At 69.5% G+C, this 57,068-nt stretch carries 43 protein-coding genes, 9 tRNA genes and 1 riboswitch (1 of these 53 running past the window's edge); of the genes, 23 read left to right on the forward strand and 29 right to left on the reverse strand.

The annotated features are described in order from the left end of the window. Positions 1–171: 171 nt before the first annotated feature. Positions 172–411, reverse strand: coding sequence for a hypothetical protein (locus tag ACOJUJ_RS02600; protein ID WP_420125287.1), 240 nt, complete (start codon positions 409–411; stop codon positions 172–174). Positions 412–742: 331 nt separating this feature from the next. Between ACOJUJ_RS02600 and ACOJUJ_RS02605 the strand changes: the two genes are divergently transcribed. Both ACOJUJ_RS02605 and ACOJUJ_RS02610 read left to right on the forward strand, forming a co-directional pair. Beyond that, positions 743–2,476, forward strand: a complete 1,734-nt coding sequence (locus ACOJUJ_RS02605; RefSeq protein WP_420125288.1) for a right-handed parallel beta-helix repeat-containing protein — start codon at positions 743–745, stop codon at positions 2,474–2,476. Between the two features lie 607 nt (positions 2,477–3,083). After that, positions 3,084–5,624: an MHYT domain-containing protein gene (locus ACOJUJ_RS02610; RefSeq protein WP_420125289.1), complete on the forward strand. Its 2,541-nt coding sequence runs from the start codon at positions 3,084–3,086 to the stop codon at positions 5,622–5,624. Between the two features lie 305 nt (positions 5,625–5,929). Here ACOJUJ_RS02610 and ACOJUJ_RS02615 read toward each other — a convergent pair whose 3' ends face one another. Next, positions 5,930–7,099: an MFS transporter gene (locus ACOJUJ_RS02615; RefSeq protein WP_420125290.1), complete on the reverse strand. Its 1,170-nt coding sequence runs from the start codon at positions 7,097–7,099 to the stop codon at positions 5,930–5,932. Between the two features lie 127 nt (positions 7,100–7,226). Between ACOJUJ_RS02615 and ACOJUJ_RS02620 the strand changes: the two genes are divergently transcribed. Further along, positions 7,227–7,646 carry a hypothetical protein gene (locus ACOJUJ_RS02620; RefSeq protein WP_420125291.1) on the forward strand — a complete coding sequence of 140 codons (420 nt, stop codon included), beginning with the start codon at positions 7,227–7,229 and terminating at the stop codon, positions 7,644–7,646. A 347-nt stretch (positions 7,647–7,993) separates the two neighbouring features. Here the strand turns inward: ACOJUJ_RS02620 and ACOJUJ_RS02625 are convergent, their stop codons facing one another. The 3 genes from ACOJUJ_RS02625 to mprF form a co-directional block, all read right to left on the reverse strand. Further along, positions 7,994–8,296 (reverse strand): hypothetical protein, encoded by a 303-nt coding sequence (locus tag ACOJUJ_RS02625; protein WP_420125292.1) that lies wholly within the window; start codon positions 8,294–8,296, stop codon positions 7,994–7,996. An 83-nt stretch (positions 8,297–8,379) separates the two neighbouring features. Then, positions 8,380–9,126: an AcvB/VirJ family lysyl-phosphatidylglycerol hydrolase gene (locus tag ACOJUJ_RS02630; RefSeq protein WP_420125293.1), complete on the reverse strand. Its 747-nt coding sequence runs from the start codon at positions 9,124–9,126 to the stop codon at positions 8,380–8,382. Continuing rightward, on the reverse strand, positions 9,123–11,744 hold the full coding sequence (mprF, locus tag ACOJUJ_RS02635) for a bifunctional lysylphosphatidylglycerol flippase/synthetase MprF (RefSeq protein WP_420125294.1): 2,622 nt from the start codon (positions 11,742–11,744) through the stop codon (positions 9,123–9,125). Before mprF ends, ACOJUJ_RS02630 begins: the two co-directional genes overlap by 4 nt. An 865-nt stretch (positions 11,745–12,609) precedes the next feature. Between mprF and ACOJUJ_RS02640 the strand changes: the two genes are divergently transcribed. After that, positions 12,610–13,728, forward strand: coding sequence for a S8 family serine peptidase (locus ACOJUJ_RS02640; protein WP_420125295.1), 1,119 nt, complete (start codon positions 12,610–12,612; stop codon positions 13,726–13,728). A 379-nt stretch (positions 13,729–14,107) separates the two neighbouring features. On the opposite strand, the gene ACOJUJ_RS02645 is transcribed toward ACOJUJ_RS02640, so the two are convergent. Beyond that, the gene (locus ACOJUJ_RS02645) at positions 14,108–15,604 is read right to left on the reverse strand and encodes an MFS transporter (protein ID WP_420125296.1); all 1,497 of its coding nucleotides are present in this window, start codon (positions 15,602–15,604) and stop codon (positions 14,108–14,110) included. A gap of 572 nt (positions 15,605–16,176) precedes the next feature. Here ACOJUJ_RS02645 and ACOJUJ_RS02650 point away from each other — a divergent pair. From ACOJUJ_RS02650 to ACOJUJ_RS02665, 4 genes are all read left to right on the forward strand, one after another. Then, on the forward strand, positions 16,177–16,641 hold the full coding sequence (locus tag ACOJUJ_RS02650; protein ID WP_420125297.1) for a hypothetical protein: 465 nt from the start codon (positions 16,177–16,179) through the stop codon (positions 16,639–16,641). Then, complete coding sequence (locus ACOJUJ_RS02655; protein ID WP_420125298.1) at positions 16,638–17,450, forward strand: MBL fold metallo-hydrolase; 813 nt, start codon at positions 16,638–16,640, stop codon at positions 17,448–17,450. The genes ACOJUJ_RS02650 and ACOJUJ_RS02655 overlap by 4 nt, the downstream gene beginning before the upstream one ends. Before the next feature lie 91 nt (positions 17,451–17,541). Continuing rightward, positions 17,542–18,360: a DUF6597 domain-containing transcriptional factor gene (locus ACOJUJ_RS02660; protein ID WP_420125299.1), complete on the forward strand. Its 819-nt coding sequence runs from the start codon at positions 17,542–17,544 to the stop codon at positions 18,358–18,360. 533 nt (positions 18,361–18,893) lie between these two features. Next, the gene (locus tag ACOJUJ_RS02665) at positions 18,894–19,283 is read left to right on the forward strand and encodes a VOC family protein (RefSeq protein WP_420125356.1); all 390 of its coding nucleotides are present in this window, start codon (positions 18,894–18,896) and stop codon (positions 19,281–19,283) included. Between the two features lie 280 nt (positions 19,284–19,563). Here ACOJUJ_RS02665 and ACOJUJ_RS02670 read toward each other — a convergent pair whose 3' ends face one another. The 11 genes from ACOJUJ_RS02670 to ACOJUJ_RS02720 form a co-directional block, all read right to left on the reverse strand. Beyond that, positions 19,564–20,151: an HNH endonuclease gene (locus tag ACOJUJ_RS02670; protein ID WP_420125300.1), complete on the reverse strand. Its 588-nt coding sequence runs from the start codon at positions 20,149–20,151 to the stop codon at positions 19,564–19,566. A gap of 97 nt (positions 20,152–20,248) precedes the next feature. Beyond that, positions 20,249–20,324, reverse strand: a tRNA-Pro gene (locus ACOJUJ_RS02675). A gap of 286 nt (positions 20,325–20,610) precedes the next feature. After that, positions 20,611–20,684 (reverse strand) — tRNA-Asp (locus ACOJUJ_RS02680). A 45-nt stretch (positions 20,685–20,729) separates the two neighbouring features. Further along, the gene (locus ACOJUJ_RS02685; RefSeq protein ID WP_420125301.1) at positions 20,730–21,782 is read right to left on the reverse strand and encodes an RNA ligase (ATP); all 1,053 of its coding nucleotides are present in this window, start codon (positions 21,780–21,782) and stop codon (positions 20,730–20,732) included. 43 nt (positions 21,783–21,825) lie between these two features. Next, positions 21,826–21,913 (reverse strand) — tRNA-Ser (locus ACOJUJ_RS02690). 52 nt (positions 21,914–21,965) lie between these two features. Further along, positions 21,966–22,052 (reverse strand) — tRNA-Ser (locus ACOJUJ_RS02695). Positions 22,053–22,061: 9 nt separating this feature from the next. Beyond that, positions 22,062–22,145: transfer RNA gene (locus tag ACOJUJ_RS02700), tRNA-Tyr, on the reverse strand. A 13-nt stretch (positions 22,146–22,158) separates the two neighbouring features. Further along, positions 22,159–22,241: transfer RNA gene (locus tag ACOJUJ_RS02705), tRNA-Cys, on the reverse strand. Between the two features lie 354 nt (positions 22,242–22,595). After that, positions 22,596–22,668, reverse strand: a tRNA-Trp gene (locus tag ACOJUJ_RS02710). A 22-nt stretch (positions 22,669–22,690) separates the two neighbouring features. Continuing rightward, positions 22,691–22,765 (reverse strand) — tRNA-Arg (locus ACOJUJ_RS02715). Positions 22,766–22,795: 30 nt separating this feature from the next. After that, positions 22,796–22,869, reverse strand: a tRNA-Gly gene (locus ACOJUJ_RS02720). Between the two features lie 1,738 nt (positions 22,870–24,607). Here ACOJUJ_RS02720 and ACOJUJ_RS02725 point away from each other — a divergent pair. The 6 genes from ACOJUJ_RS02725 to ACOJUJ_RS02750 all read left to right on the forward strand — a co-directional run bounded on the left by ACOJUJ_RS02725 (position 24,608) and on the right by ACOJUJ_RS02750 (position 31,578). Next, positions 24,608–26,176, forward strand: a complete 1,569-nt coding sequence (locus tag ACOJUJ_RS02725; protein WP_420125302.1) for an alpha-amylase — start codon at positions 24,608–24,610, stop codon at positions 26,174–26,176. A gap of 671 nt (positions 26,177–26,847) precedes the next feature. Continuing rightward, positions 26,848–27,738: a hypothetical protein gene (locus ACOJUJ_RS02730; RefSeq protein WP_420125303.1), complete on the forward strand. Its 891-nt coding sequence runs from the start codon at positions 26,848–26,850 to the stop codon at positions 27,736–27,738. A 129-nt stretch (positions 27,739–27,867) separates the two neighbouring features. Continuing rightward, a complete protein-coding gene (locus ACOJUJ_RS02735) occupies positions 27,868–28,116 on the forward strand; it encodes a hypothetical protein (protein ID WP_420125304.1) in 249 nt (82 codons plus the stop codon). Positions 28,117–28,146: 30 nt separating this feature from the next. Continuing rightward, positions 28,147–28,617, forward strand: coding sequence for a hypothetical protein (locus ACOJUJ_RS02740; protein WP_420125305.1), 471 nt, complete (start codon positions 28,147–28,149; stop codon positions 28,615–28,617). Between the two features lie 271 nt (positions 28,618–28,888). Further along, entirely contained in the window at positions 28,889–30,073 is a 1,185-nt protein-coding gene (locus ACOJUJ_RS02745) for a hypothetical protein (protein ID WP_420125306.1), read from the forward strand. Beyond that, a complete protein-coding gene (locus ACOJUJ_RS02750) occupies positions 30,070–31,578 on the forward strand; it encodes a hypothetical protein (RefSeq protein ID WP_420125307.1) in 1,509 nt (502 codons plus the stop codon). Before ACOJUJ_RS02745 ends, ACOJUJ_RS02750 begins: the two co-directional genes overlap by 4 nt. A 141-nt stretch (positions 31,579–31,719) precedes the next feature. Here the strand turns inward: ACOJUJ_RS02750 and mscL are convergent, their stop codons facing one another. Then, positions 31,720–32,166 (reverse strand): large conductance mechanosensitive channel protein MscL, encoded by a 447-nt coding sequence (mscL, locus tag ACOJUJ_RS02755; protein WP_420125308.1) that lies wholly within the window; start codon positions 32,164–32,166, stop codon positions 31,720–31,722. Positions 32,167–32,255: 89 nt separating this feature from the next. Here mscL and ACOJUJ_RS02760 point away from each other — a divergent pair, with 89 nt between their 5' ends. Continuing rightward, on the forward strand, positions 32,256–32,645 hold the full coding sequence (locus ACOJUJ_RS02760; protein WP_420125309.1) for a hypothetical protein: 390 nt from the start codon (positions 32,256–32,258) through the stop codon (positions 32,643–32,645). 362 nt (positions 32,646–33,007) lie between these two features. Next, positions 33,008–33,925, forward strand: coding sequence for a hypothetical protein (locus ACOJUJ_RS02765; protein ID WP_420125310.1), 918 nt, complete (start codon positions 33,008–33,010; stop codon positions 33,923–33,925). 996 nt (positions 33,926–34,921) lie between these two features. Here ACOJUJ_RS02765 and ACOJUJ_RS02770 read toward each other — a convergent pair. From ACOJUJ_RS02770 to ACOJUJ_RS02790, 5 genes are all read right to left on the reverse strand, one after another. After that, positions 34,922–35,989, reverse strand: a complete 1,068-nt coding sequence (locus ACOJUJ_RS02770; RefSeq protein WP_420125311.1) for a hypothetical protein — start codon at positions 35,987–35,989, stop codon at positions 34,922–34,924. A gap of 5 nt (positions 35,990–35,994) precedes the next feature. Then, a complete protein-coding gene (locus tag ACOJUJ_RS02775; RefSeq protein ID WP_420125312.1) occupies positions 35,995–38,172 on the reverse strand; it encodes a TonB-dependent receptor in 2,178 nt (725 codons plus the stop codon). 613 nt (positions 38,173–38,785) lie between these two features. Continuing rightward, complete coding sequence (locus ACOJUJ_RS02780; protein WP_420125313.1) at positions 38,786–39,628, reverse strand: ABC transporter ATP-binding protein; 843 nt, start codon at positions 39,626–39,628, stop codon at positions 38,786–38,788. Then, positions 39,625–40,608, reverse strand: coding sequence for a FecCD family ABC transporter permease (locus ACOJUJ_RS02785; protein ID WP_420125314.1), 984 nt, complete (start codon positions 40,606–40,608; stop codon positions 39,625–39,627). The genes ACOJUJ_RS02780 and ACOJUJ_RS02785 overlap by 4 nt, the downstream gene beginning before the upstream one ends. Further along, positions 40,605–41,549 carry an ABC transporter substrate-binding protein gene (locus tag ACOJUJ_RS02790; protein ID WP_420125315.1) on the reverse strand — a complete coding sequence of 315 codons (945 nt, stop codon included), beginning with the start codon at positions 41,547–41,549 and terminating at the stop codon, positions 40,605–40,607. Before ACOJUJ_RS02790 ends, ACOJUJ_RS02785 begins: the two co-directional genes overlap by 4 nt. A 150-nt stretch (positions 41,550–41,699) precedes the next feature. Next, a riboswitch (cobalamin riboswitch) is annotated at positions 41,700–41,834 on the reverse strand. Positions 41,835–42,337: 503 nt separating this feature from the next. On the opposite strand from ACOJUJ_RS02790, the gene ACOJUJ_RS02795 reads away from it, so the two are divergent. Continuing rightward, positions 42,338–42,796, forward strand: a complete 459-nt coding sequence (locus ACOJUJ_RS02795) for a YaiI/YqxD family protein (RefSeq protein WP_420125316.1) — start codon at positions 42,338–42,340, stop codon at positions 42,794–42,796. A gap of 135 nt (positions 42,797–42,931) precedes the next feature. Here ACOJUJ_RS02795 and ACOJUJ_RS02800 read toward each other — a convergent pair whose 3' ends face one another. The 3 genes from ACOJUJ_RS02800 to ACOJUJ_RS02810 form a co-directional block, all read right to left on the reverse strand. Then, positions 42,932–43,372, reverse strand: a complete 441-nt coding sequence (locus ACOJUJ_RS02800; RefSeq protein ID WP_420125317.1) for a hypothetical protein — start codon at positions 43,370–43,372, stop codon at positions 42,932–42,934. A gap of 271 nt (positions 43,373–43,643) precedes the next feature. Next, the gene (locus ACOJUJ_RS02805; protein WP_420125318.1) at positions 43,644–43,946 is read right to left on the reverse strand and encodes a hypothetical protein; all 303 of its coding nucleotides are present in this window, start codon (positions 43,944–43,946) and stop codon (positions 43,644–43,646) included. A 209-nt stretch (positions 43,947–44,155) separates the two neighbouring features. After that, positions 44,156–45,055, reverse strand: a complete 900-nt coding sequence (locus tag ACOJUJ_RS02810; protein ID WP_420125319.1) for a diacylglycerol/lipid kinase family protein — start codon at positions 45,053–45,055, stop codon at positions 44,156–44,158. A 465-nt stretch (positions 45,056–45,520) separates the two neighbouring features. Between ACOJUJ_RS02810 and ACOJUJ_RS02815 the strand changes: the two genes are divergently transcribed. From ACOJUJ_RS02815 to ACOJUJ_RS02840, 6 genes are all read left to right on the forward strand, one after another. Beyond that, positions 45,521–46,396, forward strand: coding sequence for a DMT family transporter (locus ACOJUJ_RS02815; protein ID WP_420125320.1), 876 nt, complete (start codon positions 45,521–45,523; stop codon positions 46,394–46,396). A 396-nt stretch (positions 46,397–46,792) separates the two neighbouring features. Continuing rightward, the gene (locus tag ACOJUJ_RS02820) at positions 46,793–47,374 is read left to right on the forward strand and encodes a hypothetical protein (protein ID WP_420125321.1); all 582 of its coding nucleotides are present in this window, start codon (positions 46,793–46,795) and stop codon (positions 47,372–47,374) included. A gap of 289 nt (positions 47,375–47,663) precedes the next feature. Further along, entirely contained in the window at positions 47,664–48,425 is a 762-nt protein-coding gene (locus ACOJUJ_RS02825) for a glucose 1-dehydrogenase (protein WP_420125322.1), read from the forward strand. 35 nt (positions 48,426–48,460) lie between these two features. Continuing rightward, positions 48,461–49,660, forward strand: coding sequence for an acyl-CoA dehydrogenase family protein (locus ACOJUJ_RS02830; RefSeq protein ID WP_420125323.1), 1,200 nt, complete (start codon positions 48,461–48,463; stop codon positions 49,658–49,660). Positions 49,661–50,005: 345 nt separating this feature from the next. Next, the gene (locus ACOJUJ_RS02835; protein WP_420125324.1) at positions 50,006–51,061 is read left to right on the forward strand and encodes a phosphotransferase family protein; all 1,056 of its coding nucleotides are present in this window, start codon (positions 50,006–50,008) and stop codon (positions 51,059–51,061) included. Then, positions 51,058–51,459, forward strand: a complete 402-nt coding sequence (locus ACOJUJ_RS02840; protein WP_420125325.1) for a PaaI family thioesterase — start codon at positions 51,058–51,060, stop codon at positions 51,457–51,459. Before ACOJUJ_RS02835 ends, ACOJUJ_RS02840 begins: the two co-directional genes overlap by 4 nt. Before the next feature lie 208 nt (positions 51,460–51,667). Here ACOJUJ_RS02840 and ACOJUJ_RS02845 read toward each other — a convergent pair whose 3' ends face one another. The 3 genes from ACOJUJ_RS02845 to ACOJUJ_RS02855 all read right to left on the reverse strand — a co-directional run. Further along, positions 51,668–53,035, reverse strand: a complete 1,368-nt coding sequence (locus ACOJUJ_RS02845; RefSeq protein ID WP_420125326.1) for an HD domain-containing phosphohydrolase — start codon at positions 53,033–53,035, stop codon at positions 51,668–51,670. A 470-nt stretch (positions 53,036–53,505) separates the two neighbouring features. Further along, complete coding sequence (locus tag ACOJUJ_RS02850; RefSeq protein ID WP_420125327.1) at positions 53,506–56,388, reverse strand: TonB-dependent receptor domain-containing protein; 2,883 nt, start codon at positions 56,386–56,388, stop codon at positions 53,506–53,508. 308 nt (positions 56,389–56,696) lie between these two features. Further along, a protein-coding gene (locus tag ACOJUJ_RS02855; protein WP_420125328.1) for a hypothetical protein crosses the window boundary here: on the reverse strand, positions 56,697–57,068 show its 3' portion. It continues 129 nt past the right edge of the window; the window shows 372 of its 501 coding nt (coding positions 130–501); its start codon lies off the right edge, out of view; its stop codon occupies positions 56,697–56,699.

A 57,068-nucleotide genomic window follows, 5' to 3' on the forward strand; every position in this document is an offset into this window, starting at 1 on the left:
GCGCCCAGCACGTGCACCGTGTCGCTGAGGATGGCCACGCCGTTCAGCCGCCCCACGGACGCCGCGTGGCCGGAGAGCGCGGGAACCGCGGCCAGCAGCACCGCGCCGGCGCCGGCCCCCATCCATCCCACCCCCCGCCCGCCCCCCCCCCCCTCCGCGTGATTCTTCTGTTCAGCGCCGGTACTTGCCGTCGGGCCAGCCGCGGTAGGTCATGCAGCTTTTTTGCGCGGCCTCGATGGCGGACACGGATTCGCAGTGCTTCTTGTCCTCTTCGTACTTGGCGCGGCCTGGGTCCACGGCTTTGTCGCCGCCGCCCGACCCGCCGCCGCACGCGCCGAGCAGGACGGCCAGGGCGAGCACGGCGAAGATGTGGATGAACGTGGATCCGCGACGCTGGACGGCGGTGCTCATCTCCCGTTCCTGTGCTGACGAATGCGTGGCTTGCTTGGTTCGCGGCAATCTACGCGCGCCGCGTCGCGGGTGCGAGATCCGGGGCCGCCCCCCCGACCGTGGAGCGGGCGGATGATTCTCCAGATCGCGCATCAGGTGGTGCGATCGACGGGCTTCAGGGCCCCCTGGAACCCAATTCCCGATCCGCACTTCTCCTTAAAACCGTTGCATAACGAGCGGTGTAGGCTTATCCTGATTCCGCACGCCGGCTGTTCATGCCCCGCATCTTCGTTCCTGTTCCGTCTGGAGTAACACTGTCACCTTCATACTTTATTTTGCAGGAGGATCATCAATGCACGAGCGTAGCAAGGTTGTTCTACCGCCCGTCACGGTATTCCTGATTGCCTCGGCCCTGCTGGTCGGGTGCGACGCACCCACCGTCACGGAGAGTGGTCCGTCCGCGACCCCAAACGGGCCTTCAATGCTGATTACCCCCGCATGTGCCGGGTCCGGTGGTCAAACGCACGCGGCCACGACCATCACCACAGCGCAACGATGGACGCGCGCCACCAGCCCCCACCGTGTAATGGGGGGGATTTACGTGAATACGGGCGGTCTGCTGACCATTGAGCCGGGGGTCGTGATCTGCTTCGAGCCTGGCATGGGTATCTATGCTAACAACGGCGGCCGTCTACATGCACGCGGACAGGATACGTCGCGTATCATATTCACAGCGCGTGACCCCGCGCGGGGGTGGAGCGGCCTGCGCTTCGAGGGTTCTCCCGCGATCAGCAGCTACTTGACCTTCGTGCGCATCGAGCACGTCGCTCTCAACGCGGTGGCCGTTACCACAAACAGCTATCACCCCGTCACCTTGGACAGCGCCGTCATCCGGCAGAGTGGGTGGGCCGTTGAGCTGCGTTCGCCGGGCTCGTATATGCGCCGTAGCCGGGTGGACACCACCACCAACCGCAACAATGCTGCGATCTATCTCGAGAACGGAGCCCGCTTTGAGCAGGTGGTCGTGCGCCGCTCGGCGGGCGTCGGCGTGCGGGTACGGGGCAGCAACGTGCTCATACTGGATGGGCGGGTCGAAGGGAGTGGTGGCGTCGGCCTGCAGGTGCAGACGCATCTGATTCATGCCTCCAGCAGGGGGCCGCGTGTGGTCGCCGGCCGCAGCTATGGGGGAGAGATGCCGCTTCCCGTCCTGGCTAAGCTATACGCTACTCCGGCGTTGCAGGACGACTTGCGCGGCAACGCACGGGATACGGTAATCGTCCTGAACGGCGAACTCCGGTCACCGCTCACCGTAGGGCCGCGACTTCCGTTGCTAATCGACTCATGGGGAACCAACGTGGGTTCGGCGGGGGTGCTAACGGCTCAGGCCGGAGCGTCGCTGGTCTTTCGCGGGTCCGCTGGACTGACCTTCAACAACGGAGGACGCCTGGTCTCACGGGGCAAGCGCGGCCTTCCGGTGCGATTCACCGCAGACGATCCCGCAGAGGGGTGGAATGGCCTGCAGTTCAGCGGATCGGCGGCGGCGCTCAGCTATGTCACCAACACGCACATCGAGCACGTGAGCGTGAACTCCACGGCCATCGTCGCCCATAATCCCCACCAGGTAATTGTGGACAGCTCGGTGATCCGGCAATCGGGGCGCGCCGTGAGCCTGTACTCGTTGAACTCTCGGCTCAGCCGCACCCGCGTAGACACCACGCTGGACGCTAACTCGCCTGCCGTGCAGGTGGGTGGTAACGTACGCCTGGAGAGTACGCGCATCACTGCTCCTGCTGGGCCGGGATTGTACATCGGGTCGTCCACCTCGGTCGTGGTCTCGTGCGAGGTCCGCGGCGGAGACAAGGAAGGGATTCTCATGAACTACTACTGGGTGGCAATTCACAATTGCAATCTGGTGAACAACCAGGGGCCGGGAATCCTTAACTCCACGGGACATAACGTAGACGTCAAGAACAATTGGTGGGGAAGCCGTTCCGGACCGAACAGTCCCGGTGGGGATGGGATCAGCGGCCCACTGGATTACACCCCCTGGCGCACCACGCCATACGTACTGCCGTACGTACCCTAAACTGCAGTGTCGCGGATGCGGTTTGTCCAGCAAGTCCGCCGTGTTTCATGCGCACCGCGTTCGCCGGCTGAGGATCGACCTGCTGGGGGCGACTGGTGGAACTCATGCGCCCGTCCAGCGATAGCTGGACGGGCGCGGTCTTCTTCCGTGTTCGGCGCTTTAGCGCGGCCTCGAGCGATATCCTCCACGTCAAAAGACCGGCTCCGTATGATGCCGTCGCTGCAAAACGCGGATTGCTCCCTACCGTGCTTCCATCCCTCTACCGTTCCCTCCGCTTCTACACCTCGCGCGTCTCCGGCCTCCGCCCACGAACCCGGGCGCTGGATCTCGAGTGCATGCGGAAGCGCCGCGAGGAAACTCCGTTGACTCCGGCAACTCCGTTTCCGTGTGATATGAGGCCATTTTTTGCGGATCCGGGATGATTCCGATCGTCTGCGTGATGATCGGACGATGCACGGATTCCCGCAGTCACACATCGAATGACGGTCCTCCATGCGTTCCCGCCAGAGATCTGATTCCGCCGTGTTAAACAGCCTGACCCCGGGGAACCCTTCTTGCGCATCTACGGGCGCGGGGATTCGCTTCTCCCAGGCAGTGCCACTGACACATGAAGGGCAGCCACAACGCCGCGCTCGTGGCGTTTTCCATAGTGATCGCCGTTCTGGCATCCTATACCGCGCTGGCCCTTTCGGCTCGCGTGAACGCCGCGCGCGGGCGTTTTCGCATGGCGTGGCTGGCTGGCGGCAGCGTGGCGCTGGGCATCGGCATCTGGAGCATGCACTTCGTGGGGATGCTGGCGTACCGGCTCCCCGTTCCCGTCACCTACGACGTCCCCCTCTGGCTGCTGTCGATGACGGTGGCCGTGGGCGCCTCGCTGCTGGCGCTGTGGGTGGCCGGCCGCGCCTCGGTCCCCGCGTCCGCCCGCACGGTGGCGGGGGTTCTGATGGGGATCGCCATCGCGGGGATGCACTACGTGGGGATGGCGGCCATGCGGCTTCCCGGCCGCATCTCGTACGACCCCGTGCTGGTGGCGGCCTCGGTCGCCATCGCCATCGCGGCGGCCAGCGCGGCCATCTGGACCTTTCTGGCCTTTCGCGCGGACGAGACGCCGCGGGGGCAGTACGGACGGCTGGCGGCGTCGGTGGTGATGGGCGGCGCCATCGCGGGGATGCACTACACCGCTATGGCGGCCGCGCGCTTTGCCCCGCTCGCCGACGACGCGGTGACGGTGCCCGAAGACCACGTGCTGCGGACGGAGGGGCTGGCCGCGGGCGTCATCGCGGGAACGCTGGTGCTGCTGGCCATCACCCTGCTCACCACCCGCGTGGACCGGCGGCTGCGCTTTCGCGACGCTGAGACCGAGGCGGTGCGCCGCAGCGAGTCGCGCTTCCGCTCGCTGGTCGTCGCCAGCGCGCAGGTGGTGTGGACCACCAGCGCCGAGGGCGACTTCGTGGAGACGCAGCCCAGCTGGGCCGCGTACACCGGCACCCCGTGGGAAGAGCATCGCGGCGGTGGATGGCTCCATTCCGTGCACCCCGACGACCGCGCGCGGGTGGCGGCGGAGTGGCGCGGCGCGGTGAGCGACCAGCGGGTGATGGAGCTGGAGTTTCGCCTGCGCCGCGCCGACGGCGCCTGGCGGAACGTGTCCGTCCGCGCGGTGCCGGTGATGGAAACCGGCGGCCGCGTGCGCGAGTGGGTGGGTGCCGTGACGGACGTGACCGAGCGGCGGCAGGTGGAGGCGGCGCGCGACTTTCTGGCCGAGGCCAGCCGCGTTCTGGCCTCGTCGCTGGACACGGGGGTCACGCTGCGCACGGTGGCGCGGCTGGCCGTTCCCCGCCTGGCGGACTGGTGCGCGGTGGACGTGCTGACGGACGACGGCGAGCTGGAGCGGCTGGCGGTGGAGCACGTGGACCCCGCCAAGGTGCGGCTGGCGATGGAGATCGAGGAGCGCTGGCCCTCTGACCGCGCGGCGCCCATGGGGGTGCACCACGTGCTGCGGACGGGGGAGGCGGAGATGATGCCCGACATCCCCCCCGAGCTGCTGACGTCCGCCGCGCGCGACCCCGAGCACCTGCGGATGATTCACGCGCTGGGGCTGCGCTCGTACGTCTGCGTCCCCCTCACCGCGCGAGGGCGGGTGCTGGGGGCGCTCAGCCTGGTGCACGCGGAAAGCGGCCGCAGCCACACGCCGGCGGACCTGGCGCTGGCCGAGGAGCTGGCGCGGCGCGCGGCCGTCGCCATCGACAACGCGCGGCTGTACACCGAGACCGAGGAGTCGCGCCACCAGCTGGAGCAGCAGACGGCGGAGCTGGAAGAAGCGCAGGCGGAGATGGAGATGGCGCACGACGAGCTGCAGCGCGCCAACGAGGACCTGGCCGAGCGCACCCGCGAGTCGGAGCGCGCCCGCGAGGCGGCGGACGAGGCCAACGCGGCCAAGAGCGCCTTCCTGGCCACCATGAGCCACGAGCTGCGCACGCCGCTGAACGCCATCGCGGGGTACACGCAGCTCATCGACATGGGGATCCACGGCCCGGTGACGGATGCGCAGCGCGAGGCGCTGGACAAGATCCACCGCAACCAGACGCACCTGCTGGGCTTGATCAATGACGTGCTGAACTTCGCCAAGATCGAGGCCGGGCAGGTGCAGTACGAGGTGGGCGACGTGCCGCTGGACGCCACCCTTTCCGCCGTGGAGGCGCTGGTGGAGCCGCAGCTGCGCGCCAAGGGCCTTCGCTACCGCTACGGCGGCGGCGACCCGTTCGTGACCACGCGGGCGGACCGCGAGCGGATGGAGCAGGTGGTGCTCAACCTGCTCTCCAACGCGGTCAAGTTCACGGAGCGCGGCGGCGAGGTGGAGCTTTCGTGGGAGGTGCAGAACGGCTCGGTGCGCATCCACGTGCGCGACACGGGGCGGGGCATTCCGGCGGACAAGCTGGAGGCGATCTTCGAGCCCTTTGTCCAGGTGGATCCGGCGCTCACCCGCTCGGCCGAGGGCACGGGGCTGGGCCTGGCCATCAGCCGCGACCTGGCCCGCGCCATGAAGGGCGACCTGACCGCCCGCAGCGTCGAGGACCAGGGCAGCGTCTTTACCCTCACGCTCCCCCTCGGCCGTCCCGTCTCCCCCGCCATCGAGAACGCCGCGGACTGAGGAAAGAAGGCCTCACACGGAGTCAACGGAGTTAACGGAGTTTGTACGAACCGTTTCCGCTGGCCCTTCTCTTCTTCAAACTCTCAAAGCAATTCCTCACACAGAGTTAACAGAGTCAACAGAGTTTTCTCGTACCGTTTCCTTCGATTGCAGCGGAATCAGCCGGACGCCTCGTACGAACTCTGTTGACTCTGTTAACTCTGTGTGAGGCTTCTTTCTTTCTTTCTTTCTTTGATGATGCGCTCCGTGATCTCGGAACGCCTCGTAGAAACTCCGTTAACTCCGTTGACTCCGTGTGAGGCCAATCAGTTGGGATGCTTGCGTGCGCGAGGAAGCGCGAGGGGAAGCAGCAGCGCGGCCATGAGCGCGATGGCGGCGCCCATGCCGAATGCAGCCTGGGAGCTGACCGACTGCCACACGATGCCGAACACCACGCTCGCCGGCAGCGCCGCCAGCCCGATGGCCGCGTGGTACGCGCCAAACGCGCTGCCGCGCAGCCCCGCCGGCGCCAGCCCCGCCACCAGCGCCTTCTCCGGTCCTTCCGTCAATCCAAAGAACAGGCCGTAGACGATGAACAGCGCCCACACCTGCCACTGCGCGTCCACAAACGCGAATCCCGCGTACACGGCGGCGTAAACCAGCCAGCCGGTGATGATCGCCGTCCGCGCGCCCACCCGGTCGCTCCACCGCCCGCCCCATACGCTCCACGCCGCCTTGCTCACGTGCAGCGCGCCCCACAGCAGCGGGATGGCCGGCGTAGGCACGCCCACCTGGCTGGCGCGCAGCAGCAGAAACGCATCCGACGCGTTGCCCAGCGTGAACAGCACCAGCACGCCCAGATAGCGCGGCAGCACGGGCCCCAGCTCGCGCAGGCGGGGGAGCGGCGGCGCGGGGGCGTCCGCCGGGCGCGGGGCGGGCACGGTCTCGCGCACCCTCCACGCGACCACGGCCACCGTCAGCAGCCCGGGGATCACGGCGAGGGCGAACACCGTCCGCAGGTCGCCGTCCAGCACCAGCAGCAGCGCCGACGCGATGAGCGGGCCCGCCACGGCGCCCGTGTGGTCCGCCGCGCGGTGCAGACCAAACGCGGCGCCGCGCCGGGCTTCCGGAACGGACTCCGCCAGCAGCGCGTCGCGCGGGGCGGTGCGGATCCCCTTGCCCACGCGGTCCAGCAGCCGCACCGCCAGCACGTGCCACCCCACCGCCGCAACCGACACCAGCGGCCGCCCCAGCGCCGCGATCCCGTAGCCGATCGCCGTGAGCCGCTTCCGTTTGCCGGTGCGGTCCGCCATCCACCCGCTGGCCAGCTTGAGCAGGCTGGACGCGCTCTCCGCCGCCCCCTCCACCATCCCCACGAACGCCGCGCCCGCCCCCAGTGTCCCGGCCAGGAACAGCGGGAGCAGGGGATAGATCATCTCGCTGGCGGCATCGTTCAGAAACGAGGCGGCGCTCAGCCACAGCACGTTGCCGCGCATCAGCGACGGCGCGCGCGTCCCGGGCTTGCTCAGATATCGCTCCGTGGTGAAACTTGTGGCTCCCGGCAAACGTTTCCTGAGCGTGCCGGGTTACGGCATCATCCCACCAAAGCAGTTGAGAGGCAAGATGGCGGTACTTCGCAGATGGATCATCGCGGTCGCGATCCTGGTCGCCGCCCCGCTGAACGCACAGACGGCGGATTCGTCGCAGATGGAGCTGGGCCGGCGCTACACGCAGTGGCTGTACGAGGGGCAGACGGACAGCCTCTTCACCAGGTTCTCCCCCGAGATGCGCCAAGCCATCCCCACGGCCGAGGCCTTTGCCGGGATGCGCACGCAGGTCCAGACCCAGCTCGGCGCCGAAACCGAGGTGGTGTCCGAGCGCATCCTGGACCCCACGCCCGCGCCGGGGATGACGGTGTACGTGCGCACGGCCCGCTTCGCCAACGCGCCCATGAACGTCAACGTCACCATCGTGACCGATGCCGAGGGGATCATCCACGGCTTTTCCGTTCGCCCGGCACCCCCGGAGAATCCGACGGAGTGACGGAGTGACGGGGTGAACGGGTGAATGGGTGAACGGGCGGTGCTTTGACCCGCCACCACCCCGGGCTAAAGCCCGGAGCTAGAGATGCCATAAGCCTCGCATGGGCTCGCGGAGCTCGCCCGGCGGGGCTTCACCTGCTCGCGTGGACGGGGCCTGCGCGCGTGGGGCTGTGAGGCGCGTCGACGGGCTGCACAACCGCGGAAGCGCACCGCGGGTTGTGCGACGTTTATACCCTCTCCCGCTTGCGGGAGAGGGTGCGAGCCTTAGCGAGCGGGTGAGGGCACAAAGCCCCGCCGCGATGTGTCGCGGCGGGGCTTTGTGTGTAGCGTCTCGTCGATCGGTGTGGCTCAGTCCACCAGCAGCAGCGCCACCAGCACGCCCAGCGCGATCGCCGCCACCAGGTACCAGAAGCTCTGGTTCATCTGGGCGCTCTCGCCGTTCTTGGCCGCTTCCTGCGCGGCCACACGCTGCTGGATCTCCTCGCGGCTCACGAAGATGGAGGGCGCGGGCACCGGCTGCGTGTTCTCCTGCGGCGCGGCAACCTGCTCGATGGTCGCCTGATCGCCGTTGGGCGACTGCGCATCCTGCTGCGCGGCGGCGGGGGCAGCGGCCAGCAGCGCTGCCGCCGCCAGTACGAGGAGCTTCTTCATCTGCGCACCTCCAACCAGATTAGTGAGGGTGTTCTCGCCCACAGTGGGCGGACGCGGCCGCCTCCGTGCAATCTTCGTGCGTGCTAGTTGGCGGGCCCCCCGTTCGCCCGCTCCGCCAGCTCCCGCACCACCCGCATCAGCCGCGGCCGGTCCCCCTCAAAGTGGTGGCCGCCCTTCAGCCCGATCACCGTCAGCGGCGCCGTCGCCATGGCCGGGCACGCCGCCTTGTCGTCGCCGCGGCCCCACACGCACAGCACCGGAAGCCCCGCCAGCTTCTCCACCTCCGGCCGCGTGGCGTAGCGCGGCGCGCTGGACGTGGTCCACCACTGCTCGATGCGGAACTCGAACACCGCGTCGTGCGCCAGCGCCAGCAGCGCCACCCCGCCAATGCGCGCCCGCGTGTCGTCCGGCAGCCGGTTGATGAGAAACGGCAGCACGTCGGCCCCCATCGAATAGCCCACGAGGACCACCTTCTCCCGCTCCCACGCCTCGCCGTACTGGCGGATGACGGCGTCCAGGTCACGCGCCGACTGCTCCGGCGTTTTGGGCGACCAGTAGTAGCGCAGCGAGTGCCAGATCACCGAGGGGATGCCGTGCGCCGCCAGGTCCGCCGCGACGAGCTTTCCCGTCCCTCCCGTGGGCCCGTCGCCCGTAAGCACGATGGCGAAGGCGCGGCCGGTGCCGCCTTCCGCGGCCGGGAGCGCGCGCAGGGGAAGCGACCGCATCCGCCCATCCTCCATCCCCGGCGTCTCGGGGATGCGGACGCGGCTGCACCCGGTACAGCTTCCCGCCGCCAGAAGAAACGCCGTCAGCGCCGCGATGCGGATCATCCGCCGCCCCGGCCGCGCCGGAAGATCTTGCGGTACCCGCCGGCGATGAGCGCCGACACGTCCGCCGTGATGCGGGCCAGCGCCAGCCCGCCCGGGTAGGCCAGGTAGCGCGGCTCCCAGCTGGGGTGGAACTTTTCCTTGTAGGTGCGCAGCCCCTGAAAGTTGTACAGCACCTCGCCGCGCTGAAATAGAAAGTTTCCGATCCGCGTCCACACCGGTGCCACGGGCGACGGCTCCAGCCCGGAGAGCGGCGCCATCCCCAGGTTGAAGCGGGCGTACCCCTCCGCCTTGCCCCACAGCATCAGGTTCAGCATCAGCGCCTCCATCACGTTGCGCGGCGCGTCCGGCCGGTAGCGCATCAGATCTACCGAAAGCTCCTGCTTTGCCGGCCCCGGCCACACCGTGGCGAACGCGACGATGCGCCCCTCCTCTTCCACCACCGCCACGGGAAAGCGGCGCACGTACTCCGGCGCAAAGAAGCCCAGCGAGAAGCCCTTCTCCGACGCGCGCTTTTCCAGCAGCCACGCGTCCGACACCTCCTGCAGCCGCGGCATCAGCGCGTCCACTTCTTCCACGGGCACCACGCGAAAGGTCATCCCGCTGCGGCCAAAGCGGTTCAGCACCAGGCGAAACGGCTTGTTCTCCGCGCCGTCCAGGCTAAAGCCGTGCAGGTCCACGCACGCCTCTTCGCCCAGCTTGGCGAACGCCAGCCCAAAGTCCGCGTAGTGGTGCAGCTTGTCCTTGCCCACCTGGTAAAAGACGGGAACGCCGCCGTAGTCGTCGCACAGTTCAAAGAAGCGGCGGATCAGCCCCGTCACCGAGCGCGGGTCGCCCACGGGATCGCCCATGGCCACCCAGGTGCGGCCGTGCACCGCGTACATCAGGCAGGCGCGGCCGTCCTCGCTGAACAGCAGCGTCTTGTCGCGCAGGTACACCAGGTAGGGAACGGTCGACGTCTGGGTGTCGATCAGCGGCCGCGCCGCCTCCAGCTCCTCTTCCGTCGGTCTCGTCAGCGTGGGTGGGGCGGGGCGCAGAAAGCGGAGGACGCCAAAGGCCAGCATCAGCACCACGGCCAGCATCGTGGCTCGCAGCGCGCGGGGGGCGTCCTGGTTCAGCGCGAACCGCCACCATAGCTCGTCGCTGTACTCCACGTGCTGAAAGGCGAAGAACCCCAGCCACACCGCCGCGCCCACGACGGAAACCACGCCAAAGATCCACCCGGGCGAAAAGCGCGCAGCCCAGAAATCCGCCTTGCGGTCGAACGCCGGGCGGCTGGCGAACAGGGCCACCGCCAGCGCGCCCAGCAGCGCCGCCTCTTCGTAGTCCGCGCCCTTGAGCAGCGACGCCGCGATCCCCAGCCCCAGCGACGTCATCGCGAACACGAAGGCGATGTCCAGCCGCCGCGCCACCCCGTGCGAAACGATCAGCAGCCCCACCCCCGCCAGCGAGCCGATCAGGTATCCCGCCTCGACCAGCACCAGCGGCACGTGCCGGTCGATCCACGCCAGCCGGTGCGGCTCCGTGGGCGTCGCGCCGGACACCAGCAGCAGCGCGCCGGCCAGAAAGATGAACATCGCCAGCACGCGCGGCGCCACCTGCTGCGAAATGGAGCCGAACCAGCTTCCCCATTTGGCGAAGTGGTGCCGGCGCAGGCGCACCTCGTCCGCCACCAGAATGGCCAGCGCGGCGCCCAGCGGCAGCACGTAGTAGATCAGGCGGTAGAGGAAGAGGGACGAGAAGATCTGCCCGGGCGCCAGGTAGCCGTCCAGCAGCACCACCATGGTCCCCTCGAACACCCCCACGCCGCCGGGAACGTGGCTCACCAGCCCCAGCAGCTGCGCGGCCAGAAAGGCGCTCAGAAATTCCCAGAAGGTCAGTTCCGTCCGCGGCAGCAGCGCGTACAGCACCGCCCCCGCCAGCGCCCAGTCCAGCGTGGAAAGCGCGTACTGCCACGCCACGATGCGCAGCCGGGGAACCGGAATGGTCCACCGCCCCATCCGCACCGGTGCCGGGCGCACCGCCGCCACCACCGCGTACGCCAGCGCGCTTCCCAGCAGCGCCCATCCGCCCACGGCCAGCATGGTGGGGCCCAGCACTTTGCTCAGCCCTGGGTGCGGGTCCATCGCCATGCTCCATCCCGCCAGCACCAGAAAGCCCAGCCAGAAGGTGCCGGAGTAGAAGACCACGATGCGCGAGATCTCCTGCGCCGTAAGCCCCCACCGCGAGTAGAAGCGGTAGCGCACGCTGGTGCCGGAGATGATGGCGAACCCCACGTTGTTGGCCACCGCGTACCCGATGAACGAGGTGGCCGCCACCTTCCAGTCGTTCAGCCTGCGCCCCACGTAGCGAAACGCCAGCAGGTCAAAGCAGCACAGGATGGCGTAGTTGGCCGCCGTGAACAGGATGGAAAGAAGCAGGGCCGAGGGCGGCAGCCCGCGCACCGACTGCCGCACCTCCTGGTAGCTCACGTTCTGCAGCTCGCCGCGCAGCACCAGCACCGCCGCCACGAACAGTGCCACGCCAATGGCCGGCGACACCCATCGCACCGCCCAGTGCATGGGCGCGCGGGGCATCACCTGGGGCTCGGCTGCGTCGGCGGGTGCTGCGGGAACGCTCAAGTTTTTCGGCGAATGGCTGTTGGGGGGCGCCAATGTACGGGCCGCGCTTCCCCGGGAACAGGACGGGTGCGAGTGATAGGAAGTTCCGCGCCTGTTTCGTGAACGGGTGAACGGGTGTGATGGTGTGATGGTGTGATGGTGTGATGGTGCGGACCTGCCGGAGCGTTGCGAGGCCGGCGGTGCACGAGCAGGTGAAGCCCCGCCGGGCGAGCTCTGCGAGCCCAGGGCGGGGCTTATGGCCTTTCTAGCCTCGGGCTTGGGCCGGGGTGGCGACGGGCGCGCCGGTGCCCGATGAGCGCGGATGATCGACACGGTGATCGGCGGGGGTGACCGTCACCGGATGATTGGCACGGATGATCGGGGTGGATGATCACGTTGAATGATTGGTTAGATGATCGGGCGAATCGTCAGGGTGGATGATCGGGTTGGAGAATCGGGCGGGTGATTGGGGCGGATGATCTGATGGCGTGGGGCAATCGGGTGGGTGATCGAGCAATCGTCATCGGATGATAGATCTCGATGATCGCGCGGATATACCGGGACAAGGCCCGTGGTGGCCGAGCCGGTGATCCGGATGGGCGGCGATCCGGGGGCGTAATGGACCCATGCGCCTCGTTCGCACCTGGCAGCCTGCCCCGGAGTGGTTCGGGTGCACCATTGTGGTGCAGGGGCGGGGGAGCAGGCAGGGTGCGCGTTTGGGGGATAAGTTGATGGCTTGAAGGTGTTTAGGTGGAATTTACGTGTTGGGCCCCGTGCTTGCTAAAAAACCAGCCACCTCCCGCGGACCGCCTCGCCATGCTCACCCCCTTGCCGGGAGCCTGGCGCGGGGCCGCACCCCGATTCTCCACACCGAGGAGAGAACGTCATGCGTCGTAGCTTCCCCCTGGCGGCACTGGTCGCCGCAATGAGCCTGGCCGCCTGTGAAGACGGCCCCGTCGCCACCCCCGGCGATGCGTCGCTGGCCCGCTCGGAGAACGCTCCGCTCTACATCGTGACCTTCAAGCCCGGCGTTGACGTGGACGCCGCCACCGCCGACCTGGCGCGCGGCAACAGCTTCACGGTGCACTCCACGCGCAAGCACGCCGCCCCGGGCTTTACCGCCGTCATTCCCGAGGCGCGCCTGTCGCGCATCGTGGCTGATCCGCGCGTCGAGATCGTGGAGAAGGACTACATCGTCACGCTGGACCTGCCCCGCGCCGAGGCGCGTCCGGGCGGCGGTGGCGGCGGCGCGCAGAGCACGCCGTGGGGCATCACCCGCGTCGGCGGCGCCGGCGACGGCACGGGCAAGACCGCGTGGATCATCGACTCGGGCATCGACCTGAACCACACCGACCTGAACACCAGCCGCGCCTGCCACGCCGCCTTTGGCTACAACACCGCGGCCGACGGCAACGGGCACGGCACGCACGTGGCGGGCACCATCGCCGCCAAGAACAACAGCCAGGACGTGGTGGGCGTGGCCGCCAACGCGTACGTCTGCGCGGTGCGCGTGCTGGGCAACAGCGGCAGCGGCAGCTACGCCGACATCATCAACGGCGTAAACTACGTGGCCGCCAACGGCCGCAGCGGCGACGTGGCCAACATGAGCCTGGGCGGCAGCGGCACCAACGCCACCCTCGAGGCGGCGGTTGCGGCGGTGGCGTCGGCGGGGATCAAGATGGTGCTGGCCGCCGGCAACAACGGCACGCACGCCAACAACTTCACGCCGGCCCGCGTGAACGGCTCCAACGTCTACACCATCTCGGCCATCTCCAGCAACGGCTGCATGGCGTCGTTCTCCAACTACGGCAACCCGCCGGTTGACTACGCCGCGCCGGGCGTGAGCGTGCTCTCCACCAAGAAGGGCGGCGGCACCACCAGCATGAGCGGCACCTCGATGGCCGCCCCGCACGTGGCCGGCATCCTGCTGCTGGGCAGCATCCGCACCAGCGGCAACGCCACCTGCGATCCGGACGGCAACCCGGACCCGATCGCCAGCCGCTGATCGCGCGGCGCCGCTCCCCTGACCGGGACCGGCGGATCGGAAGATGAACGAGGCCGGAGTTCCCGTGGGGGGCTCCGGCCTTTTTTCGTGAGCGGGTGAATGGGTGAACGGGTGAACGGGTGAACGGGTGAACGGGTGAACGGGGTGGCGGAGGGTATGCCGCGACCCGCGGGGGCCCTCTCCCCCGACCGGCCTTTTGCTCGTTCCTCGCAACGGCGGTCGACCCCTCCCCCAACTTCGGGGGAGGGGTTGGCGCTTCCTCCATAGCCGTGCCTGTAAACAACCCTCCCTCGAAGTCGGGGAGGTGGGGGGGAGGGTCGTCGAAACGGGTACCCCCCTTCACACCCTCACACCCTCACACCCTCACACCCTCACACCCTCACACCAGCTCGCCGCGGCCGATGCCGAAGGTAAGGAACAGGCTGGCCAGCACGAACACCGCGCTGGTCCAGAACGGAAACCCGGTCCCCAGCGCGTCGAACATCCATCCCGCCAGCAGGGGCGCCATCACCCGCGCCGCGCCGCCAAAGCTCTGCTGCACCCCCATCACCACCCCGCGCTCCCGCGGATCGATCACCTTCGACAGCAGCGCCGTCACGCAGGGAAAGGTGAACGCCGTCCCCAGCGGCACCGTGGTGATCACGATCGCCAGCGCCACGAACTTCCACTCCAGGGGAAAGCGGTCCGGCATTCCGATCGCCAGCGGCGCCGGCGCGCGCCAGAACAGCACGCCCACCACCACCGCGATGATGAAGCCCACCATCCCCAGCATCCGCACGCGCTCCCGGCGCTCCATCGCCCGGGTCACGCGCGCCAGCAGCCCCATCAGCAGCAGCGCCACCAGCACGCCGGCCAGCCGCGCATCTACCCGCGAGCTCCACGCGCCGCCGGGCGGGTTAAGGGTCATCCCCCCGCCCACGCGCCAGGTGAACGGCATCAGCAGCAGCCCCACGCCCAGCAGCGTCTGCCCCAGCCGCGCCAGCCTGGCCTCGCCCAGCGCGTCCACCATCCGCCCCAGCACCAGCGCGCGCACGACGACGGATACGCTCCCCGTCCACAGGAACGCGTAGCCGATCGTCTCGGCCGTCACCCCAAAGCGCGCGTTCAGGAACAGCGCCAGCGTAGAGGTGAACCCCGCGAACGCCGCCATGCCGATGGCGTAGATCCAGATCAGCCGCGGCGCGGGGTCGCCCGGGTGGCCCAAGACACGCGCGGCCATCTCGCGGCCGCGGACCGGAGGCGGAAGGGAGGCGTCGTGCTTTCGGGGGGTATTGGTCTCGGCCAGGAACGCCCAGGCGAACACCATGTTGATAATGCACAGCCCCGCCGCCAGCAGCCCCGGCGCCTGCGAGCCCAGCTGCATGCTGGTGCTCCCCATCACCGGCCCGATGGCCACCCCCGCGTTGGTCGCCGCCGAAAGCCAGCCCAGCGACTTGGCGCGGTCCTGCGGCTCGGTGGCGTCGGCGATGTAGGCCTGCAGCACGCCCACGGTGCCGCCACCCGCGCCCTGCACCAGGCGGGAAAGGAGCAGGATCCACAGGTTGCTGGCGAACGCGAACACCACGTACGAGATGGCCGCCGCCCCCAGGCCGATGAGCAGGGCGGGGCGGCGGCCGTGGCGGTCGGAAACGCGCCCCCACAGCGGGGCGCTCAGCAGCTGGGCAAGGGAGAACGCGGAGACCAGCACGCCTACCCACAGCCCGCCGCCGCCCATGTCCTTGGCGTAGAACGGCAGCAGCGGGATGACCATCAGCACGCCCACCATGTCCACGAAAGCCGTGATCAGCAGGACGGTGAGCTTGCCCAGACGGACCTCGCGCGGCGTGCGGGTGTGATCGATGGACCGGGTGGATTCAGCCCGGTCCGTGCGTGGCAAACGTACCCGCGGGGGTGGGAAGCGTCAATGTGAAGAGGTGAGCGGGTGAGCGGGTGAGCGGGTGAACGGGTGAACGGGTGAACGGGTGTGATGGTGTGATGGTGTGATGGTGTGATGGGTCCGGAGCATCGCGTGGCCTGGGATGCACGAGCAGGTGAAGCCCCGCCGGGCGAGCTCCCCGAGCCGAGGGCGGGGCTTATGGCCGTTCGAGCCGCGGGCTTTTAACCCGCGGTGTCCGCGTGATGTGGTCGGTGTGAACGATGAGGCACACCACGTCCCCTCCACGCGCACCCCAACGTGAATTACCGCAAACCTGCCATTCCGCGAAGGCGGAATTCGTGTAGTTGTTGCTGCGAATTCATTCGCCCTTGCGGCCGCACGCCACGACACCAGATCGTGTCGATGTCGATGTCGATGTCGATATCGGAGTCGGAGTCGGAGTCGGTGTCGGTGTCGGACGAGGCGGCGGGGCTACGGCGAGGCGCTGGTGGGCTGGCTCAAGGAAGAAGCACCCGCCGAAAGGGATCGTTCTCCTTGGAGCGGGAACGAGAAACGAAAGGATCAGGGATCGCATGGCCGTCGCCAAAGACATGCGGTTGCGCCGCTGGGTCAGCTACGCCGCCTGCACGTGGGCCGTGCTGTTCGCCGCGCCGCACGTGTGGTGGGCGCTGGGAATCCCCGCCGGCTTTCCGGGCGGGGAGGCGAGCTATCACCGGTTCATGGGCAGCACCTGGCGCTACGTCTACGATCTGGTCGTCGTCGCGCTGGGCGGCGTGGGCGTGGTGGTGGCGCTGACGCTGCGTGCGCCCGGCGGCGCTGGCCGCTGGCGTGGCGCGCGCGGTGCCGCCGTGGCCGCCAGCGTGGCGCTCACGCTTCGGGGCGTCGCGGGTGCGATCGTCGACGGTGCGTCGGATCCGGTGTGGTGGCCCACGTTTCTCCTCGGCGGCATTCTGTACGGAAGCCTGGCCTGGCTGGCGCGGGCTCCCCGATCGAACGTCACGGCCCGTGTGCCTTCCGCAACCCGCGAGATCCGATGAAGTCCTTTATCTGCACCACCTGCGCAACCCAGTTCGCCGCGACGGAGCAGCCGCCGGCCGCGTGCCCCATCTGCGAAGACGAGCGGCAGTACGTTCCGCCCGCCGGACAGGGGTGGACCACGCTGGACGACCTGCGGCGCACGCACCGCAACGCATTCCGCCGCCTGGAGCCGGGGCTGTACGGCCTCAGCCCGGAGCCACGCGCGGGCATCGGGCAGCGGGCGCTGCTGGTGCGCACGGCCGCCGGGAACGTGCTGTGGGACTGCGTTCCGCTGCTGGACGATGCCACCGTCGACATCATACGCGGCCTGGGCGGCGTGTCGGCCCTCGCCATCTCACACCCGCACTTCTACGCCAGCATGGTAGAGTGGGCGCATGCCTTTGACGCGCCCGTCTTTCTCCACGCGGACGATCGCCCGTGGGTCATGCGGCCCGATCCCGCCATCCGCTTCTGGGAGGGCGAAACGCACCCGCTGGGCAGCGGGCTCACGCTGGTGCGCTGCGGCGGCCACTTTGAAGGAAGCGCGGTGCTGCACTGGGCCTCGGGCGCCGAGGGGCGCGGGGCGCTGCTGACGGGCGACACCATCCAGGTTGTGCCGGACCCGCGCTGGGTGACCTTCATGCGCAGCTTTCCCAACCAGGTGCCGCTGGATGCCGAGCGTGTGCGCCGCATCGTGGGCGCGGTAGAGCCGTACGCGTTCGACCGCATCTACGGCGCCTGGTGGGATGCGCACGTGGAGACGGACGCAAAGGCCACCGTCGCGCGTTCCGCCGCGCGCTACCTGGACGCCATCGCCGGGCGCGGGTGACGGCGCATCATCCACCGTTGCCATGCGCGCGCGGCGGATGAAAGTTGGATGGATGCACAGCCGCACATCCACCGAGCCCGCGCCGTAGCCGATGCCCCCCGCCGCCCCGGCACCGGAAGCCGCGCGCCCGGCGTCTTCGTACCGCGAGGACGCGCCGCCGCCCGCGCTGCGCGAGTCGCTGGTTTGCCTGTGGAGCCACGAATCGGCGGCGGACGGCGCGGAGATCGTGCAGCCGGTGCTGCCGGACGCCTGCGTCGACATCCTGTGGATCAACGATGCCGATCCCGTCGTCGCGGGGCCGGCGACGCGCGCCCTGGTCGCCCGCGTGGCGCCAGGGACGAAGGTCGTCGGCGCGCGCTTTCGGCCGGGGTGGTGCGCGGGGGTGCTGGGGGTGGACGCCAGCGAGCTGCGCGACCTGCACGTGCCGCTGCGCGACGTGGCGCCGGCGCTCGCGCGGAGTTTTTCCAGCGCGGTGGCGGACCGTGGCCCGTTAGTAGACAAAGTGGCCGAAGCCCGGTTGTTGCTGGCGCGCCACCTGGCCGATGCGCCGCCGCCGGACGCGACCGTGCGGGGCACCGTCCGCTGGCTGGCGGCGCACCCGCACGGCCGCGTCCACGAGCTGGGGCGCGCGCTATACGTGAGCCCCCGGCAACTGCAGCGGCGCCTGCTGGCCGCCGCCGGTTACACCCCCAAGACGCTGCACCGCATCCTGCGCTTTCAGCGGCTGCTGGCCCTGGCGGGTGCGGCGGGGGCGGGCGCGTCGCTCTCGTCGCTGGCGCTGCGCGCGGGGTACGCGGACCAGGCGCACATGACGCGCGAGTTGCGCGACCTGGCCGGCAGCACCCCGGCCGCGCTCCTGGCCCGCGCCGGATCCGCGCTGGACATGGCGGATTTCTTCGACGTCCGCTGATCCGCCAGCCCCCCTCGGATGTCCGATTTGTTCAATACGGCGGATGCACGCCGCCTTACCTTGAGGGCTCGCGCAACGGGTCACGCCGGAGAAAAGGGCAGGGGATGAGCGACGTACGAATCCTGGACGTAAGCATCGGCGCCGCGCCGGAGCGCGTGTACGCGTTTGTCGCGGAACCGCGCAACCTGCCGCATTGGGCGCCCAACTTTGGCCACGCCATCACGCCGCAGGGCGACCACTGGGTGATGCACACGGCCGAGGGACCCGTCCCCGTCCGGTTTGCCCCGCCCAACGCGCTGGGCGTGCTGGACCACTGGGTGCGGCTCCCCGCCGGTGAGCTTCACAACCCCATGCGCGTGGTGCCCGGCCGCACCGGCAGCGTGCTGACGTTCACTCTCTTTCGCCAGGACGGGTGGACGGACGCGCAGTTCGATGATGACGCCGCCCTTGTCTCCGCCGACCTGGCGAGGCTCAAGGCGATGATCGAATCCGATGAATCGCATTCCACGACGATGGATGGAGGAACACCGAAGATGAGTCCCAGACTGGACGCGATCGGAATCGTGGTGCAGGACATGGCGCGCGCGCTGGCATTCTACCGCGAATTGGGATTGGAGGTCGCCCCCGGCGCGGAGAACGAGCCGCACGTAGAGGCCACGCTGCCCAGCGGGTTGCGGGTGATGTGGGACACCATCGAGGTCGTCCGCACGATCGACCCCAACTGGCAGCCGCCCACCGGCCACCGCATGGGCCTGGCGTTCCTGTGCGACACCCCCGCGGAGGTGGATTCCACCTACGAGCGGCTGACGTCCCTGGGCTACCAGGGCTTCAAGCCGCCGTGGGACGCCTTCTGGGGCCAGCGGTACGCGGTGGTGCACGATCCCGACGAGAACAGCATCGACCTGTTCGCGCCGCTTGGGTGAACGGGTGAGCGGGTGAGCGGGTGAGCGGGTGAGCGGGTGAGCGGGTGAGCGGGTGAGCGGGTGAGCGGGTGAGCGGGTGAGCGGGTGAATCGCGCCTGATCCTTGTCATCCGAAGGAGGCGCCGCGCGATCCTTGTCGCCAGCACCAACCCTTGGAGGGGGAGTGTGCGGCGGGTTCGGTCTGACTCTCGGCGGGCATCCGCCGACTGCGGCGCAAACGACGAAGGGCGCGGAGAGCCGATTGCTCCCCGCGCCCTTCGCCTGTCATCCAACGGCTGCCGTTACAGCGCATCCGCGACATCCGCCCCGAAGAACTGCGTCACGTACTTGCGCTGCAGCGCGGTAAGCCGCCGCACCTTCCACTCCAGGTGGACGAAGTGCGGCTCCGCCGGCACCACCCGCAGCGTCATTCCCGCCTCGTGCGGCAGACGGTCGGCCTTGCGGTTGTTGCAGGTGCTGCACGCCGTCACGCAGTTCTCCCACGTGTTGGCCTCGGCGCGGCGCGCAAAGCGGCTCTGCGGCAGCACGTGGTCGCGCGTAAGGTGCTCGCGGCTACGCAGCGCGTCGCGGTGCCGCCCGCAGTACGCGCAGGTGTAGCCGTCGCGCGCGAACAGGATGGTGTTGGTCACGCCCCGGCGCATGCGCCGGGGCACGTAGACAAACCGCACCAGCCGGATTACCGCCGGAAGCGGCATCTCGCGCCCCGCCGAGCGGATGACGCGCGTGCCGTGCGCCTCCACCAGCTCGGCGCGGCCGTCCAGCACCAGGCGCACGGCGCGCTGCACCGGCAGAATCACCAGCGGCTCGTACGAGGCGTTCAGCGTAAGGCATCCGCTGCGCGGCGCCCGGGGGGTGGTCATGGTCTGCATGGCGGCAGCTCTCCGTTTCTTCCTCCGTGAAAGGGTGGTGCGCGGTCCGGGTGCGGAGCCGCGCGGTTTTCTCGGGTGCGGGTCAAGGAACGGCAAGTCGGGGAAGCTGGATTTGAACCAGCGATCTCCTGCGTCCAAGGCAGGCGGGGTAGGCCGGGCTCCCCCATTCCCCGTTGGGAAAAAAGTGCGTGAGTGCGAAAGTGCGGATGCCCGGCTGTACGTCTTCCGGGGGCACACTGTCATCCTGAGGGAGCGCACGCCCATAACTTTACTAACCACAGAAGCTTGCGCGCGACCGAAGGATCTTTGTCGGGTCGCGCCAGGCCCAGCCTCGGGAGCCGTTCACGGTTCTCAGTAAGCCAGGCAAAATCCCTTGGTCAGCCCCAGCTCTTTACGCGAAAGTCGTTTGCGAACCGGCCTCTCCTTCCGGCAGCCAACTTCACGTTCAGCGTGGTACAACGAGAGCGGCGGGATTCGAACCCGCGACCTCCGGAGAGACAGTCCGGCGCTATGAGCCTCTAAGCTACGCCCCCTCTTGCGGTCCGCCCCGCCGATGGCCGGAGCGGACCGATGACCTGCTAGTGGAACTCCGTCGCCTGTCCCTTGCGGGTCAGGTAGTCGCCCGAGATGGACTTGAGGAGCACCCGTCCCAGGTTGGCATCGACGTCGTACCGCTCCTTGGCGGGGCGCACCACCACGCCCTCGCGGACGTGCCCGGCGTCCAGCACCGTCGTGCCGTCCGTGTGCTCCGCCAGCACCGCGTCCGAGAAAGGGCCCTGGTACAGCACCGGCACCCGCTCCAGCCCTCGCGCCAGCAGCAGCCGGTGCGCGGCGCCATCGTAGTCCTGGTACGCGCCCTTCAGCGCCACGTCGAACCAGCGCAGCCCCAGGCGGCCGTTGACGAACCCGTACTTCAGGTCCTGCACGCCCAGCAGCTCGCCGTATAGCGTGGCCGACGCCGCGCCCGTCGTCTCCAGCAGCGCGCGCAGGTGCCCCGCGATGTCCATCTCCAGGGCCACGCGCCAGTACGCGTTGGCCTCGTCCCGCGCCAGGCACAGGCTGCGCGAGGCGACGAACATCTCCCCGTCACCGCCGGCCGCCATTCCGAACGCCGCGCAGGCGCCGTGCAGCTTCTCGGTGAACACCACCGGCTCGCCCTCGCGCAGCACGCCCGGAAAGTTCTTGATGTTCTCGATGTCGGTGTACCGGTGCATCCACGCCGGCCACGGGATCGCCACGCCGGCCAGGTGCGTGGGGATGGGCTCTTCCCACTTGGTGATCCCCAGCGCCTGGGCCACGTCCACGCCCGGCGTGTGCTCGCCCACCCCGTCCAGCGCGCGAAGGACGTGCATCGGCATCAGCAGCCCCTGCGACAGCTCGCCGCGCAGGCGGATGGCTTTTACGCGGTTGTGCTCCTTGCCGGCCAGCTTGCCCGTGAGCTCCATCGCCGCCAGCACGGGCTCCGGGAGCACCGCGTCTTCGGGGATGTAGACCACGGCGTCGCCCGCCGCGTGGACGCCCTTTGCGGCGACCGCCTTCCAGCCGCGGATGCGCACCAGCTCCAGCCGGTCGGCGTTGGGGTGGGGCAGCACCTCGTCGATGCGCGTGACCTCCACGCGAAACGTGCTCATGACTCTCCTTTCTTATGCTTGATGAATGATGATGTCCGAGAAGCGGAGAGGGTGGGACTTGAACCCACGAAGCGCATCACGGCGCCTACGGTTTAGCAAACCGCTGCCCATGCCCACAGGCGGACCCCTCCAGTTACTTTGCACGCACGCACGCACGCACGCACGCACGCACGCACTTGCAAGAGGAAGCGGCGAGACTCGAACTCGCAACGCGCTTGCGGCGCGATACCGGTTTTCGGGACCGGCTCCTCATCCAGCCGGATCGCTTCCATCATCCAATGCGGAGAGAGGGACTCGAACCCCCAGAGCCTGATGGCACCCGGTCTACAGCCGGGCCCGCTACCAGTTACGGTTTACCTCCGCGTCGTCCATCCAGAGCAGGGGGCGGGATTCGAACCCGCGAAGGCTTTCGCCACCGGTTCTGCAGACCGGCCCCTTCGGCCGCTCGGGAACCCCTGCTTCACCCATCCGCACGCCCGTTCTTATCTGAATCCGGCAACGTCGCTGATTTGCTGAAGGAGCGCCGCGCGAAACCGGGCCGCCTGCACCACCACCCGGCGCCATTCAGAGATCTCGTCTGCCTGACCGAGAAGCCTGAACGGCTCTCAAGGCTGGGTTTCGCGCGACCCGACAAAGATCCTTCGGTCGCGCGCAAGCTTGTGTGATCCTGAAAGTTACGGGGGTGCGCTCCCTCAGGATGACAGCGCGCCCCCGCCGCGCGAGACCTCGCCATCTGCACGGCGCCACGATTCGCCGTATAGTCTCCGCCGTGGTGCGGCGCCTCCCTCGCCAGCCGCTGGGACGACGTATCAGCACGCCCGGGAGGAATCGAACCCCCGACATCCGGTGTTGGAATCCGGCGCTCTGCCAGCTGAGCTACAGGCGTATTTGCATCACGAACACTTCAGTGCGCCCGGAGGGATTCGAACCCCCGGCCTCCGGATCCGGAATCCGGCGCTCTGCTCCGGCTGAGCTACGGGCACGCACATCGATCGGCATCTCACCCTCTTTCAAGCACCTGGGGGGATTTGAACCCCCGGCCTCCGGACTGGCGGTCCGGCGCTCCGGCCAGCTGAGCTACAGGTGCATCCATCGTTTGCTGCGCAGCCGCGGGGTCCCCGCACGGGGCGGAGAAGACGCACGGCACCGGGAGTCGCGTTCGCCAACGCCGGGCGCTGCTCGCCCCGGCGGGTCCCCACGCGGACTGCGCTGTTCCTTGACCCACACCCGAGTTGTCAAACAGGATCCTGCACGGCAACGGAAAGGCGCCCTGCCTCACCCGGTGCATCGGGGAGGCAGGGCGCCTTGCTGCCGGCGCCTGCGCCGGGCGGGGCTGAAAAAGCCCTACACCGGAGCACCTCCCATGGAGTTTCCGTAATCCCCACTATCGTTCCGCCGTTCGCCGCACGGATACGCCGAACCCGGCTCCAGACCTCGCCACGAGGCCCGCAGGCCCGTCATGCCGGCACACGACGGCACCACGCCTCGCTTGCTTTGCGTGGGCGCCTGTACGGGCTGCCGGGTGGCGAAGGAATGGACGTGCATCGTGGTGCTCGGTCGTTACGTGTGCGTGCCCCGGAGGGCAGAAAACAAAAAAGGAGCCGCGATCCTCGTGGCCTTCTTGCGAAGACCTGGCGGGCCCCGGACCTGTGCGGTCCGCGATGGCTGCCGTGAGGGACGCGACTCCCGATGCCGCCAGTCTAATCTAGCCCCCACGACCTTGTCAAGGCCCTCGTGCGGCCAGCCTCGACCCCGTCCATGCCAGCGCCGAGGGACGAAGCGCCGCCGCGCTCTGCTGGAGGCCCAGCGCCGTGAGGGGTGAACGGGTGAACGGGTGAACGGGTGAACGGGTGAACGGGTGAACGGGTGAACGGGTGAACGGGTGAACGGGTGAACGAGCCGTCCGGTCGGGTGCAATCCGGGCCGGCGGGCACGCTGAAACCGATCGGCTCGCATGCAACTCCGTCACGCTGGGGTGGGGGTGCCTGTCATTATGGGGAGGGGATGGACGTCTTCTGTGTCGAAGGCCGTCTTCAGCGTGTCTCAGGAGAGCTCCCCGACGGGCAGGGCAGGGTATCAGCGCCGCGAAATGCGCCCAACCGGCGCCCGGCGGTGCCCCTCCCCCGGCCCCTCCCCGCTCGTTCCTCGCGGAGAGGGGAGAAGTCGATCCCGCTACGACTGGTGCCGCCGCAAGATGGCCACGGCGGCGGCAACGCGCGGAGGGATGTAGCGCGGCAGGGGGCCATCCGCGTTTTTTGAGAGAGGGCGTCGATCACGCCCGGAGTCGTGCGCGGCGACCTGCATCACACTGGGCACGACGGGGTGCCCCTCCCCCCGGCCCCCTCCCCGCTCGTTCCTCGCGGAGAGGGGAGAAGTCGATCCCGCTACGACCGGGTGCCGGCGCGAGATGGCCACGGCGGCGGCAACGCGCGGAGGGATGTATCGCGGCAGGGGGCCATCCGCATTTTCGGGGAGAGACGATCCCTCTCCGGAGCGGCGCGGAAACCGGTCCCTCGCGACACCTGATGCGCGTCTGTTGCGGGCGCTCGGCACGCGCGGTAGATCGAGGTGTGCGCCGCGACGCCCAACGCAGGGGGGGCCGCCGGGTGTCCGAGGCTCGGCCGGCTGCCGGATGACGCGGGCAAGTACGCGCGTCAAGCCGGGTGCAGCGCGCGTGGTGAGCGGCGTGTGCTCCGGAAGACACGGAGAAACACACCGCGTGGGCTGCGTTGCGGCGGCTCGGCGGCGGAGCTGGTGGGCCTGGCCCGCATTCGGCGGGGGTGGTGGGATGCGGGGCACTGAAACGAGTTACAGGTGATGCAGGGATGATCTCTCGCGTTCGTACCGGCGCGGCCGGCCTGATGATGCTCGCGCTGTCGCTGGCCGGCTGCGGCGGCGACGGGGGGCCGGTCGAGCCGCCCATCGTCAATCCGCCGGAGCAGCGCCCCACGCTTCCGCCGGACTACCGCGCCAGCGGCCACGCGGCCGCGGGCGACGTGTTCGTGCACCTGTTTGAGTGGAAGTGGCCGGACGTCGCGGAGGAATGCGAGAACGTGCTGGGGCCGGCGGGCTACGCGGCCGTGCAGGTGTCGCCGCCGCAGGAGCACCTGGTGCAGCAGGGAGCGCCGTGGTGGCAGCGCTATCAGCCGGTAAGCTACTCGGTGGCGCTTAGCCGCAGCGGCACGGGCGTGGAGTTCAGCAGCATGATCAGCCGGTGCAAGGCCGCCGGGGTAGACGTGTACGTGGACGCCGTCATCAACCACATGACGGGCGGGGCGGGGGTGGGGAACAACGGCACCGCCTACACCAAGTACAACTACCCCGGCCTGTACACGGCGGCGGACTTTCACCCCCCGTGCGCGGTGGGCGACTACACCAGCGCCGCCAACGTGCAGGACTGCGAGCTGCTGGGGCTGGCGGACCTTAACACCGGCGCCGCCGGCGTGCAGCAGAAGATCGCGGACTACCTGATCTCGCTGGCGCGGCTGGGGGTGGCGGGCTTTCGCATCGACGCCGCCAAGCACATTCAGCCGGTAGAGCTTGACGCCATCGTGGACCGGGTGAACCAGACGCTAGCGGTGGAGGGGCGCCCGATCCCGTACTGGTTCGCCGAGGTGATCGACAACGGCGGCGAGGGCGTGCGGCGCGAGCACTACTACGGCCTGGGATACGGCACCGGCGGCGCGGCGGACGTCACCGAGTTTCGCTACAAGGGCGTGGGCGACAAGTTTCTGGGCATCAGCGGGCAGCGGCTGGTGGACCTGAGGAACTTCTCGGCGGCGACGTGGAACCTGATGCCGTCGGACAAGGCCGTCGTCTTTCTGGAGAACCACGACACGCAGCGCAACGGCGGCATTGGCTACCGTGACGGCACCACGTTCCGGCTGGCCAACGTGTGGATGCTGGCGCAGCCGTACGGCTACCCGTCGGTGATGTCCAGCTACGCCTTTGACCGCAGCTCTCCGTTTGGCCGCGACGCCGGCCCTCCCACCGACGACAACGCGACCAAGGACGTGGTGTGCGCGCCCACGCTTGAAACGGCGGTGCTGGGAACGTGGGTGTGCGAGCACCGCGACCCCATCATCCTGCGGATGGTGGAGTTTCGCCGCGCCATGGTGGGCACGGACGTGAGCCGCTGGTGGGACAACGGCGGCAACGCCATTGCCTTTTCGCGCGGTGACCGGGGCTTTGTCGCCATCAGCCGCGAGCCGCAGAGGACCACGGCTGCGGTGCAAACCGGCATGTCGCCCGGCACCTACTGCGACATTCTCACTGGCGGCAAGGTGGGCGACGCCTGCGCCGGAACCAGCGTCACGGTCAATTCCCAGGGCGTGGTGCAGCTCAGCATCGTCGAGAACTCGGCGCTGGTGATCCACCTCGGAGCCAGGCTGTGACGTAACCCGCGCAGGCCCCCTCCGGGCCGGTATTACCGTCCCACCTCCCCGAAACTGCCGGGGGAGGTTGATGCTGGGCAGCGACGGTGTTTGGATGGTGGGCCGCTCCCCTCCCACTAACTGCGCGACTTCGGGCGAGGAGGTGGCGGCGGGGAGTGCAGGGCGCTTCGACTGACCCTCGGAAACAGGAATGAAGTTCTCCCCTCTCCGTGAGGAACGAACGGGGCGGGGCCGGGGGCGGGGCCGGGGGAGGGGCACCGTCCAGCGCCAGTTCGAAGATAATTGGTGAGAAATTTACCTTCTGCTGCTCGTAGCTGCCTAATGGCGGGAAGCAGGCAGGCCGGCACCGGAAGCCTTGCAGCGGCTTTCCTTGCGGCAGTCCTCCCGCTTCCATCAAGATCCAGTTGGGGGCATTTCCTGCCACGAGCTCCGACTGCAAACGTTGACGGTAAAGCTGAAACTACATATGTTTATCGGTCATCCCCGCTCTCTGTCCTACTGCTCGCATCCCCGTGGTTCAAATACGCATGCGTGTGCTGTCTCATCTCGCTCGTTCCGTCACTCCCGCGGCCGTGCTCCTGGTTCTGCTGTCCAGTTGCGACACGGTAAACCCGGTGGACCCCCGTCGCCCGACTGTGGACCCAGTACTCCCTCCGTCGGCCAGCGCTCTGGTGAGCTGGTCCGGGAGTGCGGCACTCGAACTCAGGGGGCTGAACGAGGTTCCCGCATGGCAGGAGACGGGGATCACGATTCCGGCGAAGACCTGGGCCAAGGTGCGCCTGCAGGAGCGGCTGACGCTCTCGCGCAGCCAGGCGTACCGGGACTGGTGCCTCGCGAATAGCGACCCGTTGAGCGACGGCTGCATGCCGCAGCCGTATCAGGGGATCTGGGAGATCAAGCCTGACGGACTTGGGGGGTACCTGGGACTGGTGTGGGGCTGCCGGGCCAGCAACGGCATCGTCACCAGCTACAGCCTGAACATATTTGGAGCCGACTACGCCGAAACGGAGTTCCACCATCCCGACGTATGCCAGGTAGTCTGGCGCAGGCGGCCATACCACCCTTCGGGTTTCGCCAAGCAGAACGGCGCGCCGGCGGACAAGTTCGACGTTTCGGGGAATCAGCAGGTGATCGTAACCCCAATCTGGCTGAAGGTCCGCGCCTCGTCCACCAAGGCCGCAGCAGGGGTGCCGATCACCTTTACCGCAAGCGCCTCCGGCCCATTGACGCCCTTTACCCACGGATCCGGAACCGCGACCATCCTCTGGGCGTTCGGGGAAAGCGCGCCCGCGGGACCCTGGGCATACGGGCAGGGCGCCCTTGCCGCCTGCACCAACCAGATGACGTGCACGATTGTGCCACCCGGTCGGGGTAAGATGTGGGTATACGCCCGGCCGGACCGGGTAGCCATGACCGCAGGCAGTGAACTGGTATGGGAGAACGGGTGCCCACCCGGGACGCCCACTGATCCCATGCTCAGCTCGCCAGCGGTCCAGGAGGGCCTCAGGGATCTATGGAACCGGAGCAATTCAGAGGCCCCTAACGTGGTAGACCGGCATTAATGGGGAGCGTTCATCACGCATGACCCGACGACCGGCGAGTATGGGCTGGAGCGGTGGCCGGAGGGGGAGCACATCCCCTGCCAATTGCACGTGAACCAAGTGGAGGTCCCTCTCAGCGCGGTAGGATGGGTGCATACACACCCCTATGCGACCACGGAACTCCAGCGTGGATGCCAGCAGGCGCATGGCAACGACGTGCGCTACCGCCGGGGGGCACTGGACCCGGACAAGGACACTGCGGGCCGGCTCAACAACGCGCTTCCGGGACAGTTCATCGGCAACAACGGCTACGTGATGGACAAACACGGCATCTTCAAGTTCGGTCCTCGTACCAGGGACAACCGGACCACCGCGGAGTACCCTCGCTGCGGCTACTGAAGCGTACGGGAAACAACAACGAGAGTGAGCATGACCAGAAAGCTGTTCGGATTGTGTATCGCTGCCGCCATGCTGTCGGGGTTCATCGTCTCGGCGGTGAATGCCAGTGCCGCCGACGGCACCGTTGGAAGCTGCCCGCTCGAGCAATCCGGTTCGCGTGACATGGCGATCACGTTTCTTGAGGCACCCGCGTATACACAGGATGCCGCGGCGCTCGGCCTTTCGCCCGCGGACACGCTGGGGCTGCGGCTGCTTGCTGCTCCCGCCGACACAACGGCGTGTGCGCAACTGCAAAGCAGAGTTCAGACAGCCAACCTGGACGGGCCCGCATACCTGAGCTCTTTCTTCCAAGTGGGGGACTACTACATGATCGCCACGGTCATCCATCCAGATTCCAGTAGTCATATCAACCCCGATGGTACGTTTACCTTCCGCCTCAGGAATGCGTACATGGCGGTGGCAGACTCTACGTTCCAGGTCATCGACGCGTACGGCATGTAGGCCGTTCGTGTGGGACGCCACCGGTGGCAGCCGGCTCCAGAAGCTCCGGGGCCGGCTTTTCCGCGCATGGCTTGGCGGTGTCCGCATCTCCCGTTCTTTGCCCCTTTCGGAAAACCGCCGGGGCAGACAAACTTCTGGTCGTGCGTCGCGGCTCCGCCAACCTTTCGGCACGCGCTCCCGTCATACCCGGGAGCCAGGCCACCCCACGCGTTTTCCGCGGGCACTCCGCCCGCATCCTGCGGTAAACCCAGCAGCCCCCCAGACCCCGCTGATGCCCAGCGCATCCACCCTTCACGCCCCCGCCCGTGCGCCCGCGCACGATGAGGCGCGGGCACCGGCCGCGTCCGTGCCGTGGCACGTGCTCGCGGTGCTGTTTGCTTCTACCAGCGTCATCGTGGGCGTGCTGTGGGACATCAGCTGGCACCAGAGCATCGGGCGCGACACGTTCTGGTCGTATCCGCACATGGCCATGTACCTGGGCGGCGTGGTGAGCGGCGTGGCGTGCGGGTGGCACGTGCTGCACACCAGCTTTGCGGGGACGGCGCAGGACAAGGCGGGGGCGGTGAGCTTCTGGAAGTACTTCCACGGCTCGCTGGGCGCGTGGGTGTGCATCTGGGGCGCCATCGCCATGCTGACCTCGGCGCCGTTCGACGACTGGTGGCACAACGCCTACGGGCTGGACGTGAAGATCCTCAGCCCGCCGCACGCGGTGCTGGCGGCGGGGATCCTGGCCATTCAGCTGGGTGCCATGCTGATGGTGCTCTCGCTGCAGAACCGCCACGGCGACGCGCGCGCCTACCGCTGGATGTACGCGTACGCGGCCGGGCTGGTGCTGCTGAACCTGGGGACGATGATCAGCGAATACACCTGGCGCTGGGCCCAGCACGGCATGCAGTTCTACCAGGTGGTGGCCGGCGTCATCCCCATCGTCCTGGTGGCCCCGGCGGTGGCGGGGCGGCTGCGCTGGCCGGCCACGGCGGCCGCCGCCTCGTACACGGGCGTGCTGCTGGCGCTCACCTTCATCCTCCCCCTCTTTCCCGCGGAGCCGCGGCTGGCGCCGGTGCGCTACGCGATCGACCGGATGATGCCGCCGCAGTTTCCGCTGCTGCTCATCGTCCCCGCGCTGGCGCTGGACCTGGCGCTGCGGCGCTGGGGGGATCGCAAGCGGGGATGGATGCTGGCCGGCGTGCTGGGCCTGGCGTTCGTGGCGGCGTTCTTCATTGCCCAGTGGCCGTTCGCCAACGTGCTGAACGGGCTGGCGACGCGGGAGACGATCCTGAGCCAGCACCTGCGCCCGTACATGATCGGCGAGGGGATCCTTTCGCGCGGCGAGTTCTGGAACGCGGCGTCGGGAATGGAGATCGTGCGGGGGCTGGGGATCGCGGCGGTGCTGGCGATCCTTTCCACGCGCGCCGGGCTGGCCTGGGGCGGCTTCATGGCCAAGGTGAAGCGATGAGCGCCGTCCCCTTCCGCCGCCTGGCTCGGCGGCTGGCGGCGACCTTCGGCGCCGTGGCGGCGGTAGCGCTGCTGGCGGCGCACGTGGGGAGCCCCAACGTGTTCTACGAGGGCAACGCGGGCGCGTATCCCGTGCGCGTCGTCGTCCGCCCGCCGGGAGTGATTCCCGGGCTGGCGGAGATCTCCGTCCGCATTCCCAGCGGCGACGTGCGGCGGGTGACGGTGCGGCCCGTCCGCTGGGACCTGGGGACGCAGGGCGCGCCGCGCGCGGACGAGGCGCTGCCGGTGGCCGGCGAGCCGCGGCTATGGAGCGCGGAGCTGTGGTTCATGGACTTTGGCTCGTACAGCGTCCACGTCGCCGTGGAGGGCGCGGCGGGGACCGGCACCGTGATCGTCCCCGTTCCCGCGGTGGCCACGCAGACGCTGGGGATGAAGCGCGGGATGGCGTTCGGCCTGGCCGGGCTGGGCGTCTTCCTCTTCATCGGCGCGCTGACCATCGTGGGCGCGGCGGCGCGGGAGTCGGTGCTGCCGCCGGGCGAGGTGCCGGACGCCCGCCGCCGCCGGACGTCGTGGGTCGCGCGCGCGGTCGCCGTCCCCGTGCTGGCGCTGGCGCTGCTGGGTGGCAGCCGCTGGTGGGACGCGGAGGACCGGGCCTACGCCGATAACCTGTACGCGCCGCCGTCAACGGAGGCGTCCGTCGCCTCGATCGACGGCGCGCGGGTGCTTACGCTGGCGGTGACGGACAGCACGTGGACCCGCTTCAGCCCGCTGATGCCGGACCACGGCAAGCTGATGCACATGTTCCTGGTGCGCGAGCCGGGGATGGACGCCTTTGCCCACGTGCACCCCGTCCGCGCGGACGATCCGCAGCGCTTCCATCTCACGCTGCCGGGCGAGCTTCCCGTCGGGACGTACCGGGTATACGCGGACGTGGTGCACGAGAGCGGATTTCCGCACACGTTCGTGGAGAAGGTGACGGTCCCCGCCGCCCCGTCCGCCGCCGCCGTGGTCGCGGTGGACGCGGACGACTCGTGGCGCGTGGGCGGCGGCGAGGCGGGGACGGCGGCGCGGCTGGACGACGGGTCGACGATGACGTGGGAGCGCGACCCGCGGCTGGCCGCCGGCCGCGAGACCACGCTGCGCTTTCGGGTGACGGACCCGGCCGGGGCGCCCGCCGCGCTGCAGCCGTACATGGGGATGCTGAGCCACGCCGCCGTGTCGCGCGACGACGGCTCGGTGTTCGTGCACCTGCACCCGGCCGGCAGCGTCTCCGCGGTCGCGCAGCAGCTGTTCGCGCAGCGGGAGCGCGGCGACACCACGCGCGCGGCGGACGGCTCGCTGGTGCTGCGCGCGCCGGCGGACCACGCGATGCACGCGGCGGGCGCGCAGCCGGGCGTCGCCTCGTTCCCCTACGAGTTTCCCAAGCCCGGCCGCTATCGCATCTGGGTGCAGGTCAAGCGCGAAGGCCGCGTGCTCACCGGTGCCTTTGACGCGGACGTGCGCTGATCATCCACTGCAAACAGAGGATCGGGTACAGAGGAACAGAGAAAAGCCCAGAGAAACAGAGGACGATGGAGTTCGCCGTCCTCTGTTTCTCTTTGTTCTTCCCTGTTCCTCTGTACCCAATCCTCTTTTGCTTTTGCCAGGTCAGCTCGCGCCGGCCAGCTCGGAGGTGCACGCGGGGCAGCGTACGGCGGCGATGTGGATGCGCGTGCGGCAGAAGGGGCAGTCCTTTTCCGTGGGCTCCGGCGCGGCCACCGCGTCGCGGTCACGCATCCGCGAGTAGGCACGCACCAGCAGAAACACGCCGAACGCCGTGATCAGAAAGGTGATCACGTTGTTGATGAACAGCCCGTAGCTCACGATCGGCGCGCCCGCCTCAACCGCCGCGGCGCGCGAAGGGAAGTCGCCGCGGCCCAGGTTCAGGTAGAACTCCGAAAAATCGACGCCACCCGTAGCCATCCCGATCGGCGGCATCAGGATGTCGTCGACGAACGACTTGACCAGCGTGGCGAACGCGGCGCCGATGATGATGCCGACCGCCAGGTCCATCACGTTCCCGCGGGAGATGAACTTGCGAAACTCACCGATCATGCCGACCATCCCGTATGTGTGAATCTGCCGTGGACGCCCAAGGTATGCGTCATACCCTCCCCCTCCGCAATGAAAATCTCCGCATCGTGATGAGAATCATCCCCCTCGCCATGGTGCTTCTCTCCGCAGCCGGATGCGCGGCCGGCTCGCGGCGGGCGGTGGACCTGCCGCCGCCGTGCGCGCCTGACGTGGCGGCCCGCATCCTGGCGGACAGCACGGCGGCGATCACCCCGCCCATCATCAACACCCTCATCACGCTGCCGGAGAGGGCGCGCGGCGCGCCGCAGGGTGCGTATGGAGTGACCTTCGCCGTCGGCGTGGACGGTGCCGTGGTGCCGGGGACGGTACGCGTCACCGGGCCGGATCACGCCGGATACACGCGGAGCCTCGTCCGCTGGGCAGAGCAGCTGCGGTTCGTCCCCGCCATCGCCGAAGGGTGCGGGATCCAGAAGGAGATCACGATGACGCTCACCCTCTGAATCGCGCCTCTGCTGTCCCTTCCGCGCCCCGGCTGTACCAGCCGCGCCACTGTCCCTGTAGCAGCGGGAAAGGTTCCCGCCTCGTGCATAATCATCCAAACCCCCGGATAAAGGGGGGTTAGACACTTTGCCGGCAGCGACTTGCGATGAATGGAGCGTCCGGCACGCGGGGTGCCCTGTCCCCCCGTGTCCGGCCGCGCAGTTCCGAACCGCGAGCCGGCGCCGGCGGTGCGCCGACCCGATTCAAACCCGGGCCGGCGCTTGTCTTACCCGCCAGGCCTGAACCGGCGCCCGCGCGAACGTGCGGCGGCGGATGGATGATTCCGGTCCCGCAGGACCCGTGACCGTGAGGGTATAGCATGATGAGCACGTTGAGGGAAAAGCCCCGGGCGGCGCGCGCGCCGGACGGGGAGGGATGGATACACCGCCTGGACGCGGAGCTTCGCGCCGGGGCGGCGCTGGAGCAGGCACAGGCGCAGGCGGCGCACAACCAGGCGCAGGCCTCCGCGCTTTCCAGGGCGGCGCGCGCGGAGATGCACTATCGCGCGCTGGGGATGGACGTGGGCGGCATCGCCGCCTTTCACCGCACACTGGCGGGCGAGGACACGGCCGCCCGCATGGCCATGCGCCAGGCCACCGCGCACCCGCCGTCGCCCGCCGCCACAATGGGGCTGGCCGACGACCGCGACTGGATTCCCGGAAGCGACCACCGCCGCTGTCCGCACGCCGTGCGGCTGGAGAACCCGCAGGTGTTTCGCGCCGCCGCGTCGGCGCGGGGAAGCGGCAACGGGTGGTTTGGCAGCGGGGCGGAGCAGGCGTGGCAGACGGAGTTCTGGCACTTTCCCTGGACGCCGCCCGTGTCCGGATGGTACACGTTCCGTCCGGTGGTAACGTTTTCAGGCCTTTGCATCGTGCAGGCGTCGCACGATTTCTGGACGTCCAAACGGGCGTCGGCCTGCATCCGCTTTGCCCTGCACCACTGGCAGGGTGGATGGAAGCAGCCCGGGCGCGCGGACCTGCCGGGCACGGGCGGCGCCGTGTGGGAGCGCGGCGGCGGCAACGTAAACGAGTGCACGCGGATGGAGTGGGAGCACGTGCCGTGCGGCCCCGGCATTCGGGCGGTGCCGTTTGCGCAGGGGGAGCCGGCGATGGTGTCGGTTCAGCTCACCCTGCACGCCTCCGCCCGCGGCGAAGGCTCCTTCGCCGAAGTCAGCGCCGCCGCGGACGGCGGCGCGCTGGCGTGCCGCAGTTTGCTGGGCACGTATACGGCGGGACGGTAGGGTGAACGGGTGAACGGGTGAACGGGTGTGATGGTGTGATGGTGTGATGGTGTGATGGTGTGATGGTGTGATGGTGTGATGGTGTGATGGTGTGATGGTGTGATGGTGTGATGGTGTGATGGTGTGATGGCGCGCAAACGCATGTCATCCTGAGGCCCGGCAGCCGGTGAGCATCCGAATGCACCGCCGGTTGCAGGGCAGAAGGATCTACTCACGGTCTGCTGGAGGGTGGACGCGGCAGCCCGCGTAGATCCCCCGGTTGTCGAGATCTCGGACAAAGCCCGTGTGGGCGATCCGCGGCAAGGCCGGGGGGCGGGAGTGCCCATGTCCGGCTGAGTAGATTTCTCGAGTCGGCGCCACGGTATCCGATAAGGTCGGGTTCCGCGCGGCGCCTCCTTCGAAATCACAGGGCGGTGCGGCGGCTGTATTGGACGGTGGTGGGGAAGGGCGACGCGCGCGAGTCCCTATCGAGCCTGCAGTTGAAGCCCCGCGCTGTTTGCGGGGCTTTCCGCCGTTGTTGCGGCGAGTTTACTCGCTCTCACGCGGCTGGTGTCCGTAACGGCCGCCCCTCGCGCCGCAGTTCGCGCGCAATCGCCCCCGCCAGCGCCGCCGCGCGTACGAGTTCCACCGCGGCCAGCGCCCGTTGAGCAGGTATGCCGCCCGGAGCCGTATCCTCGGAAAAAGCAGTGTGGCCCGGCGGATGATTCTCCGCCGGGCCACACTGTCGTGCATCAGCCGGGAACAGGCTTTGTCGGGCTCAGAACGCGGCCGCGGACTCTGCGCGGGCTGCCGCGTCCGCCTTCGAGCAGGGCAAAAGTAGATCCTTCGGCCCTGCAACCCGTTGCGCGAAGGTAGGTTTTCCGTGGACGGGCCTCAGGATGACAGGCGTCCGTGGTCATGATCCCCGCTCACCCCTTCACCCGCTCACCCCTTCACCCGCTCACCCCTTCACCCGCTCACCCCTTCACCCGTTCACCCGCTCACCCGTTCACCCGCTCAGTCCTCGTCGTCGGCCTCGGGCACGTCGGCGAAGGCGATGCCGAAGGGGCAGATGCCGACCGTCACCGTGCGTTCCAGCGCGCCGTCGCTGGCGTTCAGGCGGTGCACCACGCCGGGGGTCTGGCAGTTGCCCGCGCTGGCCGTGTGCAGCCGGCCCGCGTAGCCAAAGCCCAGCCCCGACACGATCCCCGAACCGGCCGGCTTGATCGGCGCGCTCAGCGGCACGCGGAAGGTGCGCGACTGCGGATCCCACACCACGATGCCGGTGCCGTAGATGCCCACGTACAGGTCACCGCCCGGCGACGCGGCGATGGACGAGGGGAACTCTCCAAAGCCGCTGTGGAACGATTCCTCGGCCATCGTCTGCAGATTCACCACCGAGATCGACCCGTTGTTGCCGCCGAACCTCCCTGAGTTCAGCACGTATAGCCGGTTGCCGATGATGGCGCCTGCCGAGGGGTTGATCCCCGTGAGCTGCACCGTGCGCAGGATGCGCAGCTGCTCGTCCATCACCGTCACCGAACCAGGGCCGGCGGGGGCAAAGTTCACCAGGTTGCCGTTCAGCACGTACACGCGCCCCCCGTCGCTGATAACGGTGGCGGGATAGGTGCCCACGGTGACGTCCGGTCCAGCGGTGCCGCGCAGCACGTTGATGGGCGTCACGCTGTTGCGGCCGGGGTTGGCGACCACGGCGATGCTGTCGTTCACGAAATCGGAGCCCGTGGCGCCGGAGTTGGCCGGCAGCGCCACCCGATGGTCCACCGTGCCCGTGCGCAGGTCCACCACCGCGGCGAACGGGTAGATGCCCAGCGGCACCACCGCGTACGCGCCGCGCGCCGACACGCCGGTGGGCGTCGCCTGCCCGCCAAGTCCGATGGTGCGCACCTGCACGTCGCTGCCGCCGTCCACCGGGATCAGCGAGAGCGACTGTTCTTCGCTGTTCACCGTAAGCACCAGCCGCTCGGCGATCGCGGGTTCGTTGGGGTCACTGTCGCACGCGGTGGCGCCCAGCGGAAGGGCAAGGGCGGCCAGCGCGGCAAGCCGGCGGAAAAAGCGGTTCTGCATGGTGCTTATCTTTCGTTCGATGTGAGGCCCGTGCGCGCCACGCGCACGTCCAGCCGAACCCGGCGCCCGGGCTCGGGAAATCCCTGGATCAGTGAATCCTTCTCGTCCAGCGCGCGGTCCACGTCCACCGCCGCCGTCATCGTCCATCCTCCCACGCGCCAGTCGCGGCCGGCGCGCAGGGCCGTGCTCCAGAATCCATCCAGCGCGTTCACCCGCGCGGCGGCGGGGTAGCGCACGCCGGTGTAGCGCGCGAACGCGTCCACCCGCCACGCGCCGCGCCGCCACTCCGCCCCCGCCGATCCGGTGTGGCGCGGGCGATAGGCCAGCTGAATGCCGCGCACCCCCGGCTCGTCGTACGTCACGCGCGCCATCGACCACGCCCCGCTCAGCCGCAGCCCGGCGCCCGGCAGCCGCACCTCCGCGCGCGTGTCGATCCCCCGGCGCAGCGCGTCCACGTTTCGCGGGCTCCAGCGAAAGCGGAAGTCGGGAAGCCACAGGATCATCCCCCGCACGTCCCCCGTGTACGCCGCCGCGTGCGCCGTCACCTCCGCGTCACCGAAGAAGGTGGATGCGGACGCGCCCAGCTCCCACTCGTTGGGCACGCGCTCCGGCCGAAGGTCGGGGTTCGGCTCCACGCCCACGCCGGCGCGAAAGAACTGGTCGCCCAGCGAGGGCGGGCTGTAGCTGCTGCGGTTGGCCAGGTGGATGCGGACGATGCCCAGCCGCGCCCCCGCCGTCAGCGCGCGGCTCACGTACACGTCCTCCGTCACCCCGTCGCGGTCCGCGCGCCCCTCCGCCGAAAACGTGATCCCCCGCGCCTCCGCGGCCACGTGCGCGAACCCGCCCACGTCCGTCCGACGCCGCGGCGCCGTTTGCGAGAGCGCGCCCGCGTCCACCCGCTGCGTCGACGCTTCGAAACCGCCGCCCCAGCCGCGCAGCCAGCGGGCGAGGGAATAGGGAACAGGGAACAGGGAATCGCGGGCTACGGAATCGCTGGCTTCGGAGGGTGCGATGCGGTCCGCCTCCACGCGCAGCGACGCCTGCTGAACCCGCGTCGTGTCGTCGTACGCCAGGCCGAAGGGCGGCAGCGGGTCCGCGTACCCCACCCGGTGCGCGGCGCCCGACAGCAGCGCCGACACCGCGCCGCGGTCGGACGTCCGTCGCCAGGAGAGCGAGCCGCGGCCGCGCTGCATCTCCTGCCGCGCGCTGGTGGACGGCGTGTGGTCCTGCCCCGGCAGCCCGCGATCCAGCGCGTCCCATCCGCCCCGCACGCGCAACTCGCCCCCCGCCGCGCGCCCGCTCAGCGCCGCGAACCCGCTCCACTCCTCCAGGTCCGCGTTCGCGCGCCGGACGATCGTCGGGTCATCCACCGAGCGCGGATGATCGAAGCGGCCCTCGATCCGCCGCGCCTCCCCGCCCGCCTGCAGAACGACGCCGGAACGGCCCATCCCCCACTCCGCCCGCCCCGCCCGCTCCCGCAGCGTGCCGGCGGAAAGCTCCGCCGCGCGCCGCACCTCCGCCGTTCGCGTCTCGATCAGCACCACGCCGGCGGCAGCGCGCGGGCCGTAGCGGGCGGAGCGGGCGCCGGGGAGCACGGTGACGCGGTCGATGGACTGCGCGGGCACGCCGCTCAGGTCCGCCTCGCCGCTGACGGGGTCGTTCAGCGGAACGCCGTCCACCAGCACCAGCACCGCGTCCGCCGCGCTGCCGCGGATGCTCACCGTCTGCGCGCCCGTAGCGCCCGTGGAGCGGACGACGACGCCGGGAACGCGCTCCAGCACCTCCGCCGCCGTGCGCGCGCCGCCGGACTCGATCTCCTCCCGCGACACCCGCGTGCCGCCCTCCGCCGGCTGCGCGTCCGCCGTCACCCGCACCGCCTGCAGCGCCACGGCGGCGGCCGCGAGCTGTACCTCCAGCCACGCCTCCTCGCCGTTGCGCACCTCCGCCGCCAGCTGCCGCGCCGCGTATCCGCTTCGCGACACGCGGACGCCGTACGTCCCCGGCTCCACGCCGCGAAGGCGAAAGCGGCCGGTGCCGTCGGTCCAGGCGCGCACCCCCAGCTCCGCCACCTCCACCGCCGCGGCTTCCACCGGCGCCGCCGTCCCCGCCTCCACCACCCGCCCCGCGATCTCCCCTGGCCGCTGCGCACAGACCGGATTGGCGAGCAGCAGGCAGGCGATCATCCCCCCGACCGACAGCAGTCCCGTCAGCAGGCGGGAGATGCGGTGCGAGGGCTCGGTACGCGGTGTTTCGGATGGGCCGGCGTCGCGCCCCCTCCGCTCGCTCAGGCTCGCACCTCCCCCAAAAAAGACTGGGGGAGGTTGTTGTAGGGCAGCCTGCGGTGCGCGTCGGCCGGGGTGGAGCGGGATGGTGGGCCGCCCCCCTCCCCGGCCCTCCCCCGCAAACAGCGCGGGGGAGGGAGGTGCGACGCATCTTTCCGAAGCGCGGTTGTGTTCTCCTCTCCCCCCTGCAGATCGGGGGGGAGAGGCCGGGAGAGGGGGGGCGCCGGCGGACGAAGTTCGATGCATGTCGCAGCGTGTGGACATGCGCTCGATTCCATCCGTAGCGCGCTCGAATTCTCCCCTCTCCGTGAGGAACGAACGGGGAGGGGCCGGGGGAGGGGCACCCCGCGGACGCAGCGGGATCACGTTCGTCCCGCCCCAATCTCCGCTATCCTCCCCAACCCCAACCTCCCCCAGGGGTTTTGGGGGGAGGTGCGAGCCTGAGCGAGCAGAGGGGGCGCCGCGCGGAATCAGCCGAATCGCGCCGCCCACCGAATTGCGCACACCACCCTCGTCACGCTGCATCGGCCCGCTCCTCCCCGTGCCTCATCCGCACGCACTGGTCGCCCGCCAGCGGCACCACCTGCGGCGCGCCCGTGTCTGGCCCCGGGCCCGGGTGCGGCACGATCTCCACCGGCCAGCCGTACACGCGTTCCACGTTGTCGCGCGTCAGCACCTGCGCCGGCGTGCCCTCCGCCGCCACGCGTCCCCGGTGCAGCAGCACCAGCCGGTCCGCGTAACGGGCGGCGAGATTCAGGTTGTGCGTCACCAGCAGCACCGTCTTGCCCGCGTGCCCCAGGTCGCGCAGCAGTTCGAAGATCGCCATCTCGTGCGCCACGTCCAGCGCCTGCGTGGGCTCGTCCAGCGCCAGCGTGGGCGCCTCCTGCGCCAGCGCGCGCGCCACCCGCGCCCGCTGCCGCTCCCCGCCGGAGAGCGTGGGCACCGGGCGCGCGGCCAGGTCCCCCACGTCGCAGCGGCGCATCGCCTCCTCCACCGCGCGCCGGTCCGCATCCCCTTCGCGACGCCACGCGCCCAGGTGCGGGTAGCGGCCCATCCCCACCATCTCCCGCACGCGGATGGGAAAGACCGTCTCCTCCCCCTGCGGCACCACGCCGACGGCCTTCGCCAGCGCATCCCGCCCCCACCGCGCCACCGGCTTGCCATCGAACTCCACCGTCCCCGCCGTGGGGGTCAGCGTGCCTAGCAGCAGCCTCAGCAGCGTGGACTTTCCCGATCCGTTGGGGCCCAGCACGGCCGTGGTGGCGCCGGCGGGAATCTCCAGCGACAGGTCCAGCACGGCGGGATGCGTGGATTCCGGATACCGGAACGCCAGCCCGGCGCAGCGCCATCCGCTCATGCGCCCCTCCTGCGCAGGATCCACAGAAAGAACGGCACGCCCACGAACGCCGTCACCACCCCAATCGGCAGTTCCACGGGCGCGGCGACGGTGCGGGCCAGGACGTCCGCCAGCACCAGGAAGGTCGCGCCCAGCAGCACCGAGGCGGGGATCAGAAAGCGGTGGTCCGGCCCCCACAGCATCCGCACCACGTGGGGAATGACCAGGCCCACGAAGCCGATCACCCCGCTCACCGCCACCGACGCCGCCGTGAGCAGCGAGGCGGTGCCGTACGCCGCCAGCTTGGCGCGCTCCGTCCGCACCCCCAGGTACGCCGCCGTCTCTTCGCCGATGGAGAGCAGGTTCAGCGGCCGGGCGAGCGCCATCATCAGCAGCAGCGCGGGGCCGCCCGCCAGCGCCAGCACCCCGATCTCCCGCCACGTGGCGCCGCTGAAGCTGCCCATCATCCAGAAGAGCGCCGCGCGAAAGCTTTCCGCGTCGCTGAAGGTAAGGACCAGGAGGATGCAGGCGTTGAAGAACGCCCCCGCCACCACGCCGGCCAGCAGCAGCACCCGCGTGTCCAGCGTGCGCCCCGCCGAAGCCGCCAGCCGCAGAACGAGGACGATGGAAAGCAGCGCCCCCGCGAACGCCGCCAGCGCCACCGTTCCGCTCGCCGCGCTGGCGCCCAGCACGATCACCGCGACCGCGCCCACCGCCGCGCCGCCGGAGACGCCGAGGACGTACGGCTCCGCCAGCGGGTTGCGCAGCAGCGCCTGAAAGCACGCGCCGCTGGCCGCCAGCGCCCCGCCCACCAGCGCCGCCAGCAGCGAGCGCGGCACCCGCAGCCGCCGCACGATGGCCACCGTCGCGGGATCACCGGCGCCGCGCAGGGCGTCCACCACCTCGCCCGTTCCCAGGCGCACGGCGCCCAGGCGCACGCTCAGCAGCAGCGCGCCCGCCAGCACGGCGGCAAGCAGCAGCAGGCGCGCGAGGGGCTTCATCGCCCCGCCAGCTCGGGATGCAGGGCGTCGCGAAAGCGCCGCGCCGTCTCGCCGATCCCCGGACCCATGCGGTTCACCGCGTCCGCGGGGAGCGCGACCACCCGCCGCGTGCGAAAGGCGTTCAGCTCCCGCCATCCGGGCCGCGTGGAAAGCTCCACCACCCGCGCCTCGCCGCTTTCGCCCACGGGGAGCAGGATCACCTCGGGCTGGCGGCGCACCAGCTCTTCCATCGACACGTACTGCGGCTGTCCCGTCGCGTCGGGGAACGCCGTGCGCCCGCCGGCGATCTCCATCAATTGCACGGTGAACGTGGTCGGCCCCGCCGTCATCAGGGGCTCGTCGCCCACCACGTAAAAGGCGGTGCGGGGCGGGCGGCCGGCGACGGACGCGCGGACGGCCGCCAGCTGCCCGCGCACGGCCGCGGCGACGGAGTCGGCGGAGGCGTCGCGTCCCGTTACGCGGCCCAGCACGCCAAGGGTGCGAAAGATGTCGGTGGTGTCGGTGGTGCGGACGGCCAGAAAGGGGATGCCCATCTCACGCAGCCGGTCGCGCACCGGGTTGGCTCCGGCCGAGTGCCAGCCGATCACCAGGTCCGGCCGCAGCGCCACCAGCCGCTCCAGCGACGGGTCCAGCGCCCCGCCCACCGAGGCGACGGAATCCACCCCCAGCCCCGTGTCGTAATCCGACCGCCCCACGAGCTGCGGCAGCGCGCCGATGGCCACCAGCGTCTCCGTCGCGTTGGGCGCCAGGGAAACGATGCGCCTTGCGGGTGATGCCAGCCGCAGCGTGTCGCCCGCGTCGTCGACGACGGAGATGGGGTTGGATGCGGATGCGTCCGCCCGTGGGCCGGCATCACCGCACGCGGCAAGCGCCAGCAGCGCCGCCAGGGCGGCGGCGCGTGGAACGCGGGGGAGGCGAATGGCGCGGATGCCAGACGACAAAAAGCCCGTCCTTCCGGGGTACGCGGAAGGAACGGGCACGGATGGCGCGGACGGAACACGCGTCTTGAAAGCGTGTTGCCGGCCCGGCATACGATGGCCCCGCTCCCCTCCCGCGAGGGGTTTGCCAAATTGCGGGAGCAGAGGGGCCGCGTCTCCTGGCTCGAGGCGGTCACCGCTCGCCTTCCCGGGCGCGCTGCCCAGTGGCGTGATTGAGCGGGACGGGGCCGGCGATGGGTGCCGGGCCTCTTACAGTGGCGGGGCCGCGCCGGATTTTCACCGGCTTCCGTGAGGCCCTTCTGCTACTATGTCGAGCGCCAAGCTAGCGGCGAGTGCGCGCGATGTAAAGATGCCGCGCTCTCTGCCGAGGGGGCAGGCGTTCGCGCGTCCGGCATCTTCAAAGACATGCCTCACACGGAGTCAACGGAGTTAACGGAGTTTGCTACGAGGGGTTTCCGATGATGCTGCGCGTAACCCCGGAACAGCTTAGCCTCACACAGAGTCACCAGAGTTAGCAGAGTTTGTTCGCGCGTTTCCGCCGAGGGCGATGAGTCGGAGGATACGGCTCGAAAAAACTCTGTTGACTCTGTTAACTCTGTGTGCGGAAATGTTTTGCGGGACTCGAACAAACGCGGGAGATGGAGGAACGGGCACGAGCAAACTCCGTTAACTCCGTTGACTCCGTGTGAGACCAATGCAATCGACCGAGTATGGCGGGGAAGCGGAGGATTCGCGCATCGGGCTGGCATGGATTTACCTTCCCTCGATCAACACCAAGCGGATGGATACGGATGAAGCTGTGGATTGACGCGGACGCAGCGCCGCGTGACGTAAAGGAGATCGTCTACCGCGCGGCGAAGCGGCTACAGATGGAGACTGTGCTGGTGGCCAACCAGCGGCTGCCGGTGCCGCCGGGCAACACGTACGTCTCCGCCATCCGCGTGGAAGGCGGCCCCGACGTGGCCGACCGCTACATCGCCGACAACGCCGCACCCGGAGACGTCGCCGTCACCGCTGACATTCCGCTGGCGGCGGCGCTGGTTGAAAAGCGCGTGTACACCATCGACCCCCGCGGTGAGGAGTACACGCCCGACAACGTGGCCGAGCGACTGTCCGTGCGCGACTTCATGGACGGCCTGCGCGGCTCCGGCGTGGAGACCGGCGGCGCGCGTCCCTACGGCGACCGCGACAAGCAGGCCTTCGCCAACGCGCTGGACCGCGTGCTCACCCGCGCCCTGCGCGCCCGCTGAATCCATCCGCACCGCCGTGCGGCACGTGGCGGACTTTGCCGTGGGACCCCGCGAAGGGCGCGAAGAACTCCCTGTTCTCCGCGCCCTCGCTTTTATCTGCAGCCATGCGCGTCATGCGCGGGGTGCGTCCGTCCTTCAGGGCTCAATCTCGATGAAAGAGGCGTGCGTGGCATCCAGCGTCGCGCCGCCGCCGGAGGACGGATAGGCGATGATCAGGTAGCGCGTGCCGGCGGTGGTCTGGAAGTCCTGGTTCGCTTCGCCGGTGCCGGTGTCGGTGTCCTCGAAGGTGCCGGAGGTAAGGGCGCTAAAGCCGCCCGAACTGCTGCGGATCTCGACCGTCACCTCGCCGCCGTCCGTCGAAACCGCGCGCGCGGTGTACAGCGCCGGCGTGCCCGCCACGCGCTTGCGCACGCTGACGATGGCCGCGCGGTGGCTGGCGCCGCCGGACAGGCTGGCCGCCTCGGGCGCCCGGGCCTCGCCGGAGTCCTTGCTGCGCGCGGTGTTCTGGTTCGAAGCCGTGGCGCTGTCGCAGGCGGCAAGGGCCACGAGCGCCATCAGTGTGATCATCTTTCGCATGGTAAGGCTCCTTGTGAGTGGGGTCTGGGGGGACCAGAGGCGGGACGGATTTCCCGCCGCGAACTCCGCCACGGGCTTTCCGCGGCGGGCCAATCAAACGCGAAAGCGTCTCACCTCACCACTGTCTCACTTTCGCACTCTCGTACTTTCGTACTTCGAACTATCGCACCCGCGTCAGCGCGCCGGATGCCGTGGCGTCGTTGCCATCCTGGCGCCAGCCGTAGCGCAGCCTGCCGTCGCCTTCGGGTGTGAGGGTGATGATCCCAGGTCTTCACATGCGCCGTAGGTGATGTCTTCCTGCATCTGCAGCGCACCGTCGCGCACGCCGCGGAACAGCAGCACGCCGCCGCACTGCAGCGAGGGATGAGATCGTCCCCACCTGCTCCACCGGCCCGCCCACGATGATGGCCTCGATGGTCCACTCGCCAGGCTGGTCGGTCTGCGAGCCCACGCCGTTCCACGTGCCGATGAACTGCGCCGGCACCCCGCCCGCGCCGCCGCCCATTCCCGCCGCGCACCCCGCCACCGCCAGCGCCGCACCGGCCACCCCCACCATCCGCCGCATCTTCGTCATTGTCCCTGAATTGCAGGTTGTTGAGCCACGAACTCCATGCGCCGCACCGGAAAAGTGCGCGTCAAGAGCTACCGGAACACCGTCTGGATGAAGAGATACGAACCGGAATGCGGCGCCGCGTCAGGAAAGACTGCCAGTGGTCCGCTGCTACAGTAGAAGATACGAACGGAAGGATTTCCGTCCAAGAAAACCTTAGTTTACCCGTCGGGTCAGGCCAGTACGCGCAGCCGGCCGGGGTGGATTTCGATGTTCAGCTCGCGCGCGTCGTCGGCGATGATCTCGCCGTCGGCGTGCACGGGGAGCGGGTCGGGGCTGGTCACGCGCACACGGGTGGCGCGGTGCATGTGCACGCAGGCGGCGCCGGTGTGCGTGCCCCGCATCACCCGCGGCAGAAAGCTCAGGATTCCCAGCGTGCCCAGCCCGTCGCAGGTGCACACGTCCAGCACCCCGTCGTCGATGCTTGCGTCCGGGCAGATCCAGAAGCCGCCGCCGTGCCGTCCTCCGTTGCCGATGGTCACCAGCGTCATCGGCCCCTCCGCCACCCGCTCGCCGTCGAGCTCCACCGTCATGCGCGGCGGGCGAAAGGCGCGCAGTACCCCGAACAGCGCGTGCAGGTACATCGCCATGCCGCGAAAGCGGCGGCGGCGGTCCACCTCGATCGCCACGCGCGCGTCCAGCCCAATCCCCACGCCGTTGCTGAACCACTCGTCGCCCACGCGGCCCACGTCCACCGCGCGCGGCTGCGCCTGCGTCATCCGCCGCACCGCCCACTCGGGATCTTTCGCGACGCCCGCCAGCAGCGCAAAGTCGTTCCCGCTCCCCACGCCGATGATCCCCAGCGGCACCGAGGGCCCACCGTTCGCCGCGCGCATCAGCCCGTTCACCACCTCGTGCACCGTGCCGTCGCCACCCACCGCGACCACCGCCGGCCATCCGTCGCGCGCGGCGGCCTCCGCCAACTCCGCCGCGTGCCCGCGCCGCGCCGTCTCTGCGACGGTGACGGCTGCGCCAGCCTTCGCCATCTCGCGCTCGACAACGGCCCGCACGCGCGCGGCGGCTCCGCGCCCCGCGGTGGGGTTCAGGATCACGTAGAAACGGTCGATGGGCATGGGGCGCGGCGGGAGGGGGTGGGCGGGGGGGACGGAGCAGGATTGCGACGGGCGAGCCCCCGCGCAAGCATCGCGTGCGTTCCGCGGAGCCGGGGCGCAGGTTCGGCGACGAATGAAGCTCAGATGGGGCCGGACCGAACAACGTGCGCCCGTCTCCCCAGGGCGACGTAAGCCATTGTGGTCTGATCAGGTGACGTGCCGTCCGCCCCCAGGAGCGAATGAATTCGCCGCTGGAAAATCGCGAAGTCCGCCTGCGCGGACTGTAGCCGCGAGGCCGAGGCGTCAAGGCCGGCCTCCGCCGATCAGACGATAGGTTCCTCAGCCGGCGCCAACGCATCGTGCATGGGCAGAGATCGCCAACGCCTCCTACGGAACGACAATCGCGGAGGCGCGACACGGCTCCGATCCGCGGAAGCATTCACCCGTTCACCCGTTCACCCGTTCACCCCCTCACCCGTTCACCTATTGGGCTACCCCTACGTCGCCATCGCCGCCGCGCTCTGGGGCCTGCTGGGCCCGGTGACCCGCGTTGCGCTGGGCGAGGGCGTGGGCGCCGTGGAGGTGGCGTTCTGGCGCGGGCTGCTGGCCGCGGGGATCTTCGCCGTGCACGCGGTGGCCATCCGCCAAGTACGCATCGATCGGCGTGACCTGCCCAGCGTAGTGGCGTTCGGCGTCGTGGGCGTCGCCGGGCTGCTGGCGTGCTACTCGCGCGCGGTGGAGGAAGGCGGGGCCGCGCTGGCGTCCATCCTTCTGTATACGGCGCCGGTGTGGGTGGCGCTGCTCTCCGCGCTCTTCATGGGCGAGCGGCTTACCCGGCGCACGCTGGTGGCGCTGGGCGTGGCCACGCTGGGTGTGGCGGGGATCGCGTTCTCCAGCGGCGGCGGCGCCGTGCGGCTCTCGCCCGCGGCGTTGGGGTGGGGGCTCGCGTCGGCGTTCGCGTACGCACTGTACTACCTGTTCGGAAAGCGCTACTTCGATCGATATCCCACCGCTACGCTGTTCGTGTACGCCCTTCCCATCGGCGCGCTGGCCATGTTGCCGCTGGTGGACTTTCGCCCCAAGAACGGGACGGCGTGGGGCGCCATCGCCTTTGTCGCGGTGGTGCCTACGTACCTGGCGTACGTCTTCTACAGCGCCGGGCTGCGGCGCGTGCAGGCCACCCGCGCCGCGACCGTGGCGACAGTGGAGCCCGTGGTCGCCACCTTCGCCGCCTACCTGATGTGGAACGAGCGCCTGAGCCCCGCTGGCTACGCCTTTGCCGCCGTCGTCCTGATCGGCGTGCTGATGATGGTCAGCGGCGACACGAAGCGTCCCGTCCACGACGAGCCGCCGCACGGATAAGCACCACGGCGGAACGGGAGCAGGCGGATCGCGGGGATCGACGACATCCATCAAACTGCGCGAGAGGTATTTCGATCCACCTTCGCAAGGGGTCCGCGCTGGTCAGAAAAGCGTTGTTTGGCAGACCGAACCAGCTGGTGGCGCTCCGAACTTCTGCGCGACGTTTATACCCTCTCCCGCTTGCGGGAGAGGGTGCGAGCCTGAGCGAGCGGGTGAGGGTCCTCTGCTACGGATGCAGGCGCGGCATTTGCAAACCGATCCGCAGTGGCAGGATGAGCAAGCCTGCGACACGCGCCTCCCGATTTCACGCGGGAGGCGCGCGTTCGGCCTGCTCGCCCGCTGAACCTGGGCGCCCGGGCGCGCCCGAAACCGAGGATCGGAACCGCAAGAGGAGCAGTGAGAAACGCAGTGAAGAAGACGTGGATTCTGCCGGCGGCGCTGGCCGGCGCGCTGACGATTGGCGTGGGCGCGGCCGACGCGCAGGTGTTCACCCCCAGCTACCAGGCGCCGGTGGTGATGAACGACCTGGGTATCTACCTGAGCGACGGCCCGGGCGACATGGCGCTGGAGGGGATCTACCGCAGCGGTCCCATGGGCCTGCGTATCGGCTTCGTGGACGCGGTGGATGACCTGCTGTCGCTGGGCGGCGAGGTGCGGGTGCCGCTGGAGTCGGCGCCGATCGACGTGGCGTTCACCGCGGCCGCGCAGGGGCTCATCGGCGACTTCGACGCCATCGGCGTGCAGGGCGGCCTGTCCATCGGCGAGCGGTTCGTGAACCCGGGCGTGGCGCTCACGCCGTACATCCACCCGCGCATCGCCCTGATCGACGGTATTGCGACAGATGATGACTTCGAGGCCGAGCTTCTGGGCGACCTTGGCCTGGACGCGGAGTTTTCCTCCAACCTGATCCTGCGCCTGAGCATCGGTCTGAGCGACAACACCCCGGACGTCGGCATCGGCCTCGCCTGGCGCCGGTAACCTGCGCATCGCGCATCGTTGAAGCACGAACGACCCCGGCCGGAGCATCGGCCGGGGTCGTCCGCATCACATCCCTGTCGAGGAAGCATGCAAACCAGGCGCGTTGCAGCCAGCAGCATGCGATTGTACTATGCCGAACGATGTTCGGCGGCTATCCTGATCCCCGCCGTGATTGTGATAATGAGTTCTCCCCTCTCCGTGAGGAACGAACGGGGAGGGGCCGGGGGAGGGGCACCCCGGCGGACGCAGTGCGTTGCCGTTCGGAACCGCCACCAACCTGGATCAGACCATGAGCAGCGAGTTCAACGGAAAAGTCGCGCTGGTGACGGGCGGCGGATCGGGGATCGGGCGCGAGGCCGCCCTCCTCCTCGCGCGGCGCGGCGCCAGCGTGATGGTGGTGGACCGCGACGAGGCCGGGGCCGCGGAGGCCGCCGCGGCGATCGCGGCCGCGGGCGGGCAGGCGGCGTCCATGTGCGTCGACGTCTCGCGGGCGGACGACACGCGCGCCATGGTGGAAGCGACCGTCGAGCGCTTCGGGCGGCTGGACTTTGCGGTGAACAGCGCGGGCGTGGGCGGCACGCGGGCGCGGACGGCGGACTATCCGCAGGACGTGTGGGAGATGACCATCGCCGTCAACCTTACCGGCGTTTGGCTGTCGATGAAGCACGAGATCCCCGCGATACTGGCGGGCGGCGGCGGATCCATCGTCAACATCGCCTCCGTGGCGGGCGTACTGGGCTTTCCGCACTACTCCGCGTACAGCGCCAGCAAGCACGCCGTCATCGGCCTTACCCGCACCGCCGCGCTGGAGTACGCCCGCGCCGGCATCCGCGTGAACGCCGTGTGCCCCGCGTTCACCCGCACGCCCATGGTCGACGCCCTCACCGGCGGCAGTGCCGAGCACGAGCAGAAGCTGGCCGACGCCCTCCCCATCGGCCGCCTGGGCACCGTCGCCGAGGTGGCGGAGAGCATCGCCTACCTGTGCTCCGAGGGCGCCCGCTTCACCAACGGCCACTCGCTGGTCCTGGACGGCGGCCTTTCCATCGGCTGATCTTCATCCTCCACCTCTTCCACACCCGATCCTCCATGCCCGGCACGCCGCTCGACCGCATCCTGCACCAGATCCGCACCTTCGTCCGCGATGAGCTCATTCCGCTGGAGGATGGGCTGCGCGCAGGCGGCTTTGCGGACCTGGTGCCCGCGCTGGAGGAAAAGCGGCGCCGCGTAAAGGAACTGGGGCTGTGGGCGCCGTTCCTCCCCGAGGCGCTGGGCGGGCTGGGGATGTCGCTCACGGAGTACGCGCGGGTGAGCGAAGAGCTGGGGTGGTCGATGCTGGGGCATTACAGCTTCAACTGCCAGGCCCCCGACGTAGGCAACATGGAACTGCTGATGCACCACGGCTCCGACGATCAGCGGGCGCGCTGGCTGGGGCCGCTGGCGTCGGGCCAGATCCGCAGCTGCTTTTCGATGACGGAGCCGGAGCACGCGGGATCCAATCCCATCCACCTGGGCACCACGGCCGTACGAGACGGCGACGAGTACGTCATCAACGGCCACAAGTGGTTCACGTCGTCCGCCGAAGGCTCCGCGTTCGCCATCGTGATGGCGGTCACCAACCCCGATGCCAGGCGGCCGCACGAGCGCGCCAGCCAGATCATCGTCCCCACCGACACGCCCGGTTTTCGCCTGGTGCGCAACATCTCCATCATGGGCGAGGCGGGCGAGGGGTACTTCAGCCACGCGGAGGTGACGTACGAGGAGTGCCGCGTGCCGGTGGCAAACCTGATCGGAGCGGAGGGGAGCGGGTTTCGGCTGGCGCAGGAGCGGCTGGGGCCGGGGCGCATTCACCACTGCATGCGGTGGATCGGGATCGCCGAGCGCGCGTTCGACCTCATGTGCCGCCGCGCCGCCGAGCGCGAGCTTGCGCCGGGCGAGCCGCTGGGGAGCAAGCAGGCCGTGCAGCACTGGATCGCCGAGAGCCGCGCCGAGATCCACGCGTCGCGGCTGATGGTGCTTGACGCGGCGGAGCGCATCGACCGCGAGGGCGCCCCCGCCGCGCGCGTGGACATCTCGCTGATCAAGTTCTTTGTCGCCAGCGTGCTGCAGCGCGTGATCGACCGCGCCATCCAGACCCATGGCGCGCTGGGCCTGACCGACGACACGCCGCTGGCCTCCATGGCCCGCCACGAGCGCGCCGCCCGCATCTACGACGGCCCCGACGAGGTGCACAAGTCCGTCGTCGCGCGGGAGATTCTGCGCGGCTACGGGGTCAGCGTGGCGATCTGACGGAAGTGCGTGAGTGCGTGAGTGCGTGAGTGCGTGATTGCGGGGTTGGGGGAGGAGGAAGGTTGTGTGCGCTTCGGCAAGCGGCGGCGCCGGGGCGGTTGAAACCGCGGCTGGAACGTCACGAAGTCCGCCGTCGCGGACTGTAGCCGAGGGTTCGTGCCGCCGATGGTCGTTTCACGGAGCAGTAGCCACGCCGCGCCACCGCCGGAATCTCGCGTCACCCCTCTCCCGCGCAGTTTGCGGGAGAGGGGCCGGGGGTGAGGGGTCCGCGCGCAGCGCGACGCCGTAAATCCCTCCGATTGCACGAGAACGGCCGGAGCCGCCGCCTCACATCCACGGAAACCCATGAGCGACAACACCATCGCGGTGCGCGAGGGCGAGGGGTTCGACGCGGCGCGGGTGCTGGAGTATCTGCGTGGGCAGATCCCCGGCATTCCGGCGGGCGAGCCGGAAGTTCGGCAGTTCCCCACGGGCGCGTCCAACCTCACCTACCTGCTGCGCGTGGGTGGATGGAAAGCCGTGCTGCGCCGCCCGCCGCTGGGGCCGGTTCCCCCAAAGGCGCACGACATGGAGCGCGAGGGCAGGCTGCTCCAGCGCCTGAACGCCGTCTTCTCTCTCGCACCCCGGACGCTCCTCATCTGCACGGACGCGGAGGTGATCGGCGCGCCGTTTACGGTGATGGAATACCGCCCCGGCGTGGTCGTCGACGCGCGGCTGCCGAAGGGGACGGAAGCCACGCCGCAGCTGGGGCGGATGATGGCGGAGGCGGTGGTGGACACGCTGGTGGAGTTGCACCGCGTGGACTACCGGGCCGCGGGGCTGGAGGAGATGGGCCGGCCCGAGGGTTTCATGCAGCGGCAGGTGGACGGGTGGATCGGCCGCTACGAAAAAGCCGCCACGGATGAGATCGCCGAGGTGGAGCCGCTCATCCGCCGCATCCGCGACCGCGTGCCGGACACCGGCGCCGCGGCGGCCACCGTCATCCACAACGACTTCAAGCTCAACAACCTGGTCTTTGAGCCGGCGCACCTGGGACGCGTGAGCGCCGTCGTGGACTGGGAGATGGCGACGGTGGGCGATCCGCTGTTCGACCTGGCCATCTTCCTCAGCTACTGGATCGATTCCACCGATCCGCCCGCCCTGCAGGCGCTGGTGCCCAGCGTCACCAGCCTCCCCCAGTTTCCCGGCCGCGACGAGCTGCGCCAGATGTACGCGCGAAAGAGCGGGCGCGACCTGTCGGGGCTGGACTGGTACATGACCTTCTCGTACTTCAAGCTCGCCGTGATCCTGCAGCAGATCTACGCCCGCTACGTGCGCGGCCAGACTCGCGACCCGCGCTTCGCCGGCTTTGGCCACGCGGTTCGCACGCTCATCCAGCACGCGCACGGGCTGGGGCGATGAGCGAGCAGGATCTGCCGCGGCTGCGCGAGTTCTTCGAAACCTCCGTCGCCTTTCCGCGCCTCGCCGGCGTGGAGGTCGATGAGATCCAGCCTGGGAAAACGGTCTTTCACCTGGATGTTGGCGACCAGCACATGAACGGTGCTGGCGCGGTGCACGGCGGCGTGCACGCCACGCTGATGGACAGCGCGATGGCCGTGGCCCTGATCGCGCTGGGGCTGCGCGTCTCTACCACGCAGATGACCGTGAACTACCTGGGCCCGGTCACCGGCGTGCGCATCACCTGCACCGCGCAGCTGACCCATCGCACCCGCCGCACCGCCCTCGCCGAGGCCCGCATCCACGACGGCGACACTCTCGTCGCCCTCGCCACCGCCTCGTTCCACATCATCGCAGGATAAAGAATTTGCCTCACACGGAGTCAACGGAGTGAACGGAGTTTGCTCGCGGTGACTCCCCGCGCTTCGTCGTGAACATCATCCATTGTTGAATTCCTGACAAAGATTCACGCGAAGAAAACGGAGCAACGGACGAAACAACTCCGTTAACTCCGTTGACTCCGTGTGAGGCCCAGAGCCGTAAAACTCAGCCCAAAGCAGAAAACAGGACTCAGTACGAGATCCCGCCGACGCTCTGGCCGCGTTCCAGGGCCGGGTGGCCGGGGAGGGGAGGCATCTGGATCGGGCCGCCGGCGGTGTTCAGCGACAGGAACTCGGGAAGCAGGCCGCACTCCGCGTCGTAGTCATCGTCCTGGTCCACGCCGCGCGGATCGTCCAGCACCGCCAGCAGCACCTCCACTACGCGCGGGTCGAACTGGGTCCCCGCGCCCGCGATGAGCTCAGCGCGGGCGTGGGCGTCGGTGTACGCCTCCTTGTAGCTGCGCCGCGTCACCATGGCGCAATACGCGTCCACCGCCGCCACGATGCGCGCCGCCATGGGGATCTGCTCCCCGCGCAGCCCGTCGGGGTAGCCGCGTCCGTCGTACCACTCGTGGTGATGCAGGACGATGTCGGCCACCGGTCCCAGAGCGGGCACCGCCAGCAGCAGGTCGTGGCCCACGCGCACGTGGGCCCGCATCAGGTCGCGCTCCTCCGGCAGCAGGGGCCCGGGCTTGTTCAGCACCCCGTCGCTCACCGCGATCTTCCCCACGTCGTGCAGAAGCGCGGAATAGCACACAACCGCCTGCTCGTACGCCGGCAGCCCCAGCCGCTCGCCCACCAGCCGCGCGTACCGCGACGCCATCTCGCAGTGGCCGTGCGTGTACGGGTCCTTGGCCTCCACCGCGTCGGCCAGCATGCTCACCGTGGCCAGGTAGGCGTGCTGAAGCTCCTTCTCCAGCCGCCGGTTGCGCACCGCCACCGCCGCCTGGTCGCCAATGCTCAGCAGCGAGTCCGCGTCGTGCCGGTCAAACTCGCCCTCCGCCCGGTCCGCGGCGATGATCACGCCGTCCAGGTCGGCCATCAGCATCACCGGCGCCGCCATGAAGTTGCGGAACCGCTCGTCCGGCCCGGGGGCGGGGAGCTGCGGATTGGTTTCCGCCGGGTTGCAGATCATGGTGTCGCCGCCGTTCAGCACGTCGCGGCAGATGGCGGCCAGAAACGGCGACGGATTCGACGAGTCCACGTCCACCCCCACCGTGGCCCGCACGCGCAGCCGCTCGCCGGGGCGCCGCGCCGTCACGTAGACGCCGCGCGTGGCCTCGGTGATGGTGAGGCACGCCTGCAGGATGAGGTGATACACGTCGCCGGCGAACATGGCGCCGTGAATCTGGCGCAGCGAACGGTCCAGGCACTCGGCGCGCTTGCGGTTGCGCTCGGCCGCCACCCGCTGCTCCTGGAGTTCGGTGAACAGCTCGGCCTCCTGCGCGCGCCACGCCTCGCGCGCGGAACGGTACGTCCGTCCGGTGAGCTCAAGCTGCTGCAGGACCGGGTCGTCCGCCGCGCCCGCAAGTCCGCTCCCCGCCACGATCTCCGCCATCTGCCCCCTCCCCGCCGAAAGCGCTCCCGCCGCCCGCCCACCGGCCCCTCCGCATCCGCGGCTGTTACCCGGCACAGGATCAGGAATCGTACCGCGGCACAGCCAACGCACGGCGGTGGCGGCATGGGAGCGGCGGGCCCTCACCCGCGGCCTGAGAGCCGCACCCTTTCCTGCAAACAGCGCGGGAGAGGGGATACACGGCGCCGGCGGCGGTGCGCGCTTCACGGGACGTCGTGCGGGATGGAAGTACGGCGTGAAAGCTCGTCGCGGCGGGATCGAAGTTCTCCCCTCTCCGCGAGGAACGAGCGGGGAGGGGCCGGGGGAGGGGCACCGCGTCGGCGCGGATCGATGCCGGTCGTCGAGGCTGGGATCCCGGTCCTTCGCGCCTCCGAATCCACGTCCGAACGAAAGAAGGGGAGCCACCGCGGCTCCCCTTCTTTCATCCATCCGCCGTCCCGGCTACGCCCGCATCAGAAGTCGTACTTGATGCGCGCGATGAGCATGCGGCCCATGGTGGGCGAGCCGGGGAAGGGGCGGTACTCCTCGTCCAGCAGGTTGTTCACCAGCACGTTCAGCGTGGCGCCCCGCACCATCGGCAGGCGGTAGCCCAGGTTCAGGTCGAACAGCGTGTAGGCCTGCACGCAGTCTTCCTGCAGCGGGTTCTCCTCCGCGTCCGGCGCGTTCAGGCAGCGGGTGCCAATGTACACGCCCGAGTTTACCGGGAACGCGTCGTTGTACCGCATGCGCACCTCGCCAAACAGTCCGGTGTCGTCGTTGTCGTAGTCCAGTGCCAGCGTGCCCTTCCAGCGCGGCGCGTTCAGCGTCACCAGGCCGGCGTTCTCGGTGTCCCACGTGTTCTCGTTCACGAACGAGACGGAACCCGCCAGCTCCCACTCGTTGCCCAGCAGCGCCGTGGCCGAAACGTCGGTGCCCCAGAGGTCGATGTTCTCGTCCACGTTCACGTACGTCACCAGCGCCTGCGCGCTCCCCGCGTCCACGTCGGGCGACGAGATCACGCCCAGCGGCACCTGCGCCAGCCCCGGCACCAGCTGGCCAGCCAGCGCCGTGGCCTGCGCCTGCGAGTAGCCAAGGTCCGCCATGAAGCGCGGCACCAGGTACGCGCCCAGCTGCTGCGGGTTCAGCAGCACCAGCGGGGTCTGGATGGTCAGGGGCGTCACCAGCCCTTCCTTGCGCGACCACCACACGTCGGCGGCAATCAGCAGGCGGTTGGCCAGCAGCCCCTTGTAGCCCGCCTCCAGCGTGGTCGACGGCGACTCGCGGATGGGGTCGATGTCGTCCAGCGTCAGCGTGGAGAGCGGCGCCGTCTCGCGCGTGACCAGGTCCAGGTAGTTCAGCCCCACCTGCGCGTCGGTGGGGCGCAGCGACGACAGGTATCCCACCAGTTGCGCAGGCAGCGGCGTGCCGGCGGCCGCCGCCTGCTGTGCCACCACCGCGACCGCCGCGGGAAAGAAGGTGGGAGACACGCCGGCGACGGGGATCAGCTGCGAGGGTCCGCCCGCCGCGGCGGGCGTGAACGGCGAACGGATCTGGTAGCCGCCGCTCGCGTCGCGGAACGAGAAGCCGTCGTCGCCCGTCCCCTGGATGCGCAGGCTGTAGCCCAGCCGCCGCAGCCCCGCGCTTCCCGCGTCCGTCCCCGGCAGCGCCGAGCCCAGGTCAAGGAACTGGTTCAGCGAGCTGGGCGTGCTGAAGGCGCGGTTGTAGCTCACGCGCAGCGCGTGCCCCTCGCGCGGCTTGAAGACCAGCGCCGCGCGCGGCGAGAACACCGGGTCCGGCAGCGCCGAGTGCGTGTCCACGCGCCCCGCCAGCACCAGCTCCAGCCGGTCGGAGACGTCCGTCTCCGACTGCAGGTACGCACCGAACTCGTTGGTCTGGTCGTCTTCCTCGTACCACCCGTTGATGGTGCCTTCCGTCCGCGGGTTGGTGAACAGGTAGTCGGCGCCGTAGGTAAAGTTCTGCCGGTCGTTCCACATCCCGAAGCCGTGCTGCAGCTGCGCCACCATCAGCTGCGAGCGGTCCGAGATGGGCGCGCCGTTGCGCAGCAGGTAGGTGTCGCCCGCGTCGCTCATGTTCACGTAGCCCTGCACGAACAGCCGGTTCCAGGTGGCGCGCGCCTGCACGTAGCTGCTCTTCCAGTCCGTCACCTGCGACGCGCCCAGGCCGGTGAGCTCGATGCCGCTGGCCGCGTTGGTCAGGCCGCCGGACAGCACCGTGGTCAGCGTGGGCGTGGCGCGCCAGTCCAGCCGCGCCTCGCCGCCCCAGCGCGAGATGTCGAAGTCGCGGTCGCCGATGCGGCCGATGCGCTGCAGCGCCGCCGCGGAGTCGATGCCCACCGCGTTCTGCAGTTCCAGCCGCGCGGTGCGGGCGCCCGCGATCTGCTGCGCGGTGCAGCCGGCCGCGTTCAGCGCGCAGGCAAAGCGGCCGGCCTCGGCCACCTCCGACGGATCGTCGAAGCCGTACTCCGTGGCGTTCACGTACAGGCCGCTGACCTTGAAGCCCAGATTGGAGGTCAGCAGGTGCGAGGTGCGGAACTCGGCCTGCATCAGGTCCTGGCTGCCGCCGGCCAGGCTCACCGCGGTGCTCTGCTCGTCCAGCGGGCTTTTGGTGATGATGTGCAGAATGCCGTTGGCCGTGTTGGGCCCGTACAGCGCCGCGCCCGGCCCCAGCACCACCTCCATCCGCGAAACGTCTTCGCTGTTGCTGGGGATGAAGTGCAGGTAGTTCACCCGCAGGCTGGGCACGCCGGCGATGCGGTTGTCCGTAAGCGCGTGCAGCGAGCCGGAGAAGATGTTGTTGAACCCGCGCGCTACCACGTTGGTGGACTGGATGCCGGTCTGCGCCACGTCCACGCCCGGAACGTCGCGGATGTGCTCCACCAGCGTGGTCACGGGCCGGTCCTCCACGTCCTGCTGCGACACCACCTCCACGCGGGCGGGCGCCTCGGTGGCCTTTTCGGGCCGCTTGGAGGCGCTGATCACCACCGGGTCCAGCCGCACGTTGCCAAACTGAACCTGCACGTCCACCCGCGAGGTCTGCCCGGCGCGCACGGTCGCGTCGATGCGGCGCACGGGGATGTCGGTGCCGGAGATGACCACCGCGTAGCTCCCCGGCGCCAGGCCCGAGATGCTGTAGGTGCCGTTCTGGCCCGTCTGGTCGCTGCCGGCCACACGGCCGTCCGTCGCCACCGCTTCCACCCGGATGCCGGCCAGGGGGGTAGAGGTGGTCACGTCGCGGATGGTGCCGCTCACGCCGCCGGTCTGGGCCTGGGCGTGCGCCAGCGGAGCGAGCAGAAGGGCAAGCAGGTACAACAGGATGCGTCCGGCCGGGAGCCGCATGGGGTTCCTCACGGATCGGGGTGGTTGCGCGGGGCAGCGGTGCCCGCGCGGGTGCGCTGCGCGGTGAGCCTGCGGGCGGTGCCACGCGCCGTGCGCGGGACACGCGGACGAGCCGGTCGTGCGGTCCATCGGGGCGAGGGGTGGATCGGCAGGCGTGTGAATGTGCTCACGATACGCGTATCAGTCGCGCGGATGCAAGGGTTTTCGCAAAGAGGATGAACAAAATGCCCGCGCCGTCCCTCGGTGGGGACGGCGCGGGCATTCGCGCCAAACGAAAAGCACGACCGATCGGATGTCGCCCTGGCGTTTCAGCTTGCCGCGGGGGCCGTTCCCTCGCGCTCGGCGCGCACCAGATCAATCTCCTCGGGCGTCCACTCGTTCAGCCGGTCGATCTCGCCGCGGATCTCCGAGTACGGCGACCGCGACACCTGCGTCCGCCGCTCCCGCGCGGCGAACGCGGCACCACGCGCCTCGTCCCAGCGCCCGGCGTCCACGTACGCGTGGATCAGCGTCTCGTACGCCAGCGGGTGCGGGTAGGTGCGCAGCAGCGCCTGCAACTGCGGGATGGCGGCGACGCGGGCCTGCCGGCTGGTCAGCTCCATCTCCATCAGCTCGTGCGCCACCTCGGCCCGGCGGCGCAGCAGCTCCTCCAGCTCGCCGGGATAGGTCTTGTGGTCGTA

Source organism: Longimicrobium sp. (assembly GCF_048594345.1).
Taxonomy (GTDB): domain Bacteria; phylum Gemmatimonadota; class Gemmatimonadetes; order Longimicrobiales; family Longimicrobiaceae; genus Longimicrobium.

Coding starts and splice junctions, on each gene's coding strand:
- ACOJUJ_RS02615 (WP_420125290.1), bottom strand. CDS start 7,099: ATGCGCGGCAACGTGCTGTGGCTGAGCGCCGCCTCGTTTCTGAACGAT.
- ACOJUJ_RS02825 (WP_420125322.1), top strand. CDS start 47,664: ATGAGCAGCGAGTTCAACGGAAAAGTCGCGCTGGTGACGGGCGGCGGA.
- ACOJUJ_RS02685 (WP_420125301.1), bottom strand. CDS start 21,782: ATGAGCACGTTTCGCGTGGAGGTCACGCGCATCGACGAGGTGCTGCCC.
- ACOJUJ_RS02655 (WP_420125298.1), top strand. CDS start 16,638: ATGAAGTCCTTTATCTGCACCACCTGCGCAACCCAGTTCGCCGCGACG.
- ACOJUJ_RS02830 (WP_420125323.1), top strand. CDS start 48,461: ATGCCCGGCACGCCGCTCGACCGCATCCTGCACCAGATCCGCACCTTC.
- ACOJUJ_RS02725 (WP_420125302.1), top strand. CDS start 24,608: ATGATCTCTCGCGTTCGTACCGGCGCGGCCGGCCTGATGATGCTCGCG.
- ACOJUJ_RS02625 (WP_420125292.1), bottom strand. CDS start 8,296: ATGAAGAAGCTCCTCGTACTGGCGGCGGCAGCGCTGCTGGCCGCTGCC.
- ACOJUJ_RS02850 (WP_420125327.1), bottom strand. CDS start 56,388: ATGCGGCTCCCGGCCGGACGCATCCTGTTGTACCTGCTTGCCCTTCTG.
- ACOJUJ_RS02810 (WP_420125319.1), bottom strand. CDS start 45,055: ATGCCCATCGACCGTTTCTACGTGATCCTGAACCCCACCGCGGGGCGC.
- ACOJUJ_RS02665 (WP_420125356.1), top strand. CDS start 18,894: ATGAGTCCCAGACTGGACGCGATCGGAATCGTGGTGCAGGACATGGCG.
- ACOJUJ_RS02605 (WP_420125288.1), top strand. CDS start 743: ATGCACGAGCGTAGCAAGGTTGTTCTACCGCCCGTCACGGTATTCCTG.
- ACOJUJ_RS02650 (WP_420125297.1), top strand. CDS start 16,177: ATGGCCGTCGCCAAAGACATGCGGTTGCGCCGCTGGGTCAGCTACGCC.
- ACOJUJ_RS02785 (WP_420125314.1), bottom strand. CDS start 40,608: ATGAAGCCCCTCGCGCGCCTGCTGCTGCTTGCCGCCGTGCTGGCGGGC.
- ACOJUJ_RS02760 (WP_420125309.1), top strand. CDS start 32,256: ATGAGAATCATCCCCCTCGCCATGGTGCTTCTCTCCGCAGCCGGATGC.
- ACOJUJ_RS02745 (WP_420125306.1), top strand. CDS start 28,889: ATGCCCAGCGCATCCACCCTTCACGCCCCCGCCCGTGCGCCCGCGCAC.
- ACOJUJ_RS02620 (WP_420125291.1), top strand. CDS start 7,227: ATGGCGGTACTTCGCAGATGGATCATCGCGGTCGCGATCCTGGTCGCC.
- ACOJUJ_RS02845 (WP_420125326.1), bottom strand. CDS start 53,035: ATGGCGGAGATCGTGGCGGGGAGCGGACTTGCGGGCGCGGCGGACGAC.
- ACOJUJ_RS02740 (WP_420125305.1), top strand. CDS start 28,147: ATGACCAGAAAGCTGTTCGGATTGTGTATCGCTGCCGCCATGCTGTCG.
- ACOJUJ_RS02770 (WP_420125311.1), bottom strand. CDS start 35,989: ATGCAGAACCGCTTTTTCCGCCGGCTTGCCGCGCTGGCCGCCCTTGCC.
- ACOJUJ_RS02775 (WP_420125312.1), bottom strand. CDS start 38,172: ATGATCGCCTGCCTGCTGCTCGCCAATCCGGTCTGTGCGCAGCGGCCA.
- ACOJUJ_RS02795 (WP_420125316.1), top strand. CDS start 42,338: ATGAAGCTGTGGATTGACGCGGACGCAGCGCCGCGTGACGTAAAGGAG.
- ACOJUJ_RS02765 (WP_420125310.1), top strand. CDS start 33,008: ATGAGCACGTTGAGGGAAAAGCCCCGGGCGGCGCGCGCGCCGGACGGG.
- ACOJUJ_RS02780 (WP_420125313.1), bottom strand. CDS start 39,628: ATGAGCGGATGGCGCTGCGCCGGGCTGGCGTTCCGGTATCCGGAATCC.
- ACOJUJ_RS02835 (WP_420125324.1), top strand. CDS start 50,006: ATGAGCGACAACACCATCGCGGTGCGCGAGGGCGAGGGGTTCGACGCG.
- ACOJUJ_RS02660 (WP_420125299.1), top strand. CDS start 17,542: ATGCCCCCCGCCGCCCCGGCACCGGAAGCCGCGCGCCCGGCGTCTTCG.
- ACOJUJ_RS02805 (WP_420125318.1), bottom strand. CDS start 43,946: ATGACGAAGATGCGGCGGATGGTGGGGGTGGCCGGTGCGGCGCTGGCG.
- mscL (WP_420125308.1), bottom strand. CDS start 32,166: ATGATCGGTGAGTTTCGCAAGTTCATCTCCCGCGGGAACGTGATGGAC.
- ACOJUJ_RS02640 (WP_420125295.1), top strand. CDS start 12,610: ATGCGTCGTAGCTTCCCCCTGGCGGCACTGGTCGCCGCAATGAGCCTG.
- ACOJUJ_RS02610 (WP_420125289.1), top strand. CDS start 3,084: ATGAAGGGCAGCCACAACGCCGCGCTCGTGGCGTTTTCCATAGTGATC.
- ACOJUJ_RS02670 (WP_420125300.1), bottom strand. CDS start 20,151: ATGCAGACCATGACCACCCCCCGGGCGCCGCGCAGCGGATGCCTTACG.
- ACOJUJ_RS02630 (WP_420125293.1), bottom strand. CDS start 9,126: ATGATCCGCATCGCGGCGCTGACGGCGTTTCTTCTGGCGGCGGGAAGC.
- ACOJUJ_RS02800 (WP_420125317.1), bottom strand. CDS start 43,372: ATGCGAAAGATGATCACACTGATGGCGCTCGTGGCCCTTGCCGCCTGC.
- ACOJUJ_RS02750 (WP_420125307.1), top strand. CDS start 30,070: ATGAGCGCCGTCCCCTTCCGCCGCCTGGCTCGGCGGCTGGCGGCGACC.
- ACOJUJ_RS02600 (WP_420125287.1), bottom strand. CDS start 411: ATGAGCACCGCCGTCCAGCGTCGCGGATCCACGTTCATCCACATCTTC.
- ACOJUJ_RS02840 (WP_420125325.1), top strand. CDS start 51,058: ATGAGCGAGCAGGATCTGCCGCGGCTGCGCGAGTTCTTCGAAACCTCC.